This is a genomic window from Kitasatospora sp. NPDC092286, assembly GCF_044755565.1.
Lineage (GTDB): Bacteria > Actinomycetota > Actinomycetes > Streptomycetales > Streptomycetaceae > Kitasatospora.
Window position 1 is genome coordinate 62,523 of the sequence record NZ_JBIVRD010000008.1, and the last position, 56,397, is coordinate 118,919.

54 protein-coding genes and 1 pseudogene (1 of these 55 cut by a window edge) are annotated in these 56,397 nt (G+C 73.1%); 44 read left to right on the forward strand and 11 right to left on the reverse strand.

Annotated elements, in window-relative coordinates; translation table 11 throughout:
• Positions 1-117: 117 nt before the first annotated feature.
• Complete coding sequence (locus ACIQIB_RS10120) at positions 118-1,110, reverse strand: magnesium and cobalt transport protein CorA (protein WP_363608807.1); 993 nt, start codon at positions 1,108-1,110, stop codon at positions 118-120.
• A gap of 134 nt (positions 1,111-1,244) precedes the next feature.
• On the opposite strand from ACIQIB_RS10120, the gene ACIQIB_RS10125 reads away from it, so the two are divergent.
• The 6 genes from ACIQIB_RS10125 to mshC all read left to right on the forward strand — a co-directional run bounded on the left by ACIQIB_RS10125 (position 1,245) and on the right by mshC (position 7,124).
• Complete coding sequence (locus ACIQIB_RS10125; RefSeq protein ID WP_400757500.1) at positions 1,245-1,946, forward strand: histidine phosphatase family protein; 702 nt, start codon at positions 1,245-1,247, stop codon at positions 1,944-1,946.
• A gap of 205 nt (positions 1,947-2,151) precedes the next feature.
• Complete coding sequence (locus ACIQIB_RS10130) at positions 2,152-2,727, forward strand: DUF3090 domain-containing protein (RefSeq protein WP_363608803.1); 576 nt, start codon at positions 2,152-2,154, stop codon at positions 2,725-2,727.
• Between the two features lie 44 nt (positions 2,728-2,771).
• A complete protein-coding gene (locus ACIQIB_RS10135) occupies positions 2,772-3,569 on the forward strand; it encodes an SCO1664 family protein (protein WP_363608851.1) in 798 nt (265 codons plus the stop codon).
• 203 nt (positions 3,570-3,772) lie between these two features.
• Positions 3,773-4,681, forward strand: a complete 909-nt coding sequence (locus ACIQIB_RS10140) for a helix-turn-helix domain-containing protein (protein WP_400757501.1) — start codon at positions 3,773-3,775, stop codon at positions 4,679-4,681.
• Positions 4,682-4,810: 129 nt separating this feature from the next.
• A complete protein-coding gene (locus ACIQIB_RS10145; protein WP_400757502.1) occupies positions 4,811-5,683 on the forward strand; it encodes a carbohydrate-binding protein in 873 nt (290 codons plus the stop codon).
• A gap of 211 nt (positions 5,684-5,894) precedes the next feature.
• Positions 5,895-7,124, forward strand: coding sequence for a cysteine--1-D-myo-inosityl 2-amino-2-deoxy-alpha-D-glucopyranoside ligase (mshC, locus tag ACIQIB_RS10150; RefSeq protein WP_363608797.1), 1,230 nt, complete (start codon positions 5,895-5,897; stop codon positions 7,122-7,124).
• 123 nt (positions 7,125-7,247) lie between these two features.
• On the opposite strand, the gene ACIQIB_RS10155 is transcribed toward mshC, so the two are convergent.
• From ACIQIB_RS10155 to ACIQIB_RS10165, 3 genes are all read right to left on the reverse strand, one after another.
• Complete coding sequence (locus ACIQIB_RS10155) at positions 7,248-8,201, reverse strand: PAC2 family protein (protein ID WP_363608795.1); 954 nt, start codon at positions 8,199-8,201, stop codon at positions 7,248-7,250.
• Between the two features lie 249 nt (positions 8,202-8,450).
• A complete protein-coding gene (locus ACIQIB_RS10160) occupies positions 8,451-9,278 on the reverse strand; it encodes an SGNH/GDSL hydrolase family protein (protein WP_363608793.1) in 828 nt (275 codons plus the stop codon).
• A gap of 157 nt (positions 9,279-9,435) precedes the next feature.
• Positions 9,436-10,410, reverse strand: a complete 975-nt coding sequence (locus ACIQIB_RS10165; protein WP_363608791.1) for a hypothetical protein — start codon at positions 10,408-10,410, stop codon at positions 9,436-9,438.
• 257 nt (positions 10,411-10,667) lie between these two features.
• Here ACIQIB_RS10165 and metH point away from each other — a divergent pair, with 257 nt between their 5' ends.
• From metH to ACIQIB_RS10180, 3 genes are all read left to right on the forward strand, one after another.
• The gene (metH, locus tag ACIQIB_RS10170) at positions 10,668-14,171 is read left to right on the forward strand and encodes a methionine synthase (protein ID WP_363608789.1); all 3,504 of its coding nucleotides are present in this window, start codon (positions 10,668-10,670) and stop codon (positions 14,169-14,171) included.
• A gap of 144 nt (positions 14,172-14,315) precedes the next feature.
• Positions 14,316-15,014, forward strand: a complete 699-nt coding sequence (locus ACIQIB_RS10175) for an HAD family phosphatase (RefSeq protein WP_363608787.1) — start codon at positions 14,316-14,318, stop codon at positions 15,012-15,014.
• Between the two features lie 359 nt (positions 15,015-15,373).
• Positions 15,374-16,984: an ABC transporter substrate-binding protein gene (locus ACIQIB_RS10180; RefSeq protein WP_400757504.1), complete on the forward strand. Its 1,611-nt coding sequence runs from the start codon at positions 15,374-15,376 to the stop codon at positions 16,982-16,984.
• 106 nt (positions 16,985-17,090) lie between these two features.
• On the opposite strand, the gene ACIQIB_RS10185 is transcribed toward ACIQIB_RS10180, so the two are convergent.
• The gene (locus ACIQIB_RS10185) at positions 17,091-17,762 is read right to left on the reverse strand and encodes a response regulator transcription factor (RefSeq protein WP_030299918.1); all 672 of its coding nucleotides are present in this window, start codon (positions 17,760-17,762) and stop codon (positions 17,091-17,093) included.
• Positions 17,763-18,671, reverse strand: a complete 909-nt coding sequence (locus ACIQIB_RS10190) for a RecB family exonuclease (RefSeq protein ID WP_400653615.1) — start codon at positions 18,669-18,671, stop codon at positions 17,763-17,765.
• 168 nt (positions 18,672-18,839) lie between these two features.
• On the opposite strand from ACIQIB_RS10190, the gene ACIQIB_RS10195 reads away from it, so the two are divergent.
• From ACIQIB_RS10195 to ACIQIB_RS10205, 3 genes are all read left to right on the forward strand, one after another.
• Positions 18,840-20,063 carry a site-2 protease family protein gene (locus ACIQIB_RS10195; RefSeq protein WP_400757566.1) on the forward strand — a complete coding sequence of 408 codons (1,224 nt, stop codon included), beginning with the start codon at positions 18,840-18,842 and terminating at the stop codon, positions 20,061-20,063.
• 69 nt (positions 20,064-20,132) lie between these two features.
• Positions 20,133-21,095, forward strand: coding sequence for a tRNA (adenine-N1)-methyltransferase (locus tag ACIQIB_RS10200; protein WP_400757506.1), 963 nt, complete (start codon positions 20,133-20,135; stop codon positions 21,093-21,095).
• 142 nt (positions 21,096-21,237) lie between these two features.
• Positions 21,238-21,843 (forward strand): hypothetical protein, encoded by a 606-nt coding sequence (locus tag ACIQIB_RS10205; protein WP_363608778.1) that lies wholly within the window; start codon positions 21,238-21,240, stop codon positions 21,841-21,843.
• 3 nt (positions 21,844-21,846) lie between these two features.
• On the opposite strand, the gene ACIQIB_RS10210 is transcribed toward ACIQIB_RS10205, so the two are convergent.
• Positions 21,847-22,149, reverse strand: coding sequence for a ferredoxin (locus ACIQIB_RS10210; RefSeq protein WP_363608776.1), 303 nt, complete (start codon positions 22,147-22,149; stop codon positions 21,847-21,849).
• Between the two features lie 285 nt (positions 22,150-22,434).
• Between ACIQIB_RS10210 and arc the strand changes: the two genes are divergently transcribed.
• The 25 genes and pseudogenes from arc to ACIQIB_RS10335 all read left to right on the forward strand — a co-directional run bounded on the left by arc (position 22,435) and on the right by ACIQIB_RS10335 (position 46,892).
• The gene (gene arc / locus ACIQIB_RS10215; protein WP_400757507.1) at positions 22,435-24,201 is read left to right on the forward strand and encodes a proteasome ATPase; all 1,767 of its coding nucleotides are present in this window, start codon (positions 22,435-22,437) and stop codon (positions 24,199-24,201) included.
• Between the two features lie 240 nt (positions 24,202-24,441).
• Positions 24,442-25,953 carry a depupylase/deamidase Dop gene (gene dop / locus ACIQIB_RS10220; RefSeq protein ID WP_363608772.1) on the forward strand — a complete coding sequence of 504 codons (1,512 nt, stop codon included), beginning with the start codon at positions 24,442-24,444 and terminating at the stop codon, positions 25,951-25,953.
• A 174-nt stretch (positions 25,954-26,127) separates the two neighbouring features.
• The gene (locus tag ACIQIB_RS10225; protein WP_344321819.1) at positions 26,128-26,346 is read left to right on the forward strand and encodes a ubiquitin-like protein Pup; all 219 of its coding nucleotides are present in this window, start codon (positions 26,128-26,130) and stop codon (positions 26,344-26,346) included.
• Between the two features lie 134 nt (positions 26,347-26,480).
• Positions 26,481-26,558: pseudogene (locus ACIQIB_RS10230) on the forward strand (recombination endonuclease VII); the annotation flags it as partial.
• Positions 26,555-27,352: a proteasome subunit beta gene (gene prcB, locus ACIQIB_RS10235; RefSeq protein WP_363608849.1), complete on the forward strand. Its 798-nt coding sequence runs from the start codon at positions 26,555-26,557 to the stop codon at positions 27,350-27,352. The pseudogene ACIQIB_RS10230 and the gene prcB, both read left to right, overlap by 4 nt.
• Before the next feature lie 31 nt (positions 27,353-27,383).
• On the forward strand, positions 27,384-28,139 hold the full coding sequence (gene prcA / locus ACIQIB_RS10240; protein ID WP_363608770.1) for a proteasome subunit alpha: 756 nt from the start codon (positions 27,384-27,386) through the stop codon (positions 28,137-28,139).
• A gap of 269 nt (positions 28,140-28,408) precedes the next feature.
• Positions 28,409-29,770, forward strand: a complete 1,362-nt coding sequence (pafA, locus tag ACIQIB_RS10245) for a Pup--protein ligase (RefSeq protein WP_363608768.1) — start codon at positions 28,409-28,411, stop codon at positions 29,768-29,770.
• 140 nt (positions 29,771-29,910) lie between these two features.
• Entirely contained in the window at positions 29,911-30,900 is a 990-nt protein-coding gene (locus tag ACIQIB_RS10250; RefSeq protein ID WP_400757509.1) for an FKBP-type peptidyl-prolyl cis-trans isomerase, read from the forward strand.
• Between the two features lie 240 nt (positions 30,901-31,140).
• Positions 31,141-32,451, forward strand: coding sequence for an FKBP-type peptidyl-prolyl cis-trans isomerase (locus ACIQIB_RS10255; RefSeq protein ID WP_400653613.1), 1,311 nt, complete (start codon positions 31,141-31,143; stop codon positions 32,449-32,451).
• 163 nt (positions 32,452-32,614) lie between these two features.
• Positions 32,615-32,989 (forward strand): FKBP-type peptidyl-prolyl cis-trans isomerase, encoded by a 375-nt coding sequence (locus ACIQIB_RS10260; RefSeq protein ID WP_363608762.1) that lies wholly within the window; start codon positions 32,615-32,617, stop codon positions 32,987-32,989.
• Positions 32,990-33,157: 168 nt separating this feature from the next.
• Positions 33,158-34,180: a WYL domain-containing protein gene (locus ACIQIB_RS10265; RefSeq protein WP_363608760.1), complete on the forward strand. Its 1,023-nt coding sequence runs from the start codon at positions 33,158-33,160 to the stop codon at positions 34,178-34,180.
• Complete coding sequence (locus tag ACIQIB_RS10270) at positions 34,177-35,133, forward strand: WYL domain-containing protein (RefSeq protein ID WP_363608758.1); 957 nt, start codon at positions 34,177-34,179, stop codon at positions 35,131-35,133. The genes ACIQIB_RS10265 and ACIQIB_RS10270 overlap by 4 nt, the downstream gene beginning before the upstream one ends.
• Before the next feature lie 3 nt (positions 35,134-35,136).
• Positions 35,137-35,367 carry a hypothetical protein gene (locus ACIQIB_RS10275; protein WP_363608756.1) on the forward strand — a complete coding sequence of 77 codons (231 nt, stop codon included), beginning with the start codon at positions 35,137-35,139 and terminating at the stop codon, positions 35,365-35,367.
• Positions 35,368-35,403: 36 nt separating this feature from the next.
• Complete coding sequence (locus tag ACIQIB_RS10280; RefSeq protein ID WP_363608754.1) at positions 35,404-35,580, forward strand: hypothetical protein; 177 nt, start codon at positions 35,404-35,406, stop codon at positions 35,578-35,580.
• A 213-nt stretch (positions 35,581-35,793) separates the two neighbouring features.
• Positions 35,794-36,111, forward strand: a complete 318-nt coding sequence (gene tatA, locus ACIQIB_RS10285) for a Sec-independent protein translocase subunit TatA (protein WP_363608752.1) — start codon at positions 35,794-35,796, stop codon at positions 36,109-36,111.
• A 124-nt stretch (positions 36,112-36,235) separates the two neighbouring features.
• On the forward strand, positions 36,236-37,126 hold the full coding sequence (gene tatC / locus ACIQIB_RS10290; protein ID WP_363608750.1) for a twin-arginine translocase subunit TatC: 891 nt from the start codon (positions 36,236-36,238) through the stop codon (positions 37,124-37,126).
• Positions 37,127-37,296: 170 nt separating this feature from the next.
• Positions 37,297-38,460, forward strand: coding sequence for an NAD(P)/FAD-dependent oxidoreductase (locus ACIQIB_RS10295; protein ID WP_400757511.1), 1,164 nt, complete (start codon positions 37,297-37,299; stop codon positions 38,458-38,460).
• A gap of 117 nt (positions 38,461-38,577) precedes the next feature.
• Positions 38,578-38,892 (forward strand): (2Fe-2S)-binding protein, encoded by a 315-nt coding sequence (locus tag ACIQIB_RS10300; RefSeq protein ID WP_400653610.1) that lies wholly within the window; start codon positions 38,578-38,580, stop codon positions 38,890-38,892.
• Entirely contained in the window at positions 38,873-40,327 is a 1,455-nt protein-coding gene (locus tag ACIQIB_RS10305) for an NAD(P)/FAD-dependent oxidoreductase (RefSeq protein WP_400757512.1), read from the forward strand. The genes ACIQIB_RS10300 and ACIQIB_RS10305 overlap by 20 nt, the downstream gene beginning before the upstream one ends.
• A 135-nt stretch (positions 40,328-40,462) precedes the next feature.
• The gene (locus ACIQIB_RS10310) at positions 40,463-41,326 is read left to right on the forward strand and encodes a dihydrodipicolinate synthase family protein (protein ID WP_400653662.1); all 864 of its coding nucleotides are present in this window, start codon (positions 40,463-40,465) and stop codon (positions 41,324-41,326) included.
• A gap of 82 nt (positions 41,327-41,408) precedes the next feature.
• Positions 41,409-42,413, forward strand: a complete 1,005-nt coding sequence (locus ACIQIB_RS10315) for a proline racemase family protein (protein WP_400757514.1) — start codon at positions 41,409-41,411, stop codon at positions 42,411-42,413.
• A 20-nt stretch (positions 42,414-42,433) separates the two neighbouring features.
• Positions 42,434-43,798, forward strand: coding sequence for an aldehyde dehydrogenase family protein (locus ACIQIB_RS10320; RefSeq protein WP_400757515.1), 1,365 nt, complete (start codon positions 42,434-42,436; stop codon positions 43,796-43,798).
• Positions 43,798-44,844, forward strand: a complete 1,047-nt coding sequence (locus ACIQIB_RS10325; protein WP_363608737.1) for a proline racemase family protein — start codon at positions 43,798-43,800, stop codon at positions 44,842-44,844. The genes ACIQIB_RS10320 and ACIQIB_RS10325 overlap by 1 nt, the downstream gene beginning before the upstream one ends.
• Entirely contained in the window at positions 44,841-45,794 is a 954-nt protein-coding gene (locus ACIQIB_RS10330; protein ID WP_363608735.1) for an ornithine cyclodeaminase family protein, read from the forward strand. Before ACIQIB_RS10325 ends, ACIQIB_RS10330 begins: the two co-directional genes overlap by 4 nt.
• Positions 45,795-46,181: 387 nt before the next feature.
• Entirely contained in the window at positions 46,182-46,892 is a 711-nt protein-coding gene (locus ACIQIB_RS10335) for a GntR family transcriptional regulator (RefSeq protein ID WP_400653607.1), read from the forward strand.
• 85 nt (positions 46,893-46,977) lie between these two features.
• On the opposite strand, the gene ACIQIB_RS10340 is transcribed toward ACIQIB_RS10335, so the two are convergent.
• Complete coding sequence (locus ACIQIB_RS10340) at positions 46,978-47,658, reverse strand: ABC transporter ATP-binding protein (protein ID WP_363608731.1); 681 nt, start codon at positions 47,656-47,658, stop codon at positions 46,978-46,980.
• Positions 47,655-48,731, reverse strand: coding sequence for an ABC transporter permease (locus ACIQIB_RS10345; RefSeq protein ID WP_400757517.1), 1,077 nt, complete (start codon positions 48,729-48,731; stop codon positions 47,655-47,657). The genes ACIQIB_RS10340 and ACIQIB_RS10345 overlap by 4 nt, the downstream gene beginning before the upstream one ends.
• Positions 48,732-48,899: 168 nt before the next feature.
• Here ACIQIB_RS10345 and ACIQIB_RS10350 point away from each other — a divergent pair, with 168 nt between their 5' ends.
• The 3 genes from ACIQIB_RS10350 to ACIQIB_RS10360 all read left to right on the forward strand — a co-directional run bounded on the left by ACIQIB_RS10350 (position 48,900) and on the right by ACIQIB_RS10360 (position 51,896).
• Positions 48,900-50,114, forward strand: a complete 1,215-nt coding sequence (locus tag ACIQIB_RS10350; protein ID WP_363608727.1) for a sensor histidine kinase — start codon at positions 48,900-48,902, stop codon at positions 50,112-50,114.
• Positions 50,115-50,127: 13 nt separating this feature from the next.
• Positions 50,128-50,775, forward strand: a complete 648-nt coding sequence (locus ACIQIB_RS10355; protein ID WP_400653604.1) for a response regulator — start codon at positions 50,128-50,130, stop codon at positions 50,773-50,775.
• Between the two features lie 95 nt (positions 50,776-50,870).
• Complete coding sequence (locus tag ACIQIB_RS10360) at positions 50,871-51,896, forward strand: nitronate monooxygenase (RefSeq protein WP_400757519.1); 1,026 nt, start codon at positions 50,871-50,873, stop codon at positions 51,894-51,896.
• Here ACIQIB_RS10360 and ACIQIB_RS10365 read toward each other — a convergent pair.
• Positions 51,884-52,303, reverse strand: coding sequence for a MerR family transcriptional regulator (locus ACIQIB_RS10365; protein ID WP_400757520.1), 420 nt, complete (start codon positions 52,301-52,303; stop codon positions 51,884-51,886). The two genes, ACIQIB_RS10360 and ACIQIB_RS10365, sit on opposite strands and share 13 nt — an antisense overlap.
• Positions 52,304-52,398: 95 nt before the next feature.
• On the opposite strand from ACIQIB_RS10365, the gene ACIQIB_RS10370 reads away from it, so the two are divergent.
• The 3 genes from ACIQIB_RS10370 to ACIQIB_RS10380 all read left to right on the forward strand — a co-directional run bounded on the left by ACIQIB_RS10370 (position 52,399) and on the right by ACIQIB_RS10380 (position 54,166).
• Positions 52,399-53,370: an aldo/keto reductase gene (locus ACIQIB_RS10370; RefSeq protein WP_400757522.1), complete on the forward strand. Its 972-nt coding sequence runs from the start codon at positions 52,399-52,401 to the stop codon at positions 53,368-53,370.
• Positions 53,371-53,468: 98 nt separating this feature from the next.
• Entirely contained in the window at positions 53,469-53,840 is a 372-nt protein-coding gene (locus ACIQIB_RS10375) for a type II toxin-antitoxin system RelE/ParE family toxin (protein ID WP_363608718.1), read from the forward strand.
• Complete coding sequence (locus ACIQIB_RS10380; protein ID WP_363608716.1) at positions 53,837-54,166, forward strand: helix-turn-helix domain-containing protein; 330 nt, start codon at positions 53,837-53,839, stop codon at positions 54,164-54,166. Before ACIQIB_RS10375 ends, ACIQIB_RS10380 begins: the two co-directional genes overlap by 4 nt.
• 21 nt (positions 54,167-54,187) lie before the next feature.
• On the opposite strand, the gene ACIQIB_RS10385 is transcribed toward ACIQIB_RS10380, so the two are convergent.
• Complete coding sequence (locus tag ACIQIB_RS10385; RefSeq protein WP_400653599.1) at positions 54,188-55,663, reverse strand: aminopeptidase P family protein; 1,476 nt, start codon at positions 55,661-55,663, stop codon at positions 54,188-54,190.
• A gap of 215 nt (positions 55,664-55,878) precedes the next feature.
• Here ACIQIB_RS10385 and ACIQIB_RS10390 point away from each other — a divergent pair, with 215 nt between their 5' ends.
• On the forward strand, positions 55,879-56,397 hold the beginning of the coding sequence (locus ACIQIB_RS10390) for an ABC transporter substrate-binding protein (RefSeq protein ID WP_400653598.1). 1,233 nt of this gene lie beyond the right edge of the window; the window shows 519 of its 1,752 coding nt (coding positions 1-519); it begins with the start codon at positions 55,879-55,881; the stop codon falls past the right edge of the window.

Below are 56,397 nucleotides of genomic sequence, written 5' to 3' on the forward strand. Positions count from 1 at the left end.
CCGCGCGCGGCGGGGGGGGGGGGCCGGGCGCGGGGCCCCCCCGGCGCGCCCCCCGCCCGGCGGGGGGGGGGCCCCCGGGGGCGCCCGCGCCCCCCCCCCCCCCCCCCCGGCCGCGCGCTACAGCCAGTCGTGCCGCTTGAACACCCGGTGCAGCACCACGCAGACCGCCACCATCAGCGACAGCGCCGCCGGGTACCCCCAGGGCTGGCGCAGCTCGGGCATGTCGGCGAAGTTCATCCCGTACACGCCCGCGATCATGGTCGGCACGGCGGCCAGCGCCGCCCAGGCCGAGATCTTCCGCATGTCGTTGTTCTGCTGCACGCTGACCTGCGCCAGGTTGGCGCTCAGGATGTCCGACAGCAGCCGGTCCATGCCGTCCACCTGGTCGTTGGCCCGGGCCAGGTGGTCGGCGACGTCCCGCAGGTACGGCAGCGCCCGGGGGGTGATGAACGGCACCCCGCCGCGTTCCAGCCGCAGCATCGGCTCCAGCAGCGGGCCGGTGGCCCGGCGGACCGTCATCAGCTGGCGCTTGTAGCCGTAGATCCGCCCGGCGTTGTCGCGGCCGACCCGGCCGGGGGCGAAGACGTCGGCCTCCAGCTCGTCCAGGTCGGCCTGGAGCCCGGTGGCGACGTCGGCGTACCCGTCCACCACCGTGTCGCAGACCGAGTGCAGCACCGCGCTCGGGCCGTACCGCAGCAGCTCAGGCTGCTCCTCCAGACGGGCCCGCAGGCCGCTGAGCGGGCTGTCGGTGCCGTGGCGGACCGTCATCACGAAGTCCTCGCCGACGAAGACCATCACCTCGCCGCTGGTCACCGCGTGCCCGCCGGGGTGGTAGCCGAGCGTCTTGAGCGCCACGAACAGCGAGCCCTGGTAGGCCTCGATCTTGGGGCGCTGGTGCGCGCTGACGGCGTCCTCGACGGCCAGCGGGTGCAGCGAGAACTCCTTGCTGACCTGGTCGAGTTCCTCGGCGGTCGGCTCGAACAGGCCTATCCAGACGAAGCTGCCCCGGCCGGCCGCCCGCGCGGCGGCCAGGGCGCCGGTGTGGTCGGCGGGCGCCTCGATCCGGAGGCCGTCGCGGTAGATGGCGCAGTGGACGATCATGCGGGACATTCTGACCCCTGCACGGCCGTCGTGGGGCCACCTCGCCCCGCCCGTCGTACCGGTCCGGCCCCCGGCCGTCCCCGCCCGTCGTACCGGTCCGGGCCCGGAGCGGATCCCGGCCGGGAGGTCGTACGCTAGGCCCCATGCCCACCCTGCTGCTCGTCCGCCACGGCCGCTCCACCGCGAACACCGCCGGAATCCTGGCCGGTTGGACGCCCGGGGTGGACCTCGACGACACCGGGCGCGCCCAGGCCGCCACGCTGGCCGGCCGGCTCGCCGGCATCCCGCTGGCCCGGGCGGTCAGCAGCCCGCTGGACCGCTGCCGGCAGACCCTGGAGCCGCTGCTCGCCGCCCGGCCCGAGCTGGGCGCGCCCATCGAGGACGACCGCCTCGGCGAGTGCCACTACGGGGAGTGGACCGGCCGCCCGCTCGCCGAGCTGGCCGGGGAGCCGCTCTGGCGCACCGTCCAGGACCACGCTGCCGCGGCCGCCTTCCCCGGCGGGGAGTCGCTGCGTGAGCTGAGCCACCGTACGGTGAGCGCCGTCCGCGAGTGGAACGAGAAGATCGCCGCCGACCACGGCGGGGACGCGGTCTGGATCGCCTGCTCGCACGGCGACGTGATCAAGGCCGTGGTGGCCGACGCCCTCGGCCTGCACCTCGACCACTTCCAGCGGATCAGCGTCGAGCCCTGCTCGGTCACCGCGATCCGCTACACCCCGCAGCGGCCCTTCGTGCTGAGAATGGGCGACACCGGCGACCTCTCCTCGCTCGCCCCCGGAACGGGCGGCGGCCAGGGCGCTCCGGCCGGGGACGCGGTGGTCGGCGGCGCCACCGGCACCGCCTGAGGCCGGTCCCGCGGCCGGCCCGCCGTGGCCGGGTCCGCCCGCGGCGACCCGGCCGCCACCGCCCGGCCACCCGCCGGTCACCGACTCGGCTCCCCGGCCCCGGCCGGGAGGTCGTAGGGTGACTAGCGAGCCCCGCCACAGCCCAACCCATGACGTCATAACGATCCATACGATCGACTCGATCGACACGATCCGGAGCGAGAGCGTGCCCCGTCAGGTCTTCTTCTACGACCAGCCCGAACGGTTCGTGGCCGGCACCGTCGGCCAGCCCGGCGCCCGGGCGTTCTACCTGCAGGCCAGCGCCCGGGGGCGGATCACCAGCGTGCTGCTGGAGAAGACCCAGGTCGCCGCGCTCGCGGAGCGGATCGAGGAGGTCCTCGACGAGGCCCTGCGGCGCAGCGGCGGCGACGCCGCCATCCCGGCCGCCGCCCCGCAGGACCTGCTCGACACCGCGCCGCTCGACCTGCCGCTGGAGCAGGAGTTCCGGGTCGGCACCATGGCCCTGGCCTGGGACAGCATCGACGGCTGCCTGGTGGTCGAGGCGCAGGCGGTGATCGAGGACGAGGAGGAGGACGGCGGGGACGCCGCCGAGGCGGTCTTCGAGGACGACGAGAAAGGCCCCGACATGCTGCGGGTGCGGCTCTCCGGCGCGATGGCCCGGGTGTTCGCCAAGCGGGCGCTGGACCTGGTCGCGGCCGGCCGCAAGCCCTGCCCGTTCTGCAACCTGCCGCTCGACCCGGAGGGCCATCTGTGCCCGCGCGCGAACGGTTACCGGCGCTGAACACCGAGACCCCGCCCGAGGCCGACCCGGCCGCCGCCGCGGCCCTGGCCGCCGACGTGCCCACCGCTCTGCTGCTGCTGCGCGAGGGCGAGCTGACCGTCCACGGCAGGCTCACCGACGCCTCCAACGCGGCGCTCTACTGCAGCGTCACGCTGGACTCGCTGACCGCGCAGGCCGTCTACAAGCCGGTCGCCGGTGAACGCCCGCTCTGGGACTTCCCGGACGGCACGCTGGCCGGCCGCGAGGTCGCCGCGTACGAGCTCGCCGCCGCCACCGGCTGGGCGCTGATACCGCCCACGGTGCTGCGCGAGGGCCCGTACGGGACGGGCATGGTGCAGCTCTGGGTCGAGCCGGACCCGGGCGCCGATCCGCTGCTCGCCCTCCAGGATCCGCGGGGCCCGGAGGCCGGCTGGCTGCCGATCGTCCGCGCGGAGGTCGGCGACGGCCGGACCGCGCTGCTGGTCCACCCCGACGACCGGCGGCTGCGCCGGATGGCGGTGCTGGACGCCGTCCTCAACAACGCCGACCGCAAGGGCGGTCATCTGATCGCCGCCGCCGACGGCCGGATCTACGGCATCGACCACGGCGTCACCTTCAACACCGAGGGCAAGCTGCGTACCCTGCTCTGGGGCTGGGCCGGGCAGCCGCTGCCCGACGAGGCGCTGGAGGTGCTGGCCGGGCTCGCCGAGCAGCTGGACGGTGCCCTCGGCGAGCGGCTCGCCCCGCACCTGACCGCGGCCGAACTCGCCGCCGCCCGCGCCCGGGTGGCCGAACTCCGCCGCACCGGCCGGCACCCGCTGCCGTCCGAGGAGTGGCCGTCCATCCCCTGGCCGCCGATCTGACCGCCCGTGCCCCGGGCCCGGTCCGGCCCGTCCCGCCGGGCGCATGATCTCCCGGGCCCGGCCAGGCCGGTGCCGCCGGGCGCACGACCGGCCGGACGGCACCCCAGTGGTCTGGACCGGTGGCGCGAGCGGCCGCAGACTGCTCCGATGGACGAGCGACGGACCACCCCCAACCCGCCGACCGCGCCCCACCGGACCGGCCGATGAGCGACACCCGCACGCTGGACCTGCCGATGCACCGTCTCCAGGTCCCGCTGCCGCACCTGCTGCCCTTCGCGATCGGCAGCTTCGACACCATCGGCCCGCTCTCCCGCGCGGGCTTCCCCCACCGGCATTCCTTCTACGAGATCGTCCTCGTCACCGGAGGCCGCGGTGCCCACGTGCTCGACCTGGTCCACCGGCCGCTGCGGCCGCCCCAGTTGTGCGTGATCGCGCCCGGCCAGGTGCACTACTGGGCGGACGCGGACGGTCTCACCGGACAGGTCGTGCTGTTCAACGAGGACTTCCTGTTCTCGCAGCCGAAGGACCTCACCGCGCTGCGCACCCTGGCCGCCCGGCCCGGTCTGCGGCTCGGTGAACAGGCCGGCGCCATCGGCGCGCTGCTGGCCGACATGGAGCACGAGTACCGGACCAGGGCGCCCGGTTACGCGGGTGTGCTGCGGGCGAGCCTGCACATCCTGATCGTCCGCGCGCTGCGGGCCGCGGTCCCCGGCGAGGGCGGTGCGGCGCCCGGCCGGTCGGCCGAACTGGCGTCCGCCTTCACCCGGTTGATCGGTCTGCCGGGCGGGGAGCAGCGCTCGGTGGCCTCCTGTGCGCAGGAGTTGGGCGTCTCGCCCGGCCATCTGCAGACTCTGGTCAAGCAGGTCACCGGCCGGACGCCGGGCCGGCTGATCCGCCAGCAGCAGACCCTGGAGGCCAAACGGCTGCTGGCCTGCACCGATTTGACGATTCGTCAGGTCGCTCGGGGGGCCGGCTTCGGTGATCCGGCCTACTTCTGCCGTTTCTTCCGCCGGGAGACCGGGATGACGCCGGGGGAGTTCCGGGCCCGGGTCGGAGGAAATCACCACGATCCCCGGATCGCGTCCATCGCCGCGGCCCCGGACGCCCCGTAGGTTGACTGCTGGCCGCCGGTGGCCGGCCCGGTCCGTCCGGGCGACCGCCGGCCCGGTCCTTGTCATGCCCCCACCATGGCAAGGACCGCCCACCCATCTCCAGTCCCACCCCCACGAAGGAGTCGGCGCATGCCCGCATCCGAAGAGCCCACCCCCGGGCCGGAGGGCCTGATCGACCGCCGGATCAGCCGCAAGACGGTCCTCAGGGCCGCCGCGGTGCTCGGCACCGCCCCGCTACTGGTCGGCGGCGGGGCCGCGCTGGCCCGCGACCGGGCCGGCACCGGCGAGGCGCCCGGCCTCACCCCCGCCTGCCACGACGGCGACGATCCCACCATCGAGCAGACCGAGGGCCCCTACTTCAAGCCCAACTCCCCGCTGCGGACCTCGCTGATCACCAACAGCACCCCCGGCACCCGGCTGACCGTCAGCGGCTACGTCTTCGGCCGGGCCTGCCTGCCGATCGCGGGCGTCCTGCTCGACTTCTGGCAGGCCGACGTCAACGGCGCCTACGACAACGTCGGGTTCACCTTCCGCGGCCACCAGTTCACCGACGCCCAGGGCGCGTTCAGCCTCACCACCATCGTCCCCGGCCTCTACCCGGGCCGCACCCGGCACATCCACGTGAAGCTCCAGGCGCCCGGCCGCCCGGTGCTCACCACCCAGCTCTACTTCCCGGGTGAGCCGCGCAACAGCACCGACACCATCTACGACGCGCGGCTGCTGATGAACGTCCGCCAGGTCGGCTCGGCGAAGGAGGGCACCTACGACTTCGTCCTGAACGTCCCGCAGACACCCACCACCCCGCCGACCAGCCCGGGCCCCAGCACCACGCCCACCACGCCCCCGACCACCCCGCCCGGCGGCAGCTGGACCGTGGGCACGCTCTACAACGCGGGCGACCGCGTCACCTACTCCGGCGTCTCCTACCAGTGCCTCCAGGGGCACACCGCCGTCACCGGCTGGGAGCCGCCGAACGTGCCGGCCCTCTGGAAGCGGCTGTAGCGGCTCCGGCCGCCTCCCCCGAGGAGCCGGGCGCCCGGTCGGCGGCAGGGTCGGCCGGGCGCTCACCGCCGGGGTGTACGGCCCCGTTCGGACCGGGTCAAGAGCCGGTCCGTATCAGTCGGGAAGCGCTCAGGCAACGCCTGGAAGCGAATCCAGTCGATCTTGCGTACTGGTTAGGCTTTCAAATGTTCGCGAGGTTAAAGTCAGTTCCATGCATGCCTGGCCCGCCTCCGAGGTTCCCGCCCTGCCTGGTCAGGGGCTCCCCCTTCGTATCCACGACACCGCAGCGGGCTGTATCCGGGAGGTCGTGCCGCAGGACGGCACCGCCCGGATCTACGTCTGCGGCATCACGCCCTACGACGCGACCCACATGGGCCACGCCGCCACCTACAACGCCTTCGACCTGGCGCAGCGAGTGTGGAAGGACGCCGGCCACGACGTCCTGTACGTGCAGAACGTCACCGACGTGGACGACCCGCTGCTGGAGCGCGCCGTCGCCACCGGCCAGGACTGGACGGAGCTCGCCGAGCGCGAGACGGCCCTGTTCCGCGAGGACATGACCGCCCTGCGGCTGCTCCCGCCGGCCCACTACATCGGCGCCGTGGAGTCGATCCCGTGGATCGTCCCGCTGGTCCAGAAGCTGCTGGCGAGCGGAGCCGCCTACGAGGTGGACGGCGACATCTACTTCTCGGTCGAGTCCGACCCGCACTTCGGCGAGGTCTCCGGCCTCACCCCCGAGGCCATGCGGCCGGTCTTCGCCGAACGCGGCGGCGACCCGGACCGCCCGGGCAAGCGCAACCCGCTCGACGCCCTGCTCTGGCTCTCCGCCCGCCCGGGCGAGCCCGCCTGGGACACCGAGCTCGGCCACGGCCGCCCCGGCTGGCACATCGAGTGCGTCGCCATCGCCCTGCGCTACCTCGGCATGTCCTTCGACATCCAGGGCGGCGGCAGCGACCTCTCCTTCCCGCACCACGAGATGGGCGCCGCCCACGCCCAGGTCGCCACCGGCCACCACCCGTACGCCAAGGCGTACGTGCACGCCGGCATGGTCGGCCTGGACGGGCACAAGATGTCCAAGTCCCGCGGCAACCTGGTCTTCGTCTCGGCGCTGCGCCGTGAGGGCGTCGACCCGGCGGCGATCCGCCTCGCCCTGCTCTCGCACCACTACCGCGAGGACTGGGAGTGGACGAAGGGCACCCTGGACGAGGCCGTGGAGCGCCTGGCCCGCTGGCGCGCGGCGGTCTCCCGCCCGGACGGCCCGCCGGCGGAGGCGCTGCTCGCCGCGGTCCGCGAGGCGCTCGCGCACGACCTGGACGCGCCCGCCGCGCTGGCCGCCGTCGACCGCTGGGCCGCCCTCCAGGACGCCGAGGGCGGGACGGACATCGGCGCGCCCGGCCTGGTCTCGCGCACCGTGGACGCCCTGCTCGGCGTCGCGCTCTGAGGCGTGCCGGACAAGCCGTAGGCGCGGCCCGGCCGCGACGGTCGAAGGGGCGTCAGGACCACTGGTCCTGACGCCCCTTCGGCATGCCGTAAGCCCGTCCACCCGTCCACCCGGGCGGACGCGTCAGTCGTCCTCGCCGCCGTCCTGGCTCTCCCGGGCGCCCGGCGCCTCGGGGTCGTTCGGCCGTTCCGCCGTGGTCGCGTGCCCGGCGATGGGCTTCTCGCCCGTCGGGCCGACGTTCTCCCGGCGGCGCAGATAGCGCTCGAACTCCCGGGCGATCGCGTCGCCCGAGGCCTCCGGCAGCTCGGCGGTGTCCTGCGCCTCCTCCAGCTGCTGGACGTACTCGGCCACCTCGCTGTCCTCGGCGGCGAGCTGGTCCACGCCGAGCTGCCAGGCCCGGGCGTCCTCGCCGAGCTCGCCCGGCGGGATGCGCAGGTCCAGCAGGTCCTCCAGCTTGTTGATCAGCGCCAGGGTCGCCTTGGGGTTCGGCGGCTGCGCGACGTAGTGCGGCACCGCCGCCCAGAGCGTGACGGCCGGCACACCGGCGTGCGCGCAGGCCTCCTGCAGCACCCCGACGATCCCGGTGGGCCCCTCGTAGCGGCTCTCCTCCAGGTCCAGCCGGCGGGCCAGCTCCGGGTCGGAGGTCACCCCGCTGACCGGCACCGGGCGGCTGTGCGGGGTGTCGCCGAGCAGCGCGCCCAGGATCACCACCAGCTCGGCGCCCAGCTCGTGCGCGAAGCCGAGCAGCTCGTTGCAGAACGAGCGCCAGCGCATGCTGGGCTCGATACCGCGCACCAGGACGATGTCCCGGGTCTTGGGCTCCGTCACCCGGATCACCGAGAGCCGGGTGGTGGGCCAGGTGATCCGGCGGATGCCGCCGTCCAGCCAGACCGTCGGCCGGTTGACCTGGAAGTCGTAGTAGTCCTCCGCGTCCAGGGCGGCGAACACCTTGCCGCCCCAGGTCTCGTCCAGATGTGCCAGAGCCGCGGAGGCGGCGTCGCCCGCGTCGTTCCAGCCCTCGAAGGCGCAGACCATCACCGGGTCGATCAACTCGGGAACATCTTCCAGCTCGATCACCCAGTGTCTCCCTCCGGTCGGCGGACGGCCGTGCACCGCCCCGGCTGGCCTGCCGGGGCGCCGACGGGCCGGCTGCCGACTGTCGAACCTCTCGTCACCGATGGAACGCCTCGCTCCATGGTCCCTACCTGCCCAGCCTACGGGCTTTGATGCGCGGCACGGCCGGGCACCGGGACAGTCTGGGGGAGCGGGGCGCCATGATCCAGCGGATATCCGCAGGGCGCCGACGGCAGCCGCCGGCCGCCGTGTCTACCGGGGCCCGGTGGCGGCCGTGACGGCCGGGAGATAGCCGAGGGACTGGCCCTCGGAGGTGGGGTGGAAGGACTCCCAGAGCCTGGTCAGCACGATTCCGGTGATCCACTCCCGCCCCGCGCCCGCGCAGACGCCGTGGCCCTCGAACGGTGCCCGGACGTCCGCGAAGGCGAAGCCCCGGGCTTCGGCCTGACGGTTGATCAGCTCGTCGAGCCCGTCGGTGAGCGCGTTGAACCGCTGCCGGCGGGCGTCGGTGCCGATCAGGCAGGTGGTGCCGGTCCGCAGCAGGTGCGGGTAGCCGGTGACCACCACCCGGGCGGCCGGGGCGGCGGCCCGGACGCCGTCGTAGAGGGCGGAGAGCCGGTCGGGCAGCTCCTCGCGCAGCCGGCGCTCGGACTCGTCCAGCGCCTTGTCGCAGCGGCCGTCGGTGGTGAGCGGCTGCAGGCAGCTCCCGGCGGCGTCGGCGAAACCGAGGTCGTTGCCGCCGACGGTGAGGGTCACCACGGTGGTGTCGGCCCCGACCTTCGGCAGCTGGTCGCGCTGGACGTCCGCCGTGGTGGCCCCGGCGCACGCGGCGGCCAGGACGTCGGTGGCACCGTGGTCGGCGGCCCAGAGCGCGGGGTAGGCGCGGGCGCTGCGGTGGCAGTCGCCGCTGTCCTGTTCGTAGGGGCCGGCCGCGACCCCGGCGGCGTAGGAGTCGCCCAGTGCGGCGTACCGGGGCGGGGTGTCGACGGTGTACCCGCCGGCCGCGTGGGCGGGCACGGCGACACAGAGGGCGAGGAGCGGGGCGGCGGCCAGGGCGGCCGGCGGGCGGTGGCGCTGCACGGCGGTTCTCCGGGGGTCCGACGGCCGGGCGCGGTCCGCCTCGACCCGTCAGGCACGGATCGTAGCCGAACCATGACGCATCGTCACATCCCGCCCTGGTGGCGCCACCTCCCGGTCGGGGGCGCCACGATCCACCGCCGGCCGGGGCGGGCGCGGTTCAGCGCACCCAGCCGCGCCGGTAGGAGTCCCAGTGCTCCGGGGTGGCGGCGAAGTCCACGTACAGCGCGACGCCGAAGTTCTGCCGCCGCAGGTCCTGCCGGCCGAGGCCGAGCCGGACGCCGCGCACGGCGGCGTCGACCGTCTCGGCCTTGCCCCAGTGGCCCCACTTGTCCTCCCAGAAGAACGGCAGGCCCATCAGCAGGTCCACGTCCTCCGGGGTGGCCTCCAGCGCGAGCTCGGTCTGCAGGGCGACGTAGCCGCCGAACAGGGGCTCGGTCGGCATGCTGGAGTCGTAGGTCATCACCGCGATCTGGTCGACCCGGCGGGCGGTCTCGGCGAAGTAGGCCCGGTCCCACCACTTGCCGTGGTCGGTGAGCAGGATCCCGGCGGTGTGCAGCCCGGGTACCGGGTCGATCTGCGGGGCGGCGACCGACAGCTGCGCGCCGCGCCCGGAGGTCACCTCGCCGACCTGGTCGAGCAGCGAGAGCCAGCCGGCCGAGCCGGGGCGGATCGGCTCCATGTCGAAGTGCACCCCGTCGAAGCCGAGGTCGAGCACCTGGCGGGCGGAGGCGGTGACCCGGTCCCGGGTGGCGGCGTCCTCCAGGTCCAGGGCGTCCTTCTCGGGCTTGACCTCGTCGCCGAGCCAGCTCTGCAGCCGGATCCGCGGCATCGCCCGGTGCACGGCGTCGGTGAACCAGCGGGCCCTCGGGTGGACGGACGGCGGCAGCGAGCCGTCGTGCTCCAGCGGGCCGGTGTGGACGTACAGGTCGCGGATGCCGGTGCCGGCGAGCCGGGCGGCGAGTGCGGCGATGTCCTCCTCGGTCTTGCGGCCGTCCACCCAGGCGTGCCCCAGCCAGACCGCGTCCCGGCCCCGGGTGCGGGCCTCGGGGGAGGCGTCCCCGGTGTACTGCAGCCGCAGGGCCAGCGCCCCCGCGCCGATCGACGCCACCGGTACGGTCAGCGCGACCAGCACCACCGCGAGTGATCTGCGCCACCGCGACCAGCCGCGCCACCTGGTCCGGAGGGCCCGGAACGGTACCCCCAGGATTGTTCCCGCCCGCCGAATGCCTGTCCGGAACTTGGCCATGCAGTTGCTCCCCCCTTGCGGCAGAGCGCTCAGGATACGGAATGCCCACCGGCTCGCGCCGTGGGCCGGATACCCTGGCCACGTGCGTCCCCGAGTCAGCGGGGCCGCAAAGCCGACAGCCGTCGCACCCAGGGAGAAGCCCCATGGCCACTGCAGCCGACCCGTCCATCACTCAGCAGAGCCGCGCGAACGCGCTGCGCGAGGCGCTCGCCACCCGGGTGGTGGTAGCCGACGGAGCGATGGGCACCATGCTCCAGGCGCAGGACCCGAGCCTGGAGGACTTCCAGAACCTGGAAGGCTGCAACGAAGTCCTGAACGTCACCCGCCCCGACATCGTGCGCTCGGTCCACGACGCGTACTTCGCGGTCGGCGTGGACTGCGTGGAGACCAACACCTTCGGCGCCAACTTCTCGGCGCTCGGCGAGTACGACATCCCCGACCGGATCTTCGAGCTGTCCGAGTCCGGCGCCAGGATCGCCCGTGAGGCCGCCGACGCGCACACCGACGGCCGGGTCCGCTGGGTGCTCGGCTCGATCGGCCCCGGCACCAAGCTGCCGACGCTCGGCCACGCCCCGTACGAGACGCTGCGGGACGGTTTCCAGCTGAACGCGGCCGGCCTGATCGCCGGCGGTGCCGACGCGCTGCTGGTGGAGACCAGCCAGGACCTGCTCCAGACCAAGGCCGCCATCCTCGGCTCCAAGCGGGCGCTCGCCGAGGCCGGCCTCGATCTGCCGGTGCTGGTCCAGGTGACCGTGGAGACCACCGGCACCATGCTGCTGGGCTCGGAGATCGGCGCCGCGCTGACCGCGCTGGAGCCGCTCGGCGTGGACTACATCGGCCTGAACTGCGCCACCGGCCCGGCCGAGATGAGCGAGCACCTGCGCTACCTGGCCAAGAACGCGAAGATCGGCCTCTCCTGCATGCCGAACGCGGGCCTGCCGGTGCTGGGCAAGGACGGCGCCCACTACCCGCTGTCCCCGGCCGAGCTGGCCGAGGCGCACGACGTCTTCACCCGCGAGTACGGCCTCTCGCTGGTCGGCGGCTGCTGCGGCACCACGCCCGAGCACCTGCGCCAGGTGGTCGAGCGGGTCCAGGGCCGTCCGATCGCCTCGCGCGACCCGCGCCCGGAGCCCTCGGCGGCCTCGCTGTACCAGGCGGTGCCGTTCCGCCAGGACACCTCGTACCTGGCGATCGGCGAGCGGACCAACGCCAACGGCTCGAAGAAGTTCCGCGAGTCGATGCTGGCCGGCGACTGGCAGGCCTGTGTGGAGATCGCCCGCGACCAGATCCGCGACGGCTCCCACCTGCTGGACCTCTGCGTGGACTACGTCGGCCGCGACGGCGTCGCCGACATGAAGGAGATCGCCGGCCGGCTGGCCACCGCCTCCACCCTGCCGATCGTGCTGGACTCCACCGAGCCGGACGTGCTGCGCGCGGGCCTGGAGGCGCTCGGCGGCCGCGCCCTGCTCAACTCGGTCAACTACGAGGACGGCGACGGCCCGGACACCCGGTTCGGGCGGATCGCCTCGCTGGCCCGCGAGCACGGTGCGGGCCTGATCGCCCTCACCATCGACGAGGAGGGCCAGGCCCGCACCGCCGAGACCAAGGTCGCCATCGCCGAGCGGCTGATCGCCCAGCTCACCACCGAGTACGGCATCGACGAGGGCTCGATCCTGGTCGACTGCCTGGCCTTCACCCTGGGCACCGGCCAGGAGGAGTCCCGCCGGGACGGCGTCGAGACCATCGAGGCGATCCGCGAGCTCAAGCGCCGCCACCCGGACGTGCAGACCACCCTGGGCCTGTCCAACATCTCCTTCGGGCTGAGCCCGGCCGCCCGCATGGTGATCAACTCGGTCTTCCTGAACGAGTGCGTCGAGGCGGGCCTGGACTCCGCGATCGTGCACGCCTCCAAGATCCTGCCGATGGCCCGGATCCCCGAGGACCAGCGCGAGGTCGCCCTCGACCTGGTCTACGACCGCCGCAGCGAGGGCTACGACCCGCTGCAGAAGCTGCTCCAGCTCTTCGAGGGCGTCTCCTCGACCTCGATGAAGGCGTCCAAGGCGGAGGAGCTGGCGGCGCTGCCGCTGGAGGAGCGCCTCCAGCGCCGGATCATCGACGGCGAGCGCAACGGCCTGGAGGCCGACCTGGACGAGGCGCTGACGGAGCGTCCGGCGCTGGAGATCGTCAACAGCACGCTGCTGGCCGGCATGAAGGTGGTCGGCGAGCTGTTCGGCTCCGGCCAGATGCAGCTGCCGTTCGTGCTGCAGTCCGCCGAGGTGATGAAGACCGCGGTGGCCCACCTGGAGCCGCACATGGAGAAGTCCGACGACGAGGGCAAGGGCACCATCGTGCTGGCCACCGTCAAGGGCGACGTCCACGACATCGGCAAGAACCTGGTCGACATCATCCTGTCCAACAACGGCTACAACGTGGTCAACCTGGGCATCAAGCAGCCGGTCTCGGCGATCCTGGACGCCGCCCAGGAGCACCGGGCGGACGTGATCGGGATGTCCGGCCTGCTGGTGAAGTCCACCGTGATCATGAAGGAGAACCTGGAGGAGCTGAACCAGCGCAAGCTGGCGGCCGACTACCCGGTGATCCTCGGCGGCGCCGCGCTCACCCGCGCCTACGTCGAGCAGGACCTGCACGAGATCTACGAGGGCGAGGTCCGCTACGCCCGGGACGCCTTCGAGGGCCTGCGGCTGATGGACGCGCTGATCGCGGTCAAGCGCGGTGTGCCCGGCGCGACCCTGCCGGAGCTCAAGCAGCGCCGGCACGCCCGCACCGAGGTCGTGGAGGAGCCCGAGACCAACCTCGGCCAGGTCCGCTCGGACGTCGCCGTCGACAACACCGTCCCCACCCCGCCGTTCTGGGGCGACCGGATCGTCAAGGGCGTGCCGTTCGCCGACTACGCCTCCTGGCTGGACGAGGACGCGCTGTTCAAGGGCCAGTGGGGCCTCAAGGCGGCGCGCAGCGGCGAAGGGCCCTCGTACGAGGAGCTGGTGGAGACCGAGGGCCGGCCGCGGCTGCGGATGTGGCTGGACCGGCTGCAGACCGAGGGCTGGCTGGAGGCGGCCGTGGTCTACGGCTACTACCCGGCCAACTCCAAGGGCGACGACCTGATCGTCTTCAACGAGGACGGCAGCGAGCGCACCCGCTTCACCTTCCCGCGCCAGCGGCGCGGGCGGCGGCTCTGCCTGGCGGACTTCTTCCGCCCCGAGGAGTCGGGCGTCAAGGACGTGGTGGGCCTGCAGGTGGTCACCATGGGCAACCGGATCTCCGAGGCGGCGAACGAGCTGTTCGCCAACAACTCCTACCGGGACTACCTGGAGCTGCACGGCCTCTCCGTGCAGCTGGCCGAGGCGCTGGCCGAGTTCTGGCACGCCCGGGTCCGCTACGAGCTGGGCTTCTCCGGCGAGGACCCGCAGGACGTCAAGGACATGTTCGCGCTGAAGTACCGGGGCGCCCGGTTCTCGCTCGGCTACGGGGCCTGCCCGGAGCTGGAGGACCGCGCCAAGATCGCCGAGCTGCTGCGGCCGGAGCGGATCGGCGTGGTGCTCTCCGAGGAGTTCCAGCTGCACCCGGAGCAGTCCACCGACGCGATCGTGATCCACCACCCCGAGGCCAAGTACTTCAACGCCCGGTAACCCGGAGGCTGCGCAGCGTTCGCTCTTTTCGGGTGGGCGGGGCGTATCCTGGATCATCCTGAACGGGCCGGTCCGCTCACCAGCGGGCCGGCCCGTGCCATCCCCAGGGGCCTGCCCCGGGGCACGGACGGAAGGATCCCCGCCATGACGACCATCTCCACCACCACCCGCGCCCTCGACCACGGCCGGGGCCTGCAGGCGGTGCTGCTGGACATGGACGGGACCCTGGTGGACACCGAGGACTTCTGGTGGCAGGCCGAGGCCTCGCTCTTCGCCGAGCTGGGCTACGCGCTGGACGAGAACGACCGCGCCCATGTGGTCGGCGGCCCGATGACCCGGGTGATCGACTACCTGCTGGCCGCCACCGGCGTGGACCTCTCGCCGGCCGACCTGACCGTCCTGATCAACCAGCGCTTCGTGGATCTGCTGGCGGGCGGCGTACCGCTCATGCCCGGCGCCGAACGGCTTCTCAACACCCTTGCCGCGCACGGGGTTCCGGCCGCCCTGGTGTCGGCCTCGCAGCGGCACATCATCGACATCGTGCTGCGGTCGCTGGGCGCCCACCACTTCGCCTTCACGGTCGCCGGGGACGAGGTGCCGCGCACCAAGCCGTACCCGGACCCGTACCTGGAGGCGGCGCGGCGGTTCGGCGCGGAGCCGGGCCGCTGTGTGGTGGTCGAGGACGCGCCGACCGGGGTGCGCTCGGCCGAGGCGGCCGGCTGCCCGGTGATCGCGGTGCCCTCGGTGGCGGTGATCGAGCCCGCCCCCGGGCGGCTGGTGCTGCCCTCGCTGGAGCACATCGATCTTGAACTGCTCCGCTCGCTGGTCACCTCGCGAGTGTGATTGTCGTCTCATTGCACATGGGGCTTACCGGCCGGTAAGCGATCGGAACCGGCCAGTCGACCCGGGTGTCCGGGGAGAAAACGGTCATTGACTGACAACTCGTCGGTGGACCCGTCCCGCACCGTCCCCTCGTGTCCCAACTGTCACCTGTGCGGGTATCGGTGGGGTGTGTTCGATATGGCACGCTACTCCAGTTCGTTCCCCACCCCGAGCCCTGCCACCGCCGCTGACGGGCAACCCCGTCCTGCCCGCGGTGGCACGGCGCCCGGCCCGCGTGCCTTCAGCAACCCCGGAGGCGCACCCCATCGCGGGCCACCGGCCCCCTCGGCCGGACCGCACCCAGAAGGACGCGATCCGTGATGACTTCAGCTGAACGACTGGCAGTGCTCGGCTGCGCCGGCCTGGTCGCCGTCTCGGTGACCGGCTGCGGCTCGGTCACCGAAGCGGTCAAGGGGGACGGCGGCAAGGCGATCACCATGGGCACCACCTCGGTCACCAGTGCGCTGGACCCGGCCGTCGCCTACGACCTGGGCTCCTGGCTGCTGCTGCGCAACACCTTCCAGTCGCTGCTGTCCTACCCGGCCGCCTCCAGCGCGCCCAGCCCGGACGCCGCGCAGTCCTGCGAGTTCACCGGCAACGACGCGGTCCAGTACCACTGCACCCTGCGCCCCGGGCTGAAGTTCTCCAACGGCCACCCGCTCACCGCCGCCGACGTGGTGTACTCCATCGAGCGCACCCGGAAGATCGCCGCGGAGAACGGCCCGGCCGGGCTGCTGGACTCGATCAAGTCGGTCGAGGCCAAGGGCGACAACGAGGTCGTCTTCCAGCTCACCAAGGCCGATGCCACGCTCCCGGCCAAACTGGCCGGCCCGGCCGGCGCCATCGTCGACCACCAGGTCTACCCGGCCGACAAGGCGCTGCCCAACGACAAGCTGGTCGGCTCCGGCCCGTACAAGATCGACTCGATCGAGACCATGTCCATCGAGGGCGGCCCGAAGATCCCGGGCAAGGTCGTGCTGTCGCCCAACGACAAGTACAGCGGTGACGCCAAGGTCCGGAACGCGAAGTTCACCCTGCGCTACTTCGACAAGACGGGCGAGCTGAAGGACGCGCTGGACAAGGGCGAAATCGACCTGACCGACAACAGCCTGGAGCCCAACACCGCGGCCCAGGTCCGGTCCGAGCAGCAGGGCGGCAAGACCGACCTCCAGGTCGTCGAGGGCGACAGCACCGACACCCGTTACCTGGTCTTCAACACCAAGGACGCGACCGGCGGCAACGTCGCCGTCCGGCAGGCCGCCGCCCAGCTGATCGACCGCAAGGCGCTCGCCCGCGACGTCTTCGCGCGTACCGTCCAGCCGCTGTACTCGATGGTCCCGGCCGGCATCACCGGCCACACCACCGCCTTCTTCGACAAGTACGGCGACCAGGACGTCACCAAGGCCAAGGCGATCCTGAACACCGCCAAGGTCCAGATGCCGGTCAAGCTCACCCTCACCTGGTCGCGCTCGCGCGCCGAGGGCGCCGAGAGCGAGATGCTCAAGAAGCAGCTGGAGGCCGGCGGCGTCTTCCAGGTGACGGTCCAGCACGAGGCCGACTGGGACGTCTTCAAGAAGGGCTGGGCGGACGCCAAGTACCAGGCGTACACCATCGGTTGGTTCGCCGACTACCCCGACCCGGACAACTACGTCGCGCCGCTCCTGGTCGAGGGCGGGGCCTACCACCACGGCTGGGACGACACCCGGATCAGCCAGCGGCTGGTCCCCGACAGCCTCAAGCAGGCCGACCGCACCGCGGCCAACTCGGCCTACGCCCAGATCCAGACCATCGCCGCCGACAACGCGCCGCTGATCCCGCTGTTCCAGAACAAGGCCTTCTACGCCTCGCGTTCGAACATCACCGGCGTGGAGTCGACCGTCGACACCACCGGCGTCTTCCGCTTCTGGGAGATCAGCCGCATCGGCAAGTAGCCGCGCGGCGGCACGGCACCGGGCGACCGGGACACCCTCGGCACGGTGGCCCGTCCGCTCCCCCAGGGTGCGAGGGGGAGCGGACGGGCCACCGTCATGCCCGGGCTCAGAGCGCGCCGGGGCGCACCAGCCCGCTCTCGTACGCGTACACCGCCGCCTGCACCCGGTCGCGCAGCTGGAGCTTGGTCAGCACATGGCCGACATGCGTCTTCACCGTGGTCTCGCTGACGAACAGCTCCGCCGCGATCTCCGCGTTCGACAGCCCGCGCGCCACCAGCTTCAGCACCTCCAGCTCACGCTCGGTCAGCGCGTTCAGCGCCTGCGGCGGCGCCTCCTCGCCCGAGGGCAGCTTGGTGGCGTACATGTCCAGCAGCCGCCGGGTGATGCTCGGCGCCAGCATCGCCGCGCCGTCCGCGACCACCCGGATCGCCTGCACCAGCTCCTCGGCCGGCACGTCCTTCAGCAGGAAGCCGCTGGCGCCCGCGCGCAGCGCCTCCACCACGTACTCGTCCAGATCGAAGGTGGTCAGCACCAGCACCTTGGCCGGGCCGTCCCGACCCGGCCCGGCGATCCGGCGGGTCGCCTCCACGCCGTCCATCCTGGGCATCCGGATGTCCATCAGCACCACGTCGGGCTGGAGCGCCCGGACCTGGTCCAGCGCCTGCTGTCCGTCGCCGGCCTCGCCGACCACCACCAGGTCGGACTCGGCCTCCAGGATCATCCGGAAACCGGTGCGAAGCAGCGGCTGATCGTCGACCAGCAGCACTCGGATCGTCACCTAGGACTCCTTGCTCATCGGATCCCCCGTGGGATCGTCTTCGTCGGACGTACGGGCCAGCGGCAGCGGGTACGGCGGGGGAGTGCCGCCGAACTCCGGGCAGCTGGCCTGATGGTCGCACCAGTCGCAGAGCCGGTTGCGGGTCGCCGGGAAGTCCCCGGTCGCCACCGCGTGGGTGATCCGCTCCCAGATCGCCCGCAGCTTGCGCTCCACCGCGAGCAGGTCCGCCTCGTCCGGGTCGTAGCTCACCACGTCCCCGCCCCCGCCGAGGTACACCAGCTGCAACCGCTTGGGGAGCACGCCCTTCCAGCGCCACACCACCAGCGCGTAGAACTTCATCTGGAACATCGCCTTGGCCTCGAAGTCCCGTGAGGGCGCCCGGCCGGTCTTGTAGTCCACCAGCCGGACCTCGCCGGTCGGTGCGACGTCCACCCGGTCGATGTAGCCGCGCAGCAGCAGCCCCGACTCCAGGGCCGTCTCCACGTACAGCTCCCGCTCCACCGGGTGCAGCCGGGTCGGGTCCTCCAGCCGGAACCACCGCTCGACCAGCTTCTCGGCGTCCGCCAGCCAGCGCGTCAGCGCCGCCCCGTCCGGATCCTCGGGGAACAGCGAGAGCAGCTCCGGCCGCTCGCCCAGCAGTCGCTCCCACTGCGGGCGCAGCAGGCCCAGCGCCCGCTCCGGTGTCCGCTCCGCCGCCGGGCTGTCGAACAGCCGCTCCAGCACCGCGTGCACCAGCGTGCCCCGGGTCGCCGCCGCGCTCGGCGGCTCCGGCAGCCGGTCGATCACCCGCAGCCGGTACAGCAGCGGGCAGGTCAGGAAGTCCCCCGCACGCGACGGGGACAGGCCGGTCGGGGGCGCCGCCGGACGCGCCGGGGCCACGGCGGCACGGCTGGTGTCGGTCTGCTGCATACCCCGACCCTATTGCCCTGCGCTGTCATCCCGCTGCCACGGGGCTGCCGCCCGCGGGCCCACACTGGGTATGAAGGCAGAGAGAGGGGCGCGCGGAGGACCGCGGCCCCGATCACGTAGCGTGGGCGCACCGGCGCGCGGCGCACGGCGGGGGAACCGACCGAAGGGATCACGGTGAGCGACAGCAGGGGTCGGCAGACCTCCGACCAGCCACCGCACAGCGGCGGCGCCCAGCCCGGGCCGCCGCCCGAGGAACCGGAACGGCGGAGCGGAATCCTGATGGGCCGCCCCTTCGGCGTGCCCATCTACGTCACCCCCTCCTGGTTCGTCATCGCCGCCCTGATCACCTGGGTCTTCGGCGGCCAGCTCGACCGCGTCCTGCCCGGCCTCGGCGCCGCCCGCTACCTCGTGGCGTTCTCCTTCGCCGTCGCCTTCTACGGCTCCGTCCTGGTGCACGAACTCGCCCACACCGTCGTCGCCCTGCGCTACCGGCTCGGCGTGCGCCGGATCCAGCTGCAGTTCTTCGGCGGTGTCTCGGAGATCGAGAACGAGGCCGAGACCCCCTGGCGGGAGTTCTGGCTGGCCTTCGTCGGCCCGCTGCTCTCGCTGGCGCTCGGCGGCCTCTTCTACCTCGCCCTCCAGGCCGTGGAGCTCTCCACCGTGCCCGGGGTGCTGCTGACCGGCCTGATGGTCAGCAACCTCGTCGTCGCCGCCTTCAACCTGCTGCCGGGCCTGCCGCTGGACGGCGGCCGGATGCTGCGCGCCGTCGTCTGGGGCGTCACCGGCAAGCCCATGAGCGGCACCGTCGCCGCCGCCTGGATCGGCCGGGCGCTGGCCATCGCCGTCCTGATCGGCCTGCCGCTGCTCAGCGCCGCCCGCGGCGTCGAGCGCAGCAGCACCGACACCCTGGTCGACGCGGTGCTGGCCGCCGTCCTCGCCGCGATCATCTGGAACGGCGCCGGCGGCAGCCTGCGCAACGCCCGGCTCAAGGAGGCTCTGCCCGGTCTGCGGCTGCGCGACCTCGCCCGCCGGGCCGTCGAGGTCACCGCCGACACCCCGCTCGGCGAGGCGCTGCGGCAGGCCCGTGAGGCCCGGGCCGGCGCCCTGGTCGTGGTGGACGGCCGCGGCGAGCCGGTCGGGCTGGTCCGCGAGTCCGCCGTCCGGGCCGTCCCCGAGCACCGTCGCCCCTGGGTGGCCGTCGGGGCGCTGGCCCGCGACCTCGAACCCGGCCTGCGGCTGGCCGCCGACCTCACCGGCGAGGACCTGCTGCGCGCCGTGCGCGCCACCCCCGCCGGGGAGTACCTGGTGGTCGAGGCCGACGGCCGGGTGTACGGCGTCGCCGCGCTCACCGACATCGAGCAGCGCCTCACCGCCGCCGTCGCCGGCCGCTGAGGCCCCCGCCGGACCGGGCGGTGATCACCGTGGTCGGCCGGAGCGCGGGCTTCCCTTAGGATTGTCCGCATGTCCGAACCGACCGGTGCCACCCGCCGACGCGGGCCCTTCCAGGTCGGGGACCAGGTCCAGCTGACCGACCCCAAGGGCCGCCACTACACGTTCACGCTCCAGGCCGGGAACCAGTTCCACACCCACAAGGGTGCGTTCCCCCACGACGAGCTGATCGGCGCCCCCGAGGGCACGGTCGTGCGCACCACGGGGAACGTCCCGTACCTCGCGCTGCGCCCCCTGCTCCCCGACTACGTCCTGTCCATGCCGCGCGGCGCCGCCGTGATCTACCCCAAGGACGCGGGGCAGATCCTGGCGATGGCCGACATCTTCGCCGGCGCCCGCGTCGTCGAGGCCGGCGTCGGCTCCGGCGCGCTCTCCAGCTACCTGCTGCGCGCCGTGGGCGACACCGGGCTGCTCGCCTCCTACGAGCGCCGGCAGGACTTCGCCGACATCGCCAAGGGCAACGTCGAGCGCTACTTCGGCGGGCCGCACCCGGCGTGGAAGCTCACCGTCGGCGACCTCCAGGACAACCTGGTCGAGACCGACGTCGACCGTGTCATCCTCGACATGCTCGCCCCCTGGGAGTGCCTGGACGTCGCCTCCGAGGCGCTCGTCCCCGGCGGCCTCATCTGCTGCTACGTGGCCACCACCACGCAGATGTCGAAGACCGTCGAGGCGCTGCGCGAGCACGGCACCTTCACCGAGCCGCAGGCCTGGGAGACCATGGTCCGCACCTGGCACCTGGAGGGCCTGGCGGTCCGCCCGGACCACCGGATGATCGGCCACACCGGCTTCCTGCTCACCGCCCGCCGCCTCGCCGACGGCGTCGAGCCGCCGCTGCGCCGCCGCCGCCCGGCCAAGGGCGCCTACGGCGAGGACTACGACAACGGCACCCCGGAGCCGAGCCTCCAGGAGCGCGCCGCGGCCCGGGCCGCCGCCGCCCGCACCGCTCCCGCCGACGAGACCGACCTCGGCTGACGCACGACCGCCGGAAGGGGTGGTACGACGGGCTCCCCGCCCGCCCGTACCACCCCTTCGTGCTTCCCGCACCCGGGTCGCCGGCCGGCCCGGGGCGTGTGGGACGATGCTCGCTCACACAGACCACTGGAGGGGACGCCTGGTGGAGACCGCGGTCAAGGCGACGGCTGACAGGCAGACACCGCGGGGCCGTACCCGGCCCGGGGAGACGCGCTCCACCCCCTGGCACTGGGCCCTCACGGTCGTCGGCTGCGCTGCCGTGGTGGCCACCACGCTGGCGGCCAACCCGGCCACCGGCACCCCCGGGCCCGCCCGGCCCACGCCCCGGGCCCTCCCGGCGGCCGTCGCCCCCGACCCGGCGAAGGCCGAACTCCCGCTGGAGTGCGGCCCGTTCCCGGTCCGGATATCCGTCAGCTTCGCCGCCGACCTCGGCGACGGCCGGCCCGGCACCGTCACCGCCGCCCACTGCGCGGCCGAGAACGGCACCCCGCCGGACGCCGTCTACCTGCTCGGACCGGGCACCGACGGCCGTCCCGCGGTGCTGGCCACCCTGCTCTCCGAGCGCGAGAACCTCACCGTCGGCAGGCTCGCCCTGCGCGCCGACGGCGCCATCACCGGTCACGCGCAGGGGTATTCGAGCGACGACGTGCCCCGGTTCAGCCCGGACATCTCACTCGACCTCACCTGGACGCGCAAGAGCGGCGGCTGGGACCGTTCCCAGACCGCCGCCCCGTCGGCACGGGCCTGACCGCTACTCGGCGTCCGGCCCGTACACTTCGGTCCGGTCCGAGACCCGGCGCACGTGGATGCAGTCGCCGGGGCACTCCTTCGCCGAGTCCACCACGTCCTGAAGCAGCGTCAGCGGCACCGGAGCGGTCTCGCCGGGCTGCTGGCGCAACTCGTCCTCCGGCCCCTTCACATAGGCCAGGCCGTCGATGTCGAGCTCGAAGACCTCGGGCGCGTACTGCACGCAGATGCCGTCGCCGGTGCACAGATCCTGGTCGATCCACACCTCCAGCGGCTCGCTCGGCGTCGCCTCTTCGGTCACCGACATGGGTCTCCTGCCGTTTCTGTCCCGGGTCGCCCCTTGTTGAGGGCATTCCCGCCATTCGTACAACGATCGGACCCCAGGCCGTGGTCGCGATCGGATATCGACTCGTTCGACGATACATCTGGTCCGCTTTGGGCGGTGCGCGGTGGGTATCCCCTTAGCAGAGGGGAAGCACGCGAGGGCGAAGATCGGACACGCCCGTTCCATCTTTCTTGATCTAGGGGTTTACGGACCCCTGGTCCCAGGTAGGGTCTGGAAGCGTCCAGCTCCCCGGAGGAGGTGAGGACCGTGGCAGCCCACGATGACGACTACAACCGCAGCACCGGCAAGCCCGCTCGTGGTTCCGACGAGGCCGCTCAGGTCTCGTACCTTGAGCAGGAAATCGCCGTTCTGCGCCGCAAGCTCGCCGACTCGCCGCGCAATTCGAGGATCCTCGAAGAGCGGATCGTCGAGCTCCAGACCAACCTGGCCGGAGTGTCCGCCCAGAACGAACGGCTCGCCTCCACCCTGCGAGAGGCCCGCGACCAGATCGTGGCCCTCAAGGAGGAAGTGGACCGGCTGGCACAGCCCCCGGCCGGATTCGGCGTCTTCCTCGACCAGAACGAGGACGGCACCGCCGACATCTTCGCCGGGGGGCGCAAGCTCCGCGTGAACGTCAGCCCCAACGTCGACCTCGACGAGCTGCGGCGCGGCCAGGAAGTGATGCTCAACGAGGCCCTCAACGTCGTGGACGCGATGGCCTTCGAGCGGATCGGCGACATCGTCACCCTCAAGGAGGTCCTGGAGGACGGCGAACGCGCCCTGGTCATCGGCCACACCGACGAGGAGCGGGTGGTGCGCCTCGCCGAACCGCTGCGCGAGCTCACCATCCGGGCGGGGGACGCCCTGTTGCTGGAGCCCCGCTCCGGCTACGTGTACGAGGTCGTGCCGAAGGCCGAGGTCGAGGAGCTGGTCCTCGAGGAGGTCCCGGACATCGACTACCGCCAGATCGGCGGTCTCAGCAACCAGATCGAGCTGATCCGCGACGCGGTCGAGCTGCCGTACCTGCACGCCGACCTCTTCAAGGAGTACGAGCTGCGCCCGCCCAAGGGCGTCCTGCTCTACGGCCCGCCCGGCTGCGGAAAGACGCTGATCGCCAAGGCGGTGGCGAACTCGCTGGCCAAGAAGGTCGCCGAGGTCACCGGCCGGCCCCAGGGCAAGAGCTACTTCCTCAACATCAAGGGCCCCGAGCTGCTCAACAAGTACGTGGGGGAGACCGAGCGGCAGATCCGCCTGGTCTTCCAGCGGGCCCGGGAGAAGGCCGGCGAGGGCACCCCCGTCATCGTCTTCTTCGACGAGATGGAGTCACTCTTCCGCACCCGCGGTTCGGGCGTCAGCTCGGACGTGGAGAACACCATCGTCCCCCAGCTGCTCGCCGAGATCGACGGCGTGGAGGGCCTGGAGAACGTCATCGTCATCGGCGCCTCGAACCGCGAGGACATGATCGACCCGGCGATCCTGCGGCCCGGCCGCCTGGACGTCAAGATCAAGATCGAGCGCCCGGACGCCGAGGCCGCCAAGGACATCTTCTCCAAGTACCTCAAGGACTCGCTGCCGTTCCACCCGGACGACGTCAAGGAGCACGACGGATCCGTCGAGGCCACCGTGGCGGCGATGATCCAGTCGGTGGTGGAGCGGATGTACTCCGAGACCGAGGAGAACCGGTTCCTGGAGGTCACCTACGCCAACGGTGACAAGGAGGTCCTGTACTTCAAGGACTTCAACTCCGGTGCGATGATCCAGAACATCGTCGACCGTGCGAAGAAGATGGCCATCAAGGACTTCCTCGACCACGGCCAGCGCGGTCTGCGCGTCTCCCACCTGCTCGCCGCCTGCGTGGACGAGTTCAAGGAGAACGAGGACCTGCCGAACACCACCAACCCGGACGACTGGGCCCGGATCTCCGGCAAGAAGGGCGAGCGGATCGTCTTCATCCGCACGCTGGTCACCGGGAAGCAGGGCGCCGAGTCCGGCCGCTCGATCGACACTGTCGCCAACACCGGGCAGTACCTGTAGTCGCAGTACCCGTAACCGAACCACCCGGGCCGGCAGCGGTCCCCGGGACAGCACGCATCCCGTCCGGCTGTGGCGCCTCGCGGCCCCGCAGCCGGACGGCGCGTCTCGGGACCCGGCCGTCGGCGCGGCGTTCTAGGCTCGACCCACCGTTCGCGGGCACAACGCCCGCGTCGGTGTTGTTCAGCGGTACGTCAGCGTGTTCCGCCCGTGGGGGGCGGCGCACCGGGCAAGGAGGGCCGCATGACCGTACGGCGCGTGATGGGCATCGAGACCGAGTACGGGATCTCCGTACCCGGGCACCCCAACGCCAACGCCATGCTCACCTCGTCCCAGATCGTCAACGCGTACGCGGCGGCGATGCACCGGGCTCGGCGGGCCCGTTGGGACTTCGAGGAGGAGAATCCGCTGCGCGACGCCCGGGGCTTCGACCTCGCGCGCGACGTCGCGGACGCCAGCCAGCTGACCGACGAGGACATCGGCCTCGCCAATGTCATCCTCACCAACGGCGCGCGGTTCTACGTGGACCACGCGCACCCCGAGTACAGCTCGCCCGAGGTGACCAACCCGCGCGACGCCGTGCTCTGGGACAAGGCCGGCGAGCGGATCATGGCGGCGGCCGCCCAGCGCGCCCTGGAACTGCCCAACGGCCAGAACATCCTCCTGTACAAGAACAACACCGACAACAAGGGCGCCTCCTACGGCACCCACGAGAACTACCTGATGAAACGGGCGACACCGTTCGCCGACATCGTCCGCCACCTCACCCCGTTCTTCGTCTCCCGCCAGGTGGTCACCGGCGCCGGCCGGGTCGGCATCGGCCAGGACGGCTCCGCCCACGGCTTCCAGATCAGCCAGCGCGCCGACTACTTCGAGGTCGAGGTGGGCCTGGAGACCACCCTCAAGCGGCCGATCATCAACACCCGCGACGAACCGCACGCCGACGCCGAGAAGTACCGCCGGCTCCACGTGATCATCGGGGACGCCAACCTCTCCGAGATCTCCACCTACCTCAAACTGGGCACCACCGCACTGGTCCTGTCGATGATCGAGGACGCCTTCATCGCCTCCGACCTCGCCGTGGACCAGCCGGTGCGCACCCTGCACCGGGTCTCCCACGACCCCTCGCTCAAGCACCTCATCACCCTGCGCAACGGCCGCAGACTCACTGCCGTCCAGCTTCAGCTGGAGTACTTCGAGCTGGCCCGCAAGTACGTCGAGGACCGCTTCGGCAACGACGCGGACGAGCAGACGGTGGACGTCCTGGCCCGCTGGGAGGACGTGCTGGGGCGGCTGGAGCGCGACCCGATGTCGCTCTCCCGGCAGCTGGACTGGATCGCCAAACGGGAGATCCTGGAGGGCTACCGAAGCCGCGACGCCCTGGAGTGGGACAGCTCCCGGCTCCAGCTGGTCGACCTCCAGTACAGCGACGTCCGGCCCGACAAGGGCCTCTACAACCGCCTGGTGGCCCGGGGCCGGTTCGACCGGCTGCTCACCGAGGACGAGGTCCAGCGGGCCGCCACCAAGCCTCCGGAGGACACCAGGGCGTACTTCCGCGGCCGCTGTCTCGAACAGTACGCCGAGCATGTCGCCGCGGCCTCCTGGGACTCGGTGATCTTCGACCTGCCCGGCCGGGACTCGCTGCAGCGGGTCCCCACCCTGGAGCCGCTGCGCGGCACCCGCAACCACGTCAAGGAACTGCTGGACCGCTGTCGCACGGCCGAGGACCTGCTCCGGGTGCTTTCCGGCGGGTAACTTTTCGATCACCATGGGTGAACGTCCGCCGAATGGGAATCATCCGGGGTGGCAGCGGGTGTTGGACAGGAAGTGCCACCGGCAAACCGGGAGCAGCAGTCGCACCTTGTGTATAGGGTCGATGCAGCAAGCAACGACCAAACCGTGCCAGACGATTCGAGCGGGGTGAGGGAAATGGCGAGCAAGGACACCGGCGGCGGCCAGCAGCGGGCGAACCGCTCCTCCGAGGAGGTCGAGGAGCAGGCCGCGGAAGCGCAGAATTCCGACGACCTCAAGGAACGCCAGGAAAAGCTGAGCGATGACGTCGACGCGGTTCTGGACGAAATCGACGAAGTACTCGAGTCCAACGCCGAGGATTTTGTCCGGCAGTTCGTGCAAAAGGGCGGCCAGTAGCCCCGGCAGGGCATTCAGGGAATTCACGGTTGCGACCGCCGAGGGCGGGCGGGCGGCACGGGCCGTCCGTCCGTCCGGGTCCGGCCCCTGCACGGGTGGATAGTGATCGCCGGGCGGGTAGGGTGCGGGCAGCGCGCGCTTCAAGCTACCTGGAAGGAATCGTGTGGAAGCCAACACTCGTGGCACCGGGCGTCTACCGGCTGCCTTCCTGACCCCGGGGTCCTCGTCGTTCCTCGACTTCCTGGCGGAGCACCAGCCGGAGCTGATTCCCGGCCGCCGCAGCCTCCCCGAGGGAGCGGTCGTCGAGGCCCCGCACGGGACGACCATCGTCGCGGCGGTGTTCGACGGCGGCGTGGTGATCGCCGGTGACCGGCGGGCGACCATGGGCAACATGATCGCCCAGCGCGACATGGAGAAGGTCTTCCCGGCCGACGAGTACAGCGCGGTCGGCATCGCGGGCACCGCCGGCCTCGCGGTCGAGATGGTCAGGCTGTTCCAGCTGGAGCTGGAGCACTACGAGAAGATCGAGGGCACCGTGCTCTCCCTGGAGGGCAAGGCCAACCGCCTCACCACCATGATCCGGGGGAACCTGGGCATGGCGATGCAGGGCCTCGCGGTCGTCCCGCTCTTCGCCGGCTACGACCTCGACCTAGGCCGCGGCCGGATCTTCAGCTACGACGTCACCGGAGGCCGCTCCGAGGACCGCGGGTTCGCCGCCACCGGCTCCGGCTCGGTCTTCGCCCGGGGCTCGATGAAGAAGCTCTACCGGGACGGCCTGACGGCCGAGCAGGCCGCCACGCTGGTCGTCCAGGCCCTCTACGACGCGGCCGACGACGACTCCGCCACCGGCGGTCCCGACCTCGCCCGCAAGATCTTCCCGATCGTCTCGCTGATCACCGAGGACGGCTTCCGCCGGCTCACCGAGGCCGAGGTCTCCGCGATCGCCGTCTCCATCACCGACCACCGCCTGGCCCACCCCAACGGCCCGCAGGCCCCGCTGCTCTAGCCATCACTCCTACAGGAAGGGACGACCGCCGGTGTCGACACCGTTCTACGTCTCGCCCCAGCAGGCCATGGCGGACCGCGCGGAGTACGCCCGCAAGGGCATCGCGCGCGGTCGCAGCGTGGTCGTGCTCACCTACGCCGACGGCATCGTCTTCGTCGCCGAGAACACCTCCCGGGCCCTCCACAAGGTCTCCGAGATCTACGACAAGATCGCCTTCGCGGCGGTCGGCCGCTACAACGAGTTCGAGAACCTGCGCATCGGCGGCGTCCGCTACGCCGACCTGCGCGGCTACTCCTACGACCGGGCCGACGTCACCGCCCGCGGCCTGGCCAACGTCTACGCCCAGACGCTCGGCACCATCTTCTCCTCGGTCGGCGAGAAGCCCTACGAGGTCGAGCTGATCGTGGCCGAGGTCGGCCGCACCCCGGACGAGGACCAGATCTACCGGCTCACGCCGGACGGCTCGGTCGTCGACGAGAAGAACTACGTCGTGGTCGGCGGCAACGCCGACTCGATCGGCAACTACCTGGGCCAGCGCCACCGCAGCGGGCTGACCCTCACCGAGGCGATCAAGGTCGCGGTGGACTCCCTCGCCCGGGACCCCAACGGGGGGAGCCCGCGCACCCTGACCCCCGAGCAGCTGGAGGTGGCGGTGCTCGACCGCCAGCGCTTCCAGCAGCGCAAGTTCAAGCGCATCCTGGGCGGCCAGCTCGGCCGCCTGCTCGACGGCGACCAGTCCGCCGAGTCGGACGACGACGAGAAGCCGGCGGCCGCGCCGCCGGAGTAGCAGCGCCAAGGAGTCCCGTACGGCGGTCGCCCGCCGTCGTGCGGGACTTCCTCCGGAGGCCCTCTCAGAGAACGGACGCCTCGTGACTCCTCCCCGACGGTCCAGACCATGGGGCTTCAAGCCCGCCTGACGGCTGGCCCCGGACAAGCCCTGCCCGCTGCCGAAGCAGGGGATCAGCCTAGAAGGCCTGCTGCGGCGCCGAGCCGCAGAGTTCAGGATCCCGATCCGCTTACCGGCCAAAACCGGTGATTCCTTCGAAAGAAGGTGCCATGGACCGCCGAATTTTCGGGCTGGAGAACGAGTACGGCGTCACCTGCACATTCCGGGGACAGCGACGGCTGTCGCCGGACGAGGTGGCCCGGTACCTCTTCCGCCGCGTTGTCTCCTGGGGCCGCAGCAGCAACGTGTTCCTGCGCAACGGTGCCCGGCTCTACCTCGACGTCGGTTCGCACCCCGAGTACGCCACCCCCGAGTGCGACGACGTCGTCGAGCTGGTGACGCACGACAAGGCGGGCGAGCGCATCCTCGAAGGACTCCTGGTCGACGCCGAGCGGCGGCTGCACGAGGAGGGCATCGCGGGGGACGTCTACCTCTTCAAGAACAACACCGACTCGGCCGGCAACTCCTACGGCTGCCACGAGAACTACCTGGTGGCCCGGCACGGCGAGTTCTCCCGGCTGGCCGACGTGCTGATCCCGTTCCTGGTGACCCGCCAGCTGATCTGCGGCGCGGGCAAGGTGCTCCAGACGCCGCGCGGCGCGGTGTACTGCGTCAGCCAGCGCGCCGAGCACATCTGGGAGGGCGTCAGCTCCGCCACCACCCGCTCCCGCCCGATCATCAACACCCGCGACGAGCCGCACGCCGATGCCGAGCGCTACCGCCGGCTGCACGTGATCGTCGGCGACTCCAACATGTCCGAGACCACCACCCTGCTCAAGGTCGGCGCCACCGACCTGGTGCTGCGGCTGATCGAGGCCGGCGTGGTGATGCGCGACCTCACCCTGGAGAACCCGATCCGGGCGATCCGCGAGGTCAGCCACGACCTCACCGGCACCCACCAGGTACGGCTCGCCAACGGCCGCGAGGCCAGCGCGCTGGACATCCAGGAGGAGTACTTCACCAAGGCGCTGGACTTCGCCGACCGCAAGGGCATCAACACCGGGACCATCGCCCGGGTGCTCGAACTGTGGGGCCGCACACTGGAGGCCGTCCGGACCGAGAACCTGGACACCGTGGCCACCGAGATCGACTGGATCATGAAGTACAAGCTCATCGAGCGCTACCGCGCCAAGCACCAGATGGGCATGTCCAACCCGCGGGTGGCCCAGATCGACCTCGCGTACCACGACATCCACCGCCGACGGGGCCTGTTCTACCTGCTCCAGGCCAAGGGGCAGGCGCAGCGGGTGACGACCGACCTCAAGACCTTCGAGGCCAAGTCGATCCCGCCGCAGACCACCCGGGCCCGGCTGCGCGGCGACTTCATCCGCCGGGCGCAGGAGCAGCGCCGCGACTTCACCGTGGACTGGGTGCACCTCAAGCTGAACGACCAGGCGCAGCGCACGGTCCTGTGCAAGGACCCGTTCCGGTCGGTCGACGAGCGGGTGGAGAAGCTCATCGCGGGGATGTGACCTGCGCGGTCGCCCCCGTACGGCGAATGTGATCTTTGCGGTGCCCGGCCCCGGCGGTGTCTACCGGGGCCGGGCACCGCCGGGGCATACGCTGTCCGTCGAGTCCGGAGAGCCGACTTTGACCGACAGTTAGGAACGCCGTGCGCCGCACCGCGGGTTTGCTTCTCACCCTGCCCCTGCTGCTGGCGGTGGCCTGCAGCAGCTCCACCAAGGCGACCAGCCCGGCCACGCCGACGGCGGCCACCGCGGCCCCCACCGTGCCGGCCCCGGTGACCGAGGCCTCGCCGATGCCGACGCTGTCGGAGGGCGGGTTCGGGAGCAAGGCCACCATCACCATCCCCGAGGGGCAGCAGCCCAGCGGTCAGTTCGTGGTGAGCACCGTGAGCGAGGGCGACCGGTCCACGGTCAGCAAGGGCGACTGGGTCACGGTCAACTACACGGCGAAGGACTGGACGACCGGCAAGGACCTGCCCAGCTCGTACGACGCCAACGGCAAGCCGCAGCTGTACCAGGCGGGCAGCGGGCAGCTGGTGCCCGCGTTCGACCAGACCGTGATCGGGAAGAAGGTCGGCAGCCGGCTGCTGGTGGTGGCCCCGCCGGCGGCCGCGTTCGGCAACCAGGGCAGCACCCAGCTCGGGGTGGCCGCGGGGGACACCGTGGTGTTCGTGCTGGACATCATGGAGAGCCTGCCGCAGGACTCCACCCTGTCGGGCACCATGACGCCGCCGCCCGCGACGATGCCGCAGGTGAAGGACAACGGCAAGGCCGCCGTCACGATCACCCTCCCGGCCGGGGAGGCCCCGCCCACCGACCTCCAGCAGGCCGTGCTGATCAAGGGCGAGGGCAAGCAGGTGAAGTCCGGGCAGACCCTGGTGGTGCAGTACACCGGGGTGCTGTGGAGCAACGGCCAGCAGTTCGACTCGTCCTGGAGCCACGGCGGCGCGCAGGCGCTGCAGATCGGCACCGGCAGTGTGATCGAGGGCTGGGACAAGGGCCTGGTCGGCCAGACCGTGGGCAGCAGGGTGCTGCTGGTCGTGCCGCCGGCCCTCGGCTACAAGGACGCGGCGCAGGGCTCGGTGCCGCCGAACTCGACACTGGTCTTCGTGATCGACATTCTTGAGGCGGTCTAGGAAGCCCGAGGCGGTCCGGGAAGCCTGTGGCGGCCCGGGAGGAGGGCCGGTCGGTTCCGTACGCCTGGGCGGGCACTCGCACAGGGAAGCGTCCCTCCTCATCCTGACCTGTCATACTGCCCTCGCACTGTGGTAGGCGCCGCCGGCGTCCGGTTCCCGGGCGGCAGTGCGACAGCACCCCGGCGCTCACCACGCCGGCCGTAGACCTCGAAGACCTCGTGGCGAGATGGATGGGGAGTCATGTCTGAGAAAGCGTCGAGCCCGGGCGGGGCCGGCACCGCGAACGGAAACTCCGCCGGTGATCCGGCTGACTCGCGGCCCGGTGGTCCGCTTCCGGGCGACGGCGAGTCGATCGTCGTACCGCCGTCGATCCTGAAGCAGCAGGCCGGCTGGGCCACGCCCGGCGAGGCCCCGCGGGCGGCGGGCGGGACGAAGACCGACGAGGCCCCGCAGATCTTCGCCTCGAACGTGCGCCGCCAGGAGGCCTCGGAGGCCGGGTACGCCGAGAACCCGCCCGGGGTGGGGAAGCTGGGCGTGATCCTCGGCACCGTGCTCGCCGTGCTGCTGGTCGGCAGCGGTATCACGCTGTACGTGGTGAACCGGGACGACTCCAAGTCGAGCACCGCCAAGCCCGCCGACGCGGCCAAGTCCGCGCCGCCCACGCCGACCGCCGAACCGGTGCCGCCGATCAAGGACAACGCCAAGGTGCTGCCGACGGTCACCGGCGAGTTCGGCAAGAAGGCCGGCATCGAGGTGCCCGCCGAGCAGGCCGACGGCTCCTTCGTCGTCAAGGTTCTCTCGGAGGGCAGCGGCCCCAAGGTCGAGAAGAACTCCTGGACCTCGGTCGACTACACCGCCAAGGACTGGACCACCGGCAAGGACATCCCGAGCTCGTACGACGAGACGGGCAAGCCGCAGATCTTCCAGGCCGGTACGGACGCGCTGATCCCGGCGCTGGACCAGGCCGTGCTCGGCAAGAAGGCCGGCAGCCGGATCCTCGTGGTGGCCCCGCCGGCCGCCGCGTTCGGCGCCCAGGGCAACCCGAGCATGTCGATCGGGGCCGCGGACAACCTGGTCTTCGTGATCGACATCCAGCGCTCCACCGCGGCGGACGCCGTGGTCAGCGGCACCGTCACCCCGCCGCCCGCGGACTTCCCGCAGGTCAAGGACAACGGCAAGAAGCCGGCCGACATCACCCCGGTGGCCGGCGCGGCCGACCCGACCGAGCTGAAGACGCACGTCCTGATCAAGGGCACCGGCCCCAAGGTGGAGAAGGGCGAGAAGGTCGTCGTCCAGTACACCGGCGCGCTCTTCAAGGACGGCAAGGTCTTCGACTCCTCGCTGAGCAAGGGCCAGGCGTTCTCCTTCCCGGTGGGCGGCGGCCAGGTCATCGCCGGCTGGGACCAGGGTCTGGAGGGCCAGACCGTCGGCAGCCGGGTCGAGCTGGTGATCCCCGCCTCGCTGGGGTACAAGGACCAGGCGCAGGGCGACATTCCGGCCAATTCCACCCTGGTGTTCGTGGTCGACATCCTGGATGCCGGTCAGGGCTGATCCACTTTCGGGTGACAATGGTGTGCGTGTGACCTTCGGGCCCGGCCGCGTGGCCGGGCCCGTACGGGCGGCGGGCGCCCGTACCGTGGTCCGGGAACGGACCGGGGGTGCGGGTGCCCGCCGCTTGGTCGTGTATGGAACCAAACCGTGAGAAGAGGCAGTTGTGAGCGACAAGACGAAGCCGGAGATCGACTTTCCGATCGGTGAGCCGCCGGCCGAGCTGCAGATCCGCGACCTCGAGGTCGGCACCGGCGAGGAGGCCAAGCCGGGCCAGGTCGTCGAGGTGCACTACGTCGGCGTGACCTTCGAGACCGGCGAGGAGTTCGACGCCAGCTGGAACCGGGGCAGCAGCTTCAAGTTCCCGCTCGGCGCCGGCCGGGTCATCAAGGGCTGGGACCAGGGTGTCGTCGGCATGAAGGTCGGCGGCCGCCGCGAGCTGGTCATCCCGGCGCACCTCGGGTACGGCAACCAGTCGCCGACGCCGCTCATCCCCGCGGGCTCGACGCTGATCTTCGTGGTCGACCTGCTGGGCGTCTGAGACCGGCCGCTCCACCGGGCCGCACCCCGTACCCGGGGTGCGGCCCCACGCGTTTGCGGACTCGGCTTTTGCAGCGCGTACCGCTACCGGTACGGTCGGTCCCGCCGGGTCGACATATGCCCGGCGGGCGCACCCCGCGCGCGGCGCGGCACACCGGAAGGGTCAGCGATGGCGATCGCCAAGGCAGAGCGGCTGATGAATCTCGCCCTGTGCCTGATGAACACCAGACGTCCGCTCTCCAAGAAGGAGCTGCGGGAATCCATCGAGGCGTACCGCGAGGCCTGGCAGCACAGCAGCGAGGACGCCTTCAACCGGATGTTCGAGCGGGACAAGGACGACCTGCGCGAACTCGGTCTGGTCATCGACGTGGACGAGAACGCCCTCGACGGCGAACTCGGCTACCTCGCCCGCGCCGACCGCAACCGGCTGCCGGAGATCGCCCTGGACGCCGAGGAGGCCGCGGCGCTGACCCTGGCCGCCCGGGTCTGGCAGCAGGCCAAGATGTCCGGCGCGGCCAGCGGCGCCCTGCAGAAGCTGCGCGCGGCCGGCGTGCCGTTCACCGAGGCCGAGGGCCGTACCGCCCTGGAACCGCGGATCCCCGCCCGGGAGAGCGCCTTCGAACCGCTGCTCACCGCCGCCCGCGACCGCCGCCCGGTCACCTTCGAGTACCGCAAGGCCGGTGCCGCCGCCGTCGAGCAGCGCACGGTCGAGCCCTGGGCCCTGGAGTGCTGGCGCGGCCACTGGTACCTGGCCGGCTGGGACCGCGACCGGCGTGACGCCCGGGTGTTCCGGCTCAGCCGGATGACCGGCAGGGTCCGCGCCCGCTCGGGCGCCTTCCTCGGCACCGTCCCCGAGCACGTCGACGTCCGGGCCACCGTCGCCAAGTTCGCCGGCGAGGGTGCCACCGCGACCGCCGCCGTCCGGGTCCGCCGCGGCGCCGGGTTCCCGCTGCGCACCAAGGCGCTGAGCAGCCGCCGGGTCGACGGGACCTGGGACGAGCTGGAGATCCCGTACGGCAACGGGCTCGGCGCCGACCTCGCGGAGTTCGGTCCTGACGTGCTGGTGGTCGGCCCGGAGGAACTGCGCGCCGACGTGATCGACCGGCTGAGCGCCGTCGCCGGACCGGGCGCCGAGGCCGTCAACGACCCGGCCGCCACCGGCCCGGCCGCCACCGAAGGAGTGCGGGCATGAGCAACGCCATCGACCAGACCCGCCGGATGCTCTCGCTGGTCACCTATCTGCGCGAGCGCCCCGGGGCCGAGGTGGCCGAGGTGGCCCGTGCCTTCGGCATCACCGAGCGCGAGCTGATCGGCGACCTCAACGTGCTGCCGATGTGCGGCACCAGCTTCCGCGGCGGCGATCTGCTCGACATCGACACCGACGGCGAGCGGATCTGGTGGCACAACGTCGACGACGTCGCCCAGCCGCTGCGGCTGGCCGCCGACGAGGCGACCGCGCTGCTGGTCGCCGCCCGCGCGGTGGCCGGCCTGCCCGGCCTGCGGGCCGGTGACCGGGAGGCGCTCACCCGGGCCGTCGCCAAGATCGAGAACGCCGCCGGGGACAGCGCCGAGGGCAGCGCCAGGGTCGGGGTCACCTTCGAGGCCGAGAGCCACGTCTTCGCCGACATCGACCGCGCGCTCAGCGAGGGCCGCCGGCTCTGGCTGCGCTACTACTCGCACGGGCGCGGCGGCATGACCGAGCGCGAGGTCGACCCGATCCGGCTGCTCACCGAGGGCCACACCTACCTCGAGGCGTGGTGCCGCACCTCCGAGGACCACCGGATGTTCCGGCTCGACCGGGTCGCCGAGATCAAGGTGCTGGACGTCCCCTCCGACCCGCCGCGCCGCGAGCCGCGCGACCTCTCCGGCGGGCTGGTCAACCCGTCCGCCGACGATCCCGAGGTGGTCGTCGAGGTCTCCTCCGGCGGGCGCTGGGTGGCCGAGTACTACACCCACGACCGGGCCGAGGAACTGCCCGACGGCGGCCTGCGGATCACCCTGCGCAGCGCCGACCCGTCGCAGCTGCGCCCGCTGGCGCTGCGGCTCGGCCGGGACGGGCGGATCGTCTCCCCGCCGGAGCTCGTGGAGCAGGCGCGGTCGGCGGCGCTGGAGGCGCTGGCCGGCTACCGGGAGGGGCAGGTCTGAGCCGTGGAGCCCGGTACCAGATTCAAGGTGTACTGCTCGGAGTGCCGCGAGAAGGTGGACCTGCCGGCGGACGAGTTCCGCCTCACCCTCGGTCGGACCCCGGCCCAGGCGCACTACAGCTTCAGCTGCCCGCTCTGCGGGGCGGCGGTGCGCAAGCCGGCCGGGGAGAAGATCGTCACGGCGCTGACCGGCGCCGGGGTGCGCACCATGCGGCTCGTCCCGGTGGAGGGCTGAGCGGGGCCTCCCGCGCGGCCGGATAGGGTGGTGGCCATGTCCTGGATGCTCGTCGCCGCCGTCCTGCTCGCCACCGCCGGGCTGCTGGTCCTCGGCGTTCTCGCGATCCGGCTCTGGCTGGACGTGCGGACGCTGGCCAAGGGGGTGGACGCCGCCTCCCGGGCGCTGGCCGAGGCGGCCGGCGACCTCGCGGCGGCGGTGCCGGGGCGCTGAACCGCCCGCGGACCCGCCCCGGTCCGGGACGGCCGTTGGTGCACGGGGCTGCTGCGCGGGGGCGGCGGCGCGTTACGCTCTCAGATGGCTCCTGAAGTGCGACTGGGGGCCGCTGTCCTGTTCGGGCGGCCGTCGTCAGGGCGTCACCCGCAGCGGTTACCATCCCCGCAGCGGGCGGCCCACCGGTGCCGCCATGACTGAAGGTGGTCGAGCATGCGGATCTCGCCGACTGCGATCCTGGTGGTCGTCGTTCTTGCCATTCTGCTTTTCGGTGCCAAGCGACTGCCCGATCTGGCGCGTTCGCTCGGCCAGTCGATGCGGATCCTGAAGAGCGAGACCAAGGCGATGCGTTCGGACGGTGCCGCGGACGAGGGCGCGCCGGCGCAGCCCGCGCCCGCCGTGAGCGTCGAATCCGGCGCGGCGAAGACCATCCAGGCCGCTCCCGGGGCGTCCGCCACGGCCCGGCCGGTGACCGAATCGGTCCCGGGGCAGGCGGCCCAGCCGACGGCCGACGGCGGCCGGCCGCGCTGAGCGGCGCGCGACGCACGCGATCATGGGAGGCCCGTCGACCGGCGGGCCTCGACGCACGAGTTGAGGACCGGGGTTGAGCAAGCTCTCCAAGGCGTCTAAGGCGCCCAAGGATCCTGAGGGGCGGATGGCCCTCGCCGACCACCTGCGGGAACTGCGGAACCGCGTGGTCAAGTCGGTCCTGGCGATCGTGCTGATCACGATCGTCGCGGCGATCTACCACAAGCAGATCGAGACCTTCCTGCTGAAGCCACTGCCGCAGTGCACGCCGGAGACGGCCTTCAAGTACGACGGCAAGTGCGCCCAGGTCTCCAACATCGGTCTCACCGCCGGCTTCACCTGGATGCTCAAGGTGTCGCTGACGACGGGCGTGGTCGCCACCGTGCCGATCTGGCTGTACCAGGTCTGGGCCTTCGTGGCGCCCGGTCTGCACCGGCACGAGCGCAAGTACACCGTCATCTTCATGGCCTGCGGCGCGCCGCTGTTCCTGGCCGGTGTGGGCTGCGCGTTCCTGCTGCTCCCGACCACGGTCGAGGTGCTGATCTCGTTCACCCCGAACGGCACCACCCCGATCCTGCCGCCCGAGGACTACTTCGACATCGCCACCAGGATGGTGCTGGTCTTCGGCCTGGCCTTCGAGTTCCCACTGCTGCTCGTGATGCTCAACATGGTCGGCATGGTCACCGGCAAGCGCCTGCTGGGCTGGTGGCGCGGCATGATCATGGGCATCACGGTGTTCGCCGCCTTCGCCACGCCGAGCGCCGACCCGTTGAGCATGCTGGCGCTGGCCGCGCCGATCTGGGGGCTGTACTTCGTCGCCGTGGCCATCGCGATGATCAACGACCGGCGGAAGGCGCGTCGCAACCCCGACTTCGGGCTGAGCGACGAGGAGGCCTCGGAGCTGGACCTCTCGGTGCAGCCGGTGGCCGGGGCGGAGGCCGTGGAGGCGTCCGTCACGCCGGTCGCCGGGGCTCCGGTACCGGCCGCCCGGCACGAGCAGATGGACGACATCACCTGAGGCCCTGACGCGCCCTGAGCCCCGGTCCGCCGTCTTCCGGCGGGCCGGGGCTCTTGCGTCGGCCGGGGGGTTCGCGCAGGCCGGGGCTCTGCTGCGGGGTCGGCCGGGTTGCTCGTGGCCGGACGGCGGGGGCTCTTGGCAGGTTCGATGGCATGTGACATATTACTGCCGTGTCCAAGTCCCAGAGACCTCCCCTGGATGTCCTCGTGGTCGGTGCCGGTGTGGTCGGCGCCGCCTGCGCGTACTACGCCGCCCGCGCCGGACTCGCCGTCGCCGTCGTCGACCGCGGGCCGGTCGCCGGTGGCACCACCGGTGCCGGTGAGGGCAACCTGCTGGTCTCCGACAAGGAGCCCGGCCCCGAGCTCGACCTCGCGCTGTTCAGCGCCGGGCTCTGGCAGGAGCTGGTGCCCGTCCTCGGCCCCGCCGTCGAGTACGAGCCCAAGGGCGGCCTGGTGGTCGCCGCCACCCCGGCCCGGCAGGACGCCCTGCGGGCCTTCGCCCAGAAGCAGGCGACGGCCGGCGTCACCGCCGAGGAGATCCCCGGCGAGCGGCTGCGCGAACTCGAACCCCACCTCGCCCCCGGGCTGGCCGGCGGCTTCCTCTACCCGCAGGACGCCCAGGTCCAGCCCGCGCTGGCCGCCGCCCACCTGCTGCGCGTCGCCCGGCGGGACGGTGCCCTGCTCTACACCGGCGAGACCGTCCGGGCGGTGCGGACCGGAACGGACGGGGCCGTGCTCGGCGTCGAGACCGACCGGCGGCGGCTGGACGCGCCCGCCGTGGTCAACGCCGCCGGCACCTGGGGCGGCGAACTGGCCGCGCTCGCCGGTGTGCACCTGCCGGTGCTGCCCCGGCGCGGCTTCGTCCTGGTGACCGAACCGCTGCCGAGGATCGTCCGGCGCAAGGTCTACGCGGCCGACTACGTCGCGGACGTGGCCAGCGGCTCGGCCGCGCTGCAGACCTCCGCCGTGGTCGAGGGCACCCCCGGCGGGCCGGTGCTGATCGGCGCCAGCCGGGAGCGGGTCGGCTTCGACCGGACCCTCTCGGTGGAGGTGCTGCACCGGCTCGCCGCGCAGGCGGCCGCGCTGTTCCCCGTCCTGGCGGACGTCAGCGTGCTGCGCGCCTACCGGGGCTTCCGCCCGTACCTGCCGGACCATCTGCCCGCGATCGGCGCCGACCCGCGGGTGCCCGGGCTGTACCACGCCTGCGGCCACGAGGGCGCGGGCATCGGGCTGGCTCCGGCGACCGGGCTGCTGATCAGCCGGCAGCTCACCGGCGAACGGCCCGGGCTGGACCTCGAACCGTTCCGGGCCGACCGGTTCCCGGCCGCCTCGTGAACCGTGCGACGGACCGGAACCACCTCGCGCCGTGCCCGAACCACCGCGAACCCGCCGAACAGCCGAGCCGCTGAGCCGCTGAGCCGAGACCGAGAACCTGGAACGGAGAACCCGCTGATGCGCCGTACCCCCGCCGCCCTGGTCGGGGCGGAACCCGGCCCCGCCCACACCATCGAGTTCGACGGCCGGCCCGTCCCCGCACTGCCGGGACAGTCGATCGCCGCCGCGCTCTGGGCCGACGGCGTGCTCGCCTGGCGCACCACCCGGGTGGGCGGCCGGCCGCGCGGGGCGTTCTGCGGGATCGGCGCCTGCTTCGACTGTCTGGCCACCGTGGACGGCCGCCCCAACCAGCGCACCTGCCTGCTCCCCGCCGAGCCCGGCACCACCGTCACCACCCAGGAGGGCAACGGCCGTGCCGACCTCGCCGTCTGACCGCCAGGAGCGGTCCTACGACCTCGCCGTGATCGGGGCCGGCCCGGCCGGGCTCGCCGCCGCCGTGACCGCCGCCGACCTCGGTCTGCGCTGCGCCCTGCTGGACGCGGGCCCGCGCACCGGCGGCCAGTACTACCGCCACCCCGCGCCCGGCCTCGGCGCCGCCCGGCCCGACCGGCTGCACCACGGCTGGTCGGTCTACACCGGCCTGGCGGACCGGCTCGCCGCCCACGAGACCGCCGGCCGGGTCGACTTCCTCGGCGGCCACCAGGTGTGGGCGGCCGAGCGGGCCGGCGACGCGGCGTGGGTGCTGCACGCCACCCTCGGGCCCGGGGCCGGCGACCGGGCGACCGTCCGCGCCGCCGCCCTGCTGCTCGCCACCGGCGCGTACGAGCGACAGCTGCCGTTCCCCGGCTGGACGCTGCCCGGGGTGGTCACCGCGGGCGGGGCGCAGGCCATGCTCAAGGCCGGCCTGGTCCTGCCCGGCCGGCGGATCGTGGTGGCCGGCAGTGGACCGTTGCTGCTCGCGGCCGCCTCCTCGCTGGTCACCGCAGGGGCCGAGGTGCCCGCGGTGGTCGAGGCCACCGACTACCTCGGCTACGCCCGGCGCCCCGGCGTGCTGGCCGCCGTCCCGGCCAAGCTCGTCGAGGGGGCCGGCCACGGCGCCGCGCTGCTGCGCCACGGCGTCCGGCTGCGCCGGCGCAGTGCCGTGGTCGAGGCGCACGGGACCGACCGGGTCACCGCCGTCACGGTCGCCCGGCTGGACGCCGACTGGCGGCCGGTGCCCGGCACCGAACAGCGGATCGCCTGCGACGCCCTCGCCGTCGGCCACGGCCTGCTGCCGCAGATCGAACTGGCCACCGAGCTGGGCGCCGAGACCAGGACCACCCCGGACGGTACGGCCGCGCTCAAGGTCGACGCCCGGCTGCGCACCACCGTCCCCGGTCTCTGGGCGGCCGGCGAGACCTGCGGCGTCGGCGGCGCCGACCTGGCGATCGCCGAGGGCGAGCTGGCCGCGCACGCGGTGGCCGACCGCCCGGTGCGCGCCGCGCTGCTGCGCCGCCGCGCCCGGCTGCGGGCCTTCGCCGGGCTGATGGCCGCCGCGCACCGCCCCGGCCCGGGCTGGACGGAGTGGCTGCGCCCGGACACCGACGTCTGCCGCTGCGAGGAGGTCCCCGTCGCCGCGATCCGCGAGGCGGTGGACGAGCTGGGCGCGGGGGACGCGCGGACCGTCAAGCTGCTCACCCGGGCCGGGATGGGCTGGTGTCAGGGCCGGATGTGCGGTCCGGCGGTGGCCTGCCTGGCCGGCGGCGGTCCGGACGGCGGTTCGGGCGGCGGTTCGGGCGGCGGCGAGGTGCCGGCCGACCGGCGACCGCTGGCCTGCCCGGTGCCGCTCTCGCAGCTCGCCGCCGGGCCGGGGCCCGAAGACGGCTGAGCGCCGGCGGACCGACGAACTCGCCGCCGGGGGCTCTTGCCTCCGGCGTCGCCCTCTAATAAAATGTCACACCTCACCAAGGAGTCATCTGTGTCCAACACCGCGTACGACGCCACCCGTCCCTGGCGCGGCGTCATGGTCGCCACCACGATCCCGCTGCGCCCGGACCTCTCCGTCGACTACGACGCCTACGCCGACCACGTCCGCTGGCTGATCGAGTCCGGCTGCGACGGCGTCGTCCCCAACGGATCTCTGGGCGAGTACCAGACCCTCACCGACGAGGAGCGCGTCCGGATCGTCGAGGTCGCGGTCGAGGCCGCCGGCGACGGCGCCCGCGTGATGCCGGGTGTGGCCGCGTACGGCAGCGCCGAGTCCCGCCGCTGGGCCGAGCAGGCCGCCGAGGCCGGCGCCGGCTCCGTCCTGCTGCTGCCGCCGAACGCCTACCGCGCGGACCACACCGCCGTCCGCGGGCACTACGCCGAGGTGGCCAGGGCGGGCATCCCGATCGTCGCGTACAACAACCCCATCGACACCAAGGTCGACCTGGTGCCCGCGCTGCTGGCGCAGCTGCACGCCGAGGGCTCGATCGTGGCGGTCAAGGAGTTCAGCGGCGACGTCCGGCGGGCGTACGAGATCGCCGAGCTGGCCCCCGGCCTGGACCTGCTGATCGGCGCCGACGACGTGCTGCTGGAGCTGGCCCTGGCCGGCGCCGTCGGCTGGATCGCCGGCTACCCGAACGCCCTGCCGGAGGCCAGTGTGGCGCTCTACCGGGCCGCCGTCGAGCACGACCTGGACACCGCGCTGCCGCTCTACAAGGCGCTGCACTCGCTGCTGCGCTGGGACTCCAAGACCGAGTTCGTCCAGGCGATCAAGCTCTCGATGGACATCGCCGGGCGCCCCGGCGGCCCGACCCGCGCGCCGCGCCTGCCGCTCACCCCGGAGATCGAGGCGGCCGTCCGCGCGGCCACCGAGAAGGCGCTGGCCGAGGGCCTCGCGTAGCACGAACACCCCAAGGACCGGCCGGCTGCGGGGGCAGCCGGCCCCCGGCCCACCCACCCCACCCCGACGGGAGTCGCCACCCATGCGCAGCCGCCACGTGTTCCACGCCGTCGACTCGCACACCGAGGGCATGCCGACCCGGGTCATCATCGGCGGCTTCGGCATCATCCCCGGCGCCACCATGGCCGAGCGGCGTGTGCACTTCCAGCAGCACCTGGACCACTTCCGCACCCTGCTGATGTACGAGCCGCGCGGCCACGCCGCGATGAGCGGCGCCATCCTGCAGCCGCCGACCCGCCCGGACGCCGACTACGGCGTGCTCTACATCGAGGTCTCCGGCCTGCTGCCGATGTGCGGCCACGGGACCATCGGCGTCGCCACGGTGCTGGTCGAGACCGGCATGGTGCCGGTGGTGGAGCCGGTCACCACCGTCCGGCTGGACACGCCCGCCGGGCTGGTGATCGCCGAGGTGCTGGTCGAGGACGGCGCCGCCAAGGCGGTGACCATCCGCAACGTGCCCTCCTACTCCGTCGCCCTGGACCGCAAGATCGAGGTGCCCGGCTACGGCACGGTCGGCTACGACCTCGCCTACGGCGGCAACTTCTACGCGATCCTGCCGCTCGCCGAGTTCGGGCTGCCGTTCGAGCGCGAGCGCAAGCAGGAGATCCTGGACGCCGGCCTGGCCCTGATGGACGCCGTCAACGCCGGTCCCGACCGGCCGGTGCACCCGGAGAACCCGTCCATCCACAGCTGCCACCACGTCCAGTTGCTCGCCCCCGGCTCCACCGCCGGGCACTCCCGGCACGCGATGGCCATCCACCCCGGCTGGTTCGACCGCTCGCCCTGCGGCACCGGCACCTCCGCCCGGATGGCGCAGCTGCACGCGCGCGGCGAGCTGCCGCTCGGCCAGGACTTCCGCAACGACTCCTTCATCGGGACGACCTTCACCGGCCGCCTGGTCGAGGAGACCGAGGTGGCCGGGCGGCCCGCCGTGGTGCCCACCGTCACCGGGCGGGCCTGGATCACCGGCACCGCCCAGTACTTCCTCGACCCGAGCGACCCGTTCCCGGCCGGGTTCCTGCTCTGAACCACCGAAGGGTTCCCGCTGTGACCATCACTTCCCTCAACCCCGCCGACCCCGCGGACCTCGTCCTCGCGGTCGAGGCGCCCGGCGCGCAGGCCGTCCGGGCCGCCGTCGGACGGGCCAGGACCGCGCAGGCCGGCTGGCACGCGGCCGGCGCCGCGGCCCGCTCGGCCGCGCTCACCCGGATCGCCGAGGCCGTCGAGGCGCACGCCGACGAGCTGACCGCGCTGATCGTCCGCGAGGTCGGCAAGCCGCTCGCCGAGGCGCGCGGCGAGGTCGCCAGGACCGCCGCGATCTGGCGCTACTACGCGCAGGCGCCCTTCGAGCCGTCCGGCGCCGTCCACGAGCCCGCCGCCGGACCGGGCCTGCTGCTCACCCGGCGCCGCCCGTACGGTGTCGCCGGGCTGATCACGCCGTGGAACTTCCCGCTGGCGATCCCGACCTGGAAGGCCGCGCCGGCGCTGGCCGTCGGCAACACCGCCGTGCTCAAGCCGGCGCCGGAGGCGACCGCGTGCGCGCTGCGGCTGGCCGAGCTGGCCGCGGCGGCGGGCCTGCCCGAGGGCGTGCTGACGGTGCTGCCGGGCGGCGCGGAGGAGGGCGAGGCGCTGGTCGACGCGGCGGACGTGGTGTCGTTCACCGGTTCGACCGGGGTCGGCCGGGCCGTCGTCCACGCCGCCACCGGGCGCGGGGTGCCGGTCCAGGCCGAACTGGGCGGCCTGAACGCCGCGCTGGTCCTGCCGGACGCCGACATCGAGCAGGCCGCGGCCAATCTGGCGGCCGCCATCGCCGGGTACGCCGGGCAGAAGTGCACCGCCACCAGCCGGGTGATCGCCGTCGGCGAGGCGTACGAGCCGCTGCGCGCCGCGCTGGTGAAGGCGCTCGGCCTGGTCGACGACACGGCCTGCGGGCCCGTCATCTCCGCCGCCGCCCGCGACCGGCTCACCGGAGCCGTCGCCTCGGCGCGCGCCGAGGGGGCCACCGTGCTCACCGGCGGGGCGGTGCCCGAGCGGGCCGGCTGGTACGTCGAGCCGACCCTGCTCGCCGACGTGCCCGCCGAACACCCGCTGCGGCGCGAGGAGTTCTTCGGCCCGATCGCCGTCCTGCTGCCCGCCGCGGACCTGGACGAGGCGATCGCGCTGGCCAACGACACCCCGCACAGCCTGGCCACCTCGGTGCACAGCCGCAGCCTGGACACCGCGCTCGCCGCCGCCGACCGGCTGGACGCGGGCATGATCCGGGTCAACGCGCCGTCCAGCGGCGTCGACTTCCACCTGCCGTTCGGCGGCGCCAAGGGCGCGAGCCACGGCGACCGCGAACAGGGCCGGGCCGCACTGGACTTCTACACCGCGAGCCGGACCGTCACCCTGCTCCCGGCCGGGGGTGCGTGATGACCGGCGTGGTGGAGGGCGTGGTGGAGACGGTCGACTACCACACGGCCGGTGAGCCGTTCCGGATCGTGGTGGGCGGGGCGCCGGTGATCCCCGGCGACGGCGTCGCCGAGCGGCGGGCCGTCGCGATCGGCGCGGGCGGTACGGCGACCGCGCCCCGGCCGAGCGCGCTCGACCAGGTGCGGCAACTGCTCACCCGCGAGCCGCGCGGGCACGCGGGCATGTACGGCGGGTTCCTGGTGCCGCCGGACGACGACGAGGCGCACCTCGGGGTGCTGTTCTGGCACAAGGACGGCTACTCCACGGCCTGCGGGCACGGCACCATCGCGCTCGGCGCCTTCGCGGTGGACTCCGGGCTCGTCGCGGCGCCCGAGGACGGCGTGGCGCGGGTGCGGATCGACGTCCCGTCCGGGCGGGTCACCGCCCTGGTGCACCGTGCGGGCGGCCGGACCACCGGTGTGACCTTCCGCAACGTGCCGACCCGGGTGAGCGCGCTGAAGCTGCCGGTGGAGACCTCGCGCGGCACCGTGGAGGTGGCGGTCGCGCATGCCGGGGCCTGCTACGCCTCGGTGCCGGCGGCGGCGTTCGGCCTGTCGGTCGAGCCCGGGCTGCTGCCCGAACTCACCGCCGTGGGGCGGGAGATCAGGGCCGCGCTGGCCGGCTCGGAGGCCGTCGCCCACCCCGAGGACCCACGGCTGTCCGGCGTCTACGGGGTCATCCTGTACGACGAACTGCCGGACGTCGGCAAGCGGTTGAGCCAGCGCAACGTCACGGTCTTCGCCGACGGCCAGATCGACCGCTCACCGTGCGGCTCCGGCACCTCGGCGCGGCTCGCCGTGCTCGCCGCCGAGGGGCGGCTCGCGCCCGGCGAGGAGCTGTGGCACGAGTCGGTCATCGGCACCGTCTTCACCGGCCGGGTCCTGCCCGGCGGCGACCCGCGGGCCGGGGGCGTCGTCACCGAGGTCACCGGCACCGCCCACCGCACCGGCGAGCACCGCTTCCTGCTCGACGGGGACGACACGCTGGGAACGGGGTTCCTGCTGTGACCGCCGACCGCCGCGAGGCCCCCACCCTGTCCGGCGCGGCGGCTGAGCCGCTCCAGTACGCCGCGCCGGGCGCCGCCGGGCTGACGCCCACCCAGGCCGCCGACGCGATCGAGCGGGTGCTGCTCGACGGGCTGGACCCGGAGACCGCGCCCGCCCGGTCGGCGGTGCCGGTGCCCGCCGGGGAACTGCTGCTGATGCCGGCGGCCTCGGCGGAGTACGCCGGGGTGAAGATCGCCGGGGTCGCGCCCGCCAACCCCGGCATCGGGCTGCCCCGGATCACCGGCAGCTACCTGCTGCTGGACGGGCCGACCCTCCAGCCCGTCGCCCTGCTGGACGGCGCCGCCCTGACCGCCCTGCGCACGCCCGCCGTCACCGCCGTCGCGCTGCGCCGGCTGGCCGCGCCGGACGCCGCGCACCTGGTGCTGTTCGGCGCCGGACCGCAGGCGTACGGGCATCTGGACGCGCTGCTCGGCATCCGGTCGCTGACCAGGCTCACCGTGGTCGCCCGCAGTGCGGCGCCCGCCGAGGCGCTGGCCCGGTACGCCCGGGCGCGCGGGCTGGACGCCGCGGTGGGGACGCCCGAGGCGGTGGCCCAGGCCGACCTGGTGGTCTGCTGCACCACCGCCCGTACCCCGCTGTTCGACGGGGCGCTGGTGCCCGACCACGCCGCCGTGGCGGCGGTCGGCTCGCACGAGCCGCAGGCGCGGGAGGTGGACGGCGTACTGGTCCGCCGCGCCGAGCTGTACGTGGAGGCGCGGGCCGCCGCGCTGCGGGAGGCCGGCGACCTGCTGATGGCGGGTGTCACGGGCGACGAACCGCTCTGGAACCTGGCCGAGCTGGTGCGCGGCGAGGTGCCGGTGCCGTCGGACCGGCCGCGCTTCTTCAAGAGCGTCGGCATGGCCTGGCAGGACCTCGCCGTCGCGGCGGCGGTCCACCGGATCGGGCTGTGATGAGCGCGTGAGGCGCGGCCCCGCCACCGGCTGACGCCCGGGCCCGTTACCCCGGGTGGTGGTTCGGTGTTGTACGGGACGGCCGGAGGCCGCGGCCGGTGTGGTGGGGAGGGATCCCCTGCCGTGCCGGCCGCTTCCGCGTTCCAGCGGCCCGGCGGCGGATGCCGGGCAGCGGGTCGGGCTGTTCGGGGAGGGGTGGGGCTGTTCGGGGAGGGGTGGGGCAGGGAGTGCGGTTTCGCCCGTTGCCACGTGCGGCGGCCGCTGCCACCATGGCGTCGGTGGCCGGTGTGCCGGGCCGTCCGGTGGGCCGCCCGAATCGCGGACTGTTGCACACTCAACGTAACGTGACATTGTACACTGGTGTTCTGCAACCTCCGGAGGAACACCATGGCCGACCTCAAACCCCGCACTCTGATCTCCGTCCAGGAGCGGCTGCGCGATCAGGTCGCCCACGCCCTCCGGGCCGCCTTGATCTCCGGTGAACTCCGCCCCGGCGTGGTCTACTCCGCGCCCGCCCTCGCCGCCGACTTCGGCGTCTCCGCCACCCCCGTCCGCGAGGCGATGCTCGACCTCGCCCGCGAGGGCCTGGTCGAGGCCGTCCGCAACAAGGGCTTCCGGGTCACCGAACTCACCGAGCGCGACCTCGACGACTTCACCGAGATCCGCGCCCTGATCGAGGTCCCCACCGTCGGCCGGGTCACCCGCACCGCCACCCCCGAGCAGCTGGAGCGGCTCCGCCCGCAGGCCGAGGCGATCGTCGCCGCCGCCCGCAAGCACGACCTGATCGGCTACCTGGAGGCCGACCGCCAGTTCCACCTCGACCTGCTCGGTCTGGCCGGCAACGCCCGCCTGGTCGAGGTCGTCGGCGACCTGCGCAAGCGTTCCCGCCTCTACGGCCTCAACCGCCTCGACCAGCGCGGCGAGCTGGTCTCCTCCGCCGAGGAGCACCTGGAGCTCCTCGACCTCATGATCTCCGCCGACGCCGACGCCGCCGAGGCCTGCATGGCCCGCCACCTCGGCCACGTCCGCTCCCTCTGGGCCGCAGGCCAGGAGGAGACCGAGGCGGACCGTCCGGCGCTGCGCCTGCGGGCGCGGTAGGGGGCGGCAGTCGTTCACGCTGCCGGAGTCGATCGGGGCGTCGGTGACGCTGTCGGTGGACGACGTCCTCGCCGTGAAGAAGTAGTCACGCCACCGCCGGAGTCGTGAGGCGGCCGTCGTGGACCTCGGCGATCCGGTCGACGGCGGTCAGGTGGGTGCGGTCGTGGGTGACCAGGACGGTGGCGGTGGCCCGGCGGTGGGTGAGCTCGGTGACCAGGTCGATGACGGCGGCGCCGCGCTCGTGGTCCAGGGCGCTGGTGGGCTCGTCGATCAGCAGCACGGTGGGGTCGTTCATCAGGGCGCGGGCGATGTTGACGCGCTGGCGCTGACCGCCGGAGAGCTGGTTCGGGCGGCGGGCGGCCTGGGCGCGCAGGCCGACGGCGTCGAGGAGTTCGAGGGCCCGGGGGAGAGCGGCGCGCGGGGAGCGGCCGTCCAGGTGGGCCATCACCTGGAGCTGTTCGGCGGCGGTCAGTGAGGGCAGCAGGTTCGCCTGCTGGAAGACGATGCCGATCCGGTGCCGCCGCAGCGCGGTGAGTTCGGCCCGCCCCAGGCCGGTGGTCTCCACGCCGTCCACCACCACCCGGCCGGAGTCCGGGGTGATCAGCGTCGCGGCGACGGCCAGCAGACTGGACTTGCCGGAGCCGGACGGGCCGACCACCGCGGTGATCGAGCCCTTCGGGACGGTGAGCGAGACCTCGTCCAGGGCGGTGAGCCGGCCGTCGCCGTCCGGGTAGGTGAGGGTGATGTGGTCGAGGTGCAGGCTCATCGGGCGCTCCCCAGGGCGGTCAGCGGGTCGACGGAGGTGATCCGGCGGATGGACAGGGCCGCGCCGACCGCGCCGAGCGCGATCATCACGGCGGCCGGGAACAGGACGGTCGGCGCGTCCAGGACGAACGGGACGGTCGAGCCGATCAGCGCGCCGACGGCCGCCGCCAGCGCCGTGCCGACGGCCGTGCCGAGCACCAGCAGCAGGACGGCCTGGCCGAGCGCGTCCTTCAGCAGATAGCGGGTGGAGGCGCCGAGCGCCTTCAGCACCGCGATGTCGCCGCTGCGCTGGATCGTCCAGACGGTGAAGAACGCGCCGATGACCAGGGCCGAGATGGCGAACAGGAAGCCGCGCATCAGTTGCAGCGAGCCGTTCTCCGAGGTGTAGGAGCCGATCGCGGCGAGCGCGTCGTCCCGGCCGCGGGTCTCGGTGCCGTACTGGCCGTCGGCGGTCGCGAGGTCCGCACCGGTGGCGGTGGTCAGGGCGATCACGGTGGCGTGCCCGGCGCCGCCCGGGGCGAACGCCTGCCAGTCGGTGAGGCTGGTCCAGACGACGGGGGTGTGGCTGTACGAGGCCTCGCCGGTCACCGCCGCGACCTGGAGCGGGTGGCCGGCCAGGCTGAAGTTCGCGCCGGGCCGCAGGCCGCCCAGGTCCTCGGCGGCGGCCTCGGACAGGACGGCGCGACCAGGTGCGATCAGCGCGCCCTGCGGGGCCAGCCCGGAGCCGTCCGGGACGCCGAAGGCGGAGAGCGCGGCGGTGCGCCGGTCGGCGGCCGCCTTGGTGGTGGTGATGCCGAGCGGCTCCGCGGCGGTGACACCGGGCGTCCGGGCCCAGCCCTGCCACTGTTCGGGCGTGACCTGGGAGTCGGTGAAGGAGAGCTTCTGGCCGTCGGCCGGCTTCGAGAAGACCAGGTGGTCGGCGGGCAGGCCGGTGATCGCGGAGATGTTCTGCCGCCCCAGCCCGGCCGTCAGACCGGACAACAGGCCGACCAGTACGGTGATCAGCACGATGACGGTCCCCATCAGGGCGAACCGCCCCTTGGCGAACCCCAGATCCCTCCAGGCGACGAACACGAATGGCCCTTTCTTCCGTGAGGCTCTTCCCCGACGCTCACCACAGTGGCGGAGGAGGGGCCGGAGGGGCATCGCCCGGGGGATTGGATCCCCGGCATCAAAGGTGAGAAGCGGAGTTCAACCTTTTGATTGATGCCTGAGAACGGGTGCGGATCCTAGGCTGGACGGATGGCGACCGAACGATTCCGCACCACCCCCGTCGCCCGCGTACTCCAGGTCTGCCTGCACCTGCTGGTGGCGGGCCTGCTCGCGCTCGCCGTCGCCCGCGCCGTGGTCGGCCGGGGCGGCGACCCGGCGGCCGTCATCGCCGCCGCCACCGCGATGGCCGCCGTCTACGCGGCCGGCCCGCTGGTCGGCGCCGTCCGCCGGTCGCGGCGGGCCGCCGCGCTCTGGCTGGCACTGCTCGGCGTGACCTGGGTCGGGGTGCTGATCGCCACCCCGGACGGGGTCTGGCTGGCCTTCCCGCTCTACTTCCTGGAGCTGCACCTGCTCGGCCGCCGGTCGGGGCTCGTCGCCGTCGGGCTCACCGCGGTGGCCGCGATCACCGCGTACTCCTGGCACCTGCACATCCTCAGCCTGGCCGCGGCCATCGGACCGGCCCTCGGCGGGGCCGTCGCGGTGGCCACCGTCTTCGGCTACCAGGCGCTCTACCGGGAGAGCGAGGAGCGGCGCCGGCTCATCGACGAACTGACCGAGGCCCGCGCCGACCTCGCCGCCGCCCACCACGCCGCCGGGGTGCTGGCCGAGCGGGAGCGCCTCGCCCGGGAGATCCACGACACCCTGGCCCAGAGCCTCTCCAGCATCCAGCTGCTGCTGCGCGCGGCCCAGCGGGCCCTGCCCGAGCGCACCGAGGCCGCCGCCGGCCATGTCGAGCAGGCCCGGCAGGCCGCCCAGGACAGCCTCGCCGAGGCCCGCCGCTTCGTCCGCGCGCTCACCCCGCCCGACCTGGAGGGCGGCTCCCTGCCCCTCGCCCTCGAACGGCTCTGCGCCACCACGACGGCGCACAGCGGTCTGCCCGTCCGGCTGCATGTCGCGGGCGATCCGGTGCGGCTGCCGGTGCCGCAGGAGGTCGCGCTGCTGCGGATCGCGCAGTCCGCGCTCGGAAACACCGTCCGGCATGCGCGGGCCTCGCACGCAGAGGTGACGCTGAGCTACATGGAGGGCGAGGTGGCGCTGGACGTGCTGGACGACGGGGCCGGGTTCGACCCGGCGGCGGTCGCCTCCGGCGCGGCGGCGGGGGAGGGGGACGGCGGGTTCGGGCTGCCGTCGATGCGGGCGAGGGCGCGGGCGCTGGGCGGTACCTTCGCGGTGGAGTCCGCGCCGGGGGAGGGGACGGCGCTCGCCGTGCTGCTGCCCGTCGCCGCTGTCGAGGAGCGTCCGTGACCGAGGAGCGTTTGTGACCGACCAGCTGATCCGACTGCTGCTCGCGGACGACCACCCGGTGGTCCGGGCCGGGCTGCGCGCCGTCCTGGAGAGCGAGCGGGACTTCGTCATCGTGGCCGAGGCCGCCACCGCCGAGCGGGCGGTCGAACTGGCGGCGGAGGCCGAGGTCGACGTGGTGCTGATGGACCTGCAGTTCGGCCCCGGCTCGACGATGAACGGCGCGCAGGCCACCGCGGCCATCACCGCCCGGCCGGGCGCGCCCCGGGTGCTGATCGTCACCACCTACGACACCGACGCGGACACCCTGCCCGCGCTGGAGGCCGGGGCCACCGGCTACCTGCTCAAGGACGCGCCGCCGGAGGAGCTGGCCCGGGCCGTGCGCGCGGCGGCGGAGGGCCGGTCGGCGCTGGCGGCCACGGTGGCGGACCGGCTGCTGGAGCGGATGCGGACCCCCTCGGCGGCGCTGAGCGCACGGGAGACGGAGGTGCTGGGGCTGGTCGCCGACGGGCTGACCAACCAGCAGATCAGCCGGCAGCTGCACCTGAGCCAGGCCACCGTGAAGTCGCACCTGGTGCACATCTACACCAAGTTGGGGGTGGACTCGCGTACGGCGGCGGTGCGGGAGGCGCGCGGGCGGGGGCTGATCCGGCGCGGGGGCTGATCCGGTGCCGGGCGGCGGTCGGCCGCCGCCGGGCGGGCGTAGGGTGGGCCGGGTTCGAACCGCTTTGTGTACGTGTGGAGTGGAGGAACCCCCTCATGGCCGTCCGTCTCGACGAACTCGCCGTTCCCGTCATCGCCGCGCCGATGGCCGGCGGCGCCTCCACCCCGGAGCTGGTGGCCGCCGTGAACGGGACCGGCGCCCTGGGATTTCTCGCCGCCGGGTACCGCAGCGCCGCCGCGATGGTCGAACAGATCCACCGGACACGTGAGTTGACGGACCTGCCGTTCGGCGTGAACCTCTTCGTCCCCGCCGCGCCCGGCGATCCGGCGGCCGTCGCCGGGTACCGGGCGCACCTGCTGCCGGAGGCCGAGCGCTGGGGCGTCCGGCTCCCCGAGACGATCGCACCGGACCGCGACGACTGGGACGCCAAGATCACCGCGCTGCTGGCCGGGCCCGTCCCCGTCGTCTCGTACACCTTCGGCCTGCCCTCGCCCGAGGAGGCGCGGGCGCTACGGGCCGCCGGGGCGTACCAGATCGGCACCGTCACCACGCCCGAGGAGGCGCGGCACGCGGAGGCGGCCGGGATGGACGCGCTCTGCGTGCAGGGTCCGGAGGCGGGCGGACACCGCGCCACCCACCGGGTGGCGGACCGCCCGGGGGTCGTCCCGCTGCTCGAACTCCTCACCGCCGTACGGGCGGTGACGGTGCTGCCGCTGATCGCGGCGGGCGGCCTCGCCGACGGTCCGGCCATCGCCGCCGCGCTGCGGGCCGGGGCGGTGGCCGTCCAGGTGGGCACGGCGCTGCTGCGCTCGGACGAGTCCGGCGCCTCGGCCGCGCACAAGGCCGCCCTTGCCGAACTCCCGGACACCGTCGTCACCCGGGCCTTCACCGGCCGCCCGGCCCGCGGCCTGCGCAACGCCTTCATCGAGCGGTACGAGCCGTACGCCCCGCCCGCCTACCCCGAGGTGCACCACCTCACCCAGCCGCTGCGCGCGGCGGCGACGGCGCGGGCGGACACCGACGCCATGCACCTGTGGGCCGGCACCGGCCACCGCTCGGCCCGCACCGGTCCGGTGGCGGCCATCGTCGAGGAGCTGTGGCGGGCGGCTCAGCGGTCCTGACCGGCGCCCCCGGCGCCCCCGGCGCCCTCGGCGTGGAGAAAGGCGCGGTAGTGGCCGATCTTCGCCCGGATGTGTTCCTGCTGCCGCCGCAGGTGGGCGAGTTGCTCCTCCACCTGCGCGTCGTGCTCCTCCAGGACGGTGAGCCGCTGCGCCACGGTGCCGTCGCCGCCGCGCGCCAGTTCGGCGAAGCGCAGCATGCCGGCGATCGGCATCCCGGTGTCCCGCAGGCAGCGCAGCATGCCGAGCCAGGCGAGGTCGTGCTCGCTGAACCGCCGATGACCGGTCCGGGCGCGCTGCACACTGCCCAGCAGGCCGATGCGTTCGTAGTACCGCAGGGTGTCCAGGCTGAACCCGGACCGCTCGACCGCCTCCGCGGGCGTCAACAGCTCACTGCCGGATGCACTCATGCGAATGATCATGCCACCGTTGCCGGTTGACCTGGACCGCGCTCCAGCTGCCAGGGTTTCCGGTACGAACCCCACCGCTCTTCACGGAGGAAACCGTGCGCCACCGCACTCTTGGACGCCGCGCCGACGGAACCCCCGGGCCCGAGGTCAGCGTGCTCTGCCTGGGCGCGATGCCGTTCGGCACCCGGGTCGACGAGGCCCGCGCCTTCGCGCTGCTGGACCGTTTCACCGAGCGGGGCGGCACCTTCGTCGACACGGCGGACAACTACAGCTTCTGGCACGACGGCGCCTGCGGCGACGAGAGCGAGCTGGTGCTCGGCCGGTGGTTCGCGGCGCGCGGCAACCGGGACGCCGTGGTGCTGGCCACCAAGGTCGGCGCCCGCCCGGCCGGCCCGGGGGAGTGGCCGGCCAACGCGGAGGGGCTGTCGGCGGCAGCGGTCCGTACCGCCGTCGACGGCAGCCTGAAGCGGCTGGGCACCGAGCGGATCGACCTGCTGTACGGGCACCTGGACGATCGCCGGGCGCCGCTGGCGGAGACGGTCGACGCCTTCGGGGCCCTGGTCCGGGAGGGCACGGTCGACGTCCTGGGCAGCAGCAACCAGCTGACCTGGCGGCTGGAGCGGGCCCGTGCGCTGGCCCGCACCCGGGGCCTGGCCGGGTACAGCTGCCTCCAGCAGCGCCACACGTACCTGCGGCCGCGGCCGGGCGCGGACTTCGGGGTCCAGCAGCCCGTCACCCCCGAACTGCTCGACTACGTCCGCGCCGAGCCCGGCCTCACCCTGCTCGCCTACGGCCCGCTGCTGCACGGCGCCTACGCGGCCCCGGCCCGGCCGCTGCCCCCGCAGTACGACCACCCGGACTCGGCGGCCCGGCTCGCCGCCCTGCGTGAGGTCGCCGCCGACACCGGCGCCACCCCGGGCCAGGTCGTCCTGGCCTGGCTCCTCGGTGGTGACATCCCTGTTCTCCCCGTCATCGGGGCCACCACCCTCGCCCAGCTCGACGAGGCCCTCGACGCCGCCGGCCTCGACCTCACCCCTGCCCAGCGCACCCACCTCGACGGGGCGTGAGCGCCGGGGCGCGGGCCGGAGCCCGTGTCGTCCCCCGGAAGAGTGGATAGCCGGGCGAGGGGCCGGTAACGTATAAGACACAACTTAACGTAGCGGGTATGTGGGAGATCACTCTTCTTGGGCCGGTGAACGACTGGTTCCTGGATATCTGTGTCCATGACCCGGACACCGCCAACCAGATCGCCAATGCGGTCAACCTCCTGGCGCGCCGCGGGCCGCTGCTGGGGCGTCCGTTGGTGGACCGGGTCCACGGCAGCGGACTGCACAACCTCAAGGAACTGCGGCCAGGCTCGGCGGGGCAGTCGGAGATCAGAATGCTCTTCGTGTTCGATGCCGAGCGGGAAGCGATCTTCTTGGTCGCCGGTGACAAGAACGGGCAGTGGGCCCGGTGGTACGACGAGAACATTCCGTTGGCTGAGCGGCGCTACGAGCAGTACGTCAAGGAGTCCGAGAAGGGAGCCGACGCATGAAGGGCCGTAGTTGGACCGAGGTATGGGCCGAGGCACAGCGCCTCAACCCCGAGCTGGCCACGCCCGAGGCGGAGGCGGAGCGGGCCCGGATGCGGCGGGAGACGCTGGCGCGGATCCGCGGGTACGAGCTGGCGGAGCTGCGGCGGAAGGCGGGGCTGACGCAGCGGGAGGTGGCCGGGCTGCTGGGGGTGAGCCAGGCGCGGGTGTCGCAGATCGAGCACGGGCAGGTGGACAGCCTCGACAACCTGCGGGCCTATGCGGCGGCGATCGGTGGCGAGGTGGAGGTGACCGTGCGGCAGGGGGATCGGACGGTCAAGGTGGCCTGATCCCCCTGCCGGTGCGCGGGATCAGCCGAGCAGGTCGGACATCCAGGACTCGATGCCGGCGACGGTGCGCGGGAGGGCGCCGGACATCAGGTGGGCGCCGTCGGCGGTGATGACGAGGTCGTCCTCGATGCGGATGCCGAGGCCGCGGAGTTCCAGCGGGAGGGTCTCGTCGTCGGGCTGGAGGTAGAGGCCGGGTTCGACGGTGAGGACCTGGCCCTCCTCCAGGACGCCGTCGAGGTAGGTCTCGGCGCGGGCCTTGGCGCAGTCGTGGACGTCGAGGCCGAGCATGTGGCCGCTGCTGCAGAGGGTGTAGCGGCGGTAGAGGCCGCTGTCCTCGGCGAGCGCCTGCTCGGCGGGGATCCGCAGGACGCCCCAGTCGGCCAGGCCTTCGGCGATGACGCGCATGGCGGCGCGGTGGAAGTCGCGGAAGCGGGCGCCGGGCCGCAGTGCGGCGATGCCGGCGTCCTGCGCGGCCAGGACGAGCTCGTAGGCCTGGCGCTGGACGGGCGAGAAGGTGCCGCCGAGCGGGAGGGTGCGGGTGATGTCGGCGGTGTAGAGGGTGTCGGTCTCCACGCCGGCGTCCAGCAGCAGCAGGGCGGAGGGGTCGAGCGGGCCGTCGTTGCGGATCCAGTGCAGGACGCAGGCGTGGGCGCCGGAGGCGGCGATGGTGTCGTAGCCGGTGCCGTTGCCCTCGGCGCGGGCGCGCAGGTTGAAGACGCCCTCGATCCAGCGCTCGCCGCGCGGGTGGCGGAGCGCGGCGGGCAGCGCGCGGACGACGTCCTGGAAGCCCAGCACCGTGTGGTCGACGGAGAGCTGGAGCTGCTCGACCTCCCAGGCGTCCTTGATCAGGCGCAGTTCGGAGAGCACCGAGGCGAGTTGGGCGTCGGCCTGGCCGAGGGCGGGGGCGCCGGGCCGGCCGGTGGCGGCGTCGAGGGAGGAGTCGACGCCGGCCAGGACGCGGGTGGCGGGCTGCGGGCCGCTCAGCAGCTTGCCGAGGTCGTCGAGGTGTTCGGTGCGTACGCCGGTGAGCCGGGAGGCCTCGCCGAGGTCGGGACGGCGGCCGACCCAGAACTCGCCGTAGCGGCGGTCGCGGTAGAACTGCGAGCCGTGTGCGCCGGCGCCGCCGCGCGGGGAGCGCGGGCGCAGGTAGAGGACGGGCTCGTGGCCCTCGGGCCCGGTCGGTTCGAGGACGAGGATGTGCCCGACCTGGTCCTCGCCGGTGAGGCCGGTGAGCCAGGCGTAGGCGCTGTGCGGGCGGAACCGGTGGTCCACGTCGTTGCTGCGGACCTTCAGCTCGCCGGCGGGAACGAGCAGCCGCTCGCCGGGGAAGGCCGCGGAGAGCCGGGTCCGCCGGGCGGGCAGCACCGCGAACCCGGGGACGCGCTGGTCGGCGGGGAGCGGGGTGGCGGCCCAGGCGGTGCCCATGAAGGCGTCCAGGGCGGGGGAGACGGGGAGGTCGTGGCTGCCGATGTTGAGCGCGGGCTGGTGGAGGGTCACCGGGGGAACTCCTATGCGGGGCGGGGGAGCTGCACGGACACAGGTCGGTAACGGGATGCGCCACCCCTTGTGCAGTGCAATTTCACATTACTATGTTACGGGTCACACCGCGGAGCGGCTAGACCCCCTGAGGTCGTCCTCCCCGGCCGGGTCCCGGATCAGCCCCGGGGCCGACCACGGGCCTTCACGGCAGGCCCCCCACTGCGGAGTTGCACATGACCAGGCGCACCCACGCCGCCCTCGCGGCGGCCCTCGCAGCGACACTCACCCTCGGTCTCGGGGCGTGCGGCAAGGACGACAAGAGCGACACCGGTGGCGAGGCCGCCGGCAGCACCAAGGCCCCGGGGGCCGCATCCGGCACCATCGTCGGCGGTACGCCGGTCAAGGGCGGCACCCTCACGGTGCTCTCCAACCAGGACTTCGCCCACCTCGACCCGGCCCGCAACTGGACCATGCCGAACATGGACTTCGGCATCCGGCTGCTCTACCGCACCCTGGTGACCTTCAAAGCGGAGCCCGGCGCGGCCGGCAGCGAGATCGTCCCCGACCTGGCCACCGACGTCGGCCGGCCCTCGGACGGCGGCAGGACCTGGGCCTTCACCCTGAAGGACGGTGTCAAGTACGAGGACGGCACCCCGATCAAGGCCGCCGACATCAAGTACAACGTCGAGCGCTCCTTCGCCCCCGACCTCACCGGCGGCCCCGACTACGCCGCGCAGTACCTGGCCGGCGGC

Excerpts from the sequence above, each read along its gene's own strand:
- ACIQIB_RS10120 (WP_363608807.1), bottom strand. The coding sequence starts at position 1,110 with ATGTCCCGCATGATCGTCCACTGCGCCATCTACCGCGACGGCCTCCGG.
- ACIQIB_RS10125 (WP_400757500.1), top strand. The coding sequence starts at position 1,245 with ATGCCCACCCTGCTGCTCGTCCGCCACGGCCGCTCCACCGCGAACACC.
- ACIQIB_RS10140 (WP_400757501.1), top strand. The coding sequence starts at position 3,773 with ATGAGCGACACCCGCACGCTGGACCTGCCGATGCACCGTCTCCAGGTC.
- ACIQIB_RS10145 (WP_400757502.1), top strand. The coding sequence starts at position 4,811 with ATGCCCGCATCCGAAGAGCCCACCCCCGGGCCGGAGGGCCTGATCGAC.
- mshC (WP_363608797.1), top strand. The coding sequence starts at position 5,895 with ATGCATGCCTGGCCCGCCTCCGAGGTTCCCGCCCTGCCTGGTCAGGGG.
- metH (WP_363608789.1), top strand. The coding sequence starts at position 10,668 with ATGGCCACTGCAGCCGACCCGTCCATCACTCAGCAGAGCCGCGCGAAC.
- ACIQIB_RS10175 (WP_363608787.1), top strand. The coding sequence starts at position 14,316 with ATGACGACCATCTCCACCACCACCCGCGCCCTCGACCACGGCCGGGGC.
- ACIQIB_RS10180 (WP_400757504.1), top strand. The coding sequence starts at position 15,374 with ATGACTTCAGCTGAACGACTGGCAGTGCTCGGCTGCGCCGGCCTGGTC.
- ACIQIB_RS10190 (WP_400653615.1), bottom strand. The coding sequence starts at position 18,671 with ATGCAGCAGACCGACACCAGCCGTGCCGCCGTGGCCCCGGCGCGTCCG.
- ACIQIB_RS10200 (WP_400757506.1), top strand. The coding sequence starts at position 20,133 with ATGTCCGAACCGACCGGTGCCACCCGCCGACGCGGGCCCTTCCAGGTC.
- ACIQIB_RS10210 (WP_363608776.1), bottom strand. The coding sequence starts at position 22,149 with ATGTCGGTGACCGAAGAGGCGACGCCGAGCGAGCCGCTGGAGGTGTGG.
- dop (WP_363608772.1), top strand. The coding sequence starts at position 24,442 with ATGACCGTACGGCGCGTGATGGGCATCGAGACCGAGTACGGGATCTCC.
- ACIQIB_RS10225 (WP_344321819.1), top strand. The coding sequence starts at position 26,128 with ATGGCGAGCAAGGACACCGGCGGCGGCCAGCAGCGGGCGAACCGCTCC.
- pafA (WP_363608768.1), top strand. The coding sequence starts at position 28,409 with ATGGACCGCCGAATTTTCGGGCTGGAGAACGAGTACGGCGTCACCTGC.
- ACIQIB_RS10255 (WP_400653613.1), top strand. The coding sequence starts at position 31,141 with ATGTCTGAGAAAGCGTCGAGCCCGGGCGGGGCCGGCACCGCGAACGGA.
- ACIQIB_RS10265 (WP_363608760.1), top strand. The coding sequence starts at position 33,158 with ATGGCGATCGCCAAGGCAGAGCGGCTGATGAATCTCGCCCTGTGCCTG.
- ACIQIB_RS10270 (WP_363608758.1), top strand. The coding sequence starts at position 34,177 with ATGAGCAACGCCATCGACCAGACCCGCCGGATGCTCTCGCTGGTCACC.
- ACIQIB_RS10280 (WP_363608754.1), top strand. The coding sequence starts at position 35,404 with ATGTCCTGGATGCTCGTCGCCGCCGTCCTGCTCGCCACCGCCGGGCTG.
- tatA (WP_363608752.1), top strand. The coding sequence starts at position 35,794 with ATGCGGATCTCGCCGACTGCGATCCTGGTGGTCGTCGTTCTTGCCATT.
- tatC (WP_363608750.1), top strand. The coding sequence starts at position 36,236 with ATGGCCCTCGCCGACCACCTGCGGGAACTGCGGAACCGCGTGGTCAAG.
- ACIQIB_RS10300 (WP_400653610.1), top strand. The coding sequence starts at position 38,578 with ATGCGCCGTACCCCCGCCGCCCTGGTCGGGGCGGAACCCGGCCCCGCC.
- ACIQIB_RS10310 (WP_400653662.1), top strand. The coding sequence starts at position 40,463 with ATGGTCGCCACCACGATCCCGCTGCGCCCGGACCTCTCCGTCGACTAC.
- ACIQIB_RS10315 (WP_400757514.1), top strand. The coding sequence starts at position 41,409 with ATGCGCAGCCGCCACGTGTTCCACGCCGTCGACTCGCACACCGAGGGC.
- ACIQIB_RS10325 (WP_363608737.1), top strand. The coding sequence starts at position 43,798 with ATGACCGGCGTGGTGGAGGGCGTGGTGGAGACGGTCGACTACCACACG.
- ACIQIB_RS10335 (WP_400653607.1), top strand. The coding sequence starts at position 46,182 with ATGGCCGACCTCAAACCCCGCACTCTGATCTCCGTCCAGGAGCGGCTG.
- ACIQIB_RS10340 (WP_363608731.1), bottom strand. The coding sequence starts at position 47,658 with ATGAGCCTGCACCTCGACCACATCACCCTCACCTACCCGGACGGCGAC.
- ACIQIB_RS10350 (WP_363608727.1), top strand. The coding sequence starts at position 48,900 with ATGGCGACCGAACGATTCCGCACCACCCCCGTCGCCCGCGTACTCCAG.
- ACIQIB_RS10360 (WP_400757519.1), top strand. The coding sequence starts at position 50,871 with ATGGCCGTCCGTCTCGACGAACTCGCCGTTCCCGTCATCGCCGCGCCG.
- ACIQIB_RS10365 (WP_400757520.1), bottom strand. The coding sequence starts at position 52,303 with ATGAGTGCATCCGGCAGTGAGCTGTTGACGCCCGCGGAGGCGGTCGAG.
- ACIQIB_RS10375 (WP_363608718.1), top strand. The coding sequence starts at position 53,469 with ATGTGGGAGATCACTCTTCTTGGGCCGGTGAACGACTGGTTCCTGGAT.
- ACIQIB_RS10380 (WP_363608716.1), top strand. The coding sequence starts at position 53,837 with ATGAAGGGCCGTAGTTGGACCGAGGTATGGGCCGAGGCACAGCGCCTC.